The organism is Ruminococcus sp. 1001136sp1_2201st1_G3_2201SCRN_220225 (assembly GCF_040924365.1).
In the GTDB taxonomy this organism is placed as follows: Bacteria; Bacillota; Clostridia; order Lachnospirales; family Lachnospiraceae; genus Blautia_A; species Blautia_A faecis.
On the sequence record NZ_JBCOME010000005.1, the window covers coordinates 57,672 to 102,232 of the forward strand.

Annotated in this window: 42 protein-coding genes and 1 riboswitch (1 of these 43 only partly in view); of the genes, 9 read left to right on the top strand and 33 right to left on the bottom strand. The window is 44.1% G+C overall.

All coding sequences use genetic code 11. The features are described from left to right. The 18 genes from AB5642_RS03260 to hflX form a co-directional block, all read right to left on the bottom strand. Positions 1-46 carry the 5' end (the start) of a 4Fe-4S dicluster domain-containing protein gene (locus AB5642_RS03260; RefSeq protein WP_368371454.1) on the bottom strand. 929 nt of this gene lie to the left of the window's left edge, so the window shows 46 of its 975 coding nt (coding positions 1-46); the start codon lies at positions 44-46; the stop codon falls past the left edge of the window. Beyond that, complete coding sequence (locus AB5642_RS03265; protein ID WP_118578139.1) at positions 34-477, bottom strand: hydrogenase iron-sulfur subunit; 444 nt, start codon at positions 475-477, stop codon at positions 34-36. Before AB5642_RS03265 ends, AB5642_RS03260 begins: the two co-directional genes overlap by 13 nt. Further along, on the bottom strand, positions 468-2,456 hold the full coding sequence (locus tag AB5642_RS03270) for a CoB--CoM heterodisulfide reductase iron-sulfur subunit A family protein (RefSeq protein ID WP_118578138.1): 1,989 nt from the start codon (positions 2,454-2,456) through the stop codon (positions 468-470). Before AB5642_RS03270 ends, AB5642_RS03265 begins: the two co-directional genes overlap by 10 nt. Before the next feature lie 7 nt (positions 2,457-2,463). Continuing rightward, on the bottom strand, positions 2,464-2,865 hold the full coding sequence (locus AB5642_RS03275; protein ID WP_173716025.1) for a 4Fe-4S dicluster domain-containing protein: 402 nt from the start codon (positions 2,863-2,865) through the stop codon (positions 2,464-2,466). Next, entirely contained in the window at positions 2,865-3,659 is a 795-nt protein-coding gene (locus AB5642_RS03280) for a CoB--CoM heterodisulfide reductase iron-sulfur subunit B family protein (RefSeq protein WP_173716024.1), read from the bottom strand. The genes AB5642_RS03275 and AB5642_RS03280 overlap by 1 nt, the downstream gene beginning before the upstream one ends. Positions 3,660-3,947: 288 nt before the next feature. Then, positions 3,948-4,895, bottom strand: coding sequence for an L-lactate dehydrogenase (locus AB5642_RS03285; protein WP_118578135.1), 948 nt, complete (start codon positions 4,893-4,895; stop codon positions 3,948-3,950). A 384-nt stretch (positions 4,896-5,279) separates the two neighbouring features. Further along, positions 5,280-5,423, bottom strand: coding sequence for a hypothetical protein (locus AB5642_RS03290; protein WP_173716023.1), 144 nt, complete (start codon positions 5,421-5,423; stop codon positions 5,280-5,282). Between the two features lie 195 nt (positions 5,424-5,618). Continuing rightward, positions 5,619-6,836: a peptidase T gene (gene pepT / locus AB5642_RS03295; protein WP_173716022.1), complete on the bottom strand. Its 1,218-nt coding sequence runs from the start codon at positions 6,834-6,836 to the stop codon at positions 5,619-5,621. 57 nt (positions 6,837-6,893) lie between these two features. Beyond that, on the bottom strand, positions 6,894-8,405 hold the full coding sequence (locus AB5642_RS03300) for a 4Fe-4S dicluster domain-containing protein (RefSeq protein WP_148461086.1): 1,512 nt from the start codon (positions 8,403-8,405) through the stop codon (positions 6,894-6,896). Positions 8,406-8,768: 363 nt separating this feature from the next. Then, positions 8,769-9,560 (bottom strand): glycyl-radical enzyme activating protein, encoded by a 792-nt coding sequence (locus tag AB5642_RS03305; protein ID WP_173716021.1) that lies wholly within the window; start codon positions 9,558-9,560, stop codon positions 8,769-8,771. Positions 9,561-9,733: 173 nt separating this feature from the next. Continuing rightward, positions 9,734-12,259: a glycyl radical protein gene (locus AB5642_RS03310; protein ID WP_173718191.1), complete on the bottom strand. Its 2,526-nt coding sequence runs from the start codon at positions 12,257-12,259 to the stop codon at positions 9,734-9,736. A 349-nt stretch (positions 12,260-12,608) separates the two neighbouring features. Further along, positions 12,609-13,262 (bottom strand): hypothetical protein, encoded by a 654-nt coding sequence (locus tag AB5642_RS03315; protein ID WP_148461083.1) that lies wholly within the window; start codon positions 13,260-13,262, stop codon positions 12,609-12,611. 241 nt (positions 13,263-13,503) lie between these two features. Continuing rightward, complete coding sequence (locus tag AB5642_RS03320; protein WP_148461082.1) at positions 13,504-13,635, bottom strand: FeoB-associated Cys-rich membrane protein; 132 nt, start codon at positions 13,633-13,635, stop codon at positions 13,504-13,506. 89 nt (positions 13,636-13,724) lie between these two features. Then, complete coding sequence (locus AB5642_RS03325) at positions 13,725-14,795, bottom strand: PTS transporter subunit IIC (RefSeq protein WP_118578128.1); 1,071 nt, start codon at positions 14,793-14,795, stop codon at positions 13,725-13,727. A 113-nt stretch (positions 14,796-14,908) separates the two neighbouring features. After that, complete coding sequence (locus AB5642_RS03330; protein WP_195589671.1) at positions 14,909-15,892, bottom strand: sensor histidine kinase; 984 nt, start codon at positions 15,890-15,892, stop codon at positions 14,909-14,911. Further along, positions 15,889-16,557 carry a response regulator transcription factor gene (locus tag AB5642_RS03335; RefSeq protein WP_118578126.1) on the bottom strand — a complete coding sequence of 223 codons (669 nt, stop codon included), beginning with the start codon at positions 16,555-16,557 and terminating at the stop codon, positions 15,889-15,891. Before AB5642_RS03335 ends, AB5642_RS03330 begins: the two co-directional genes overlap by 4 nt. Before the next feature lie 103 nt (positions 16,558-16,660). Further along, positions 16,661-17,692: a M42 family metallopeptidase gene (locus AB5642_RS03340; RefSeq protein ID WP_173716016.1), complete on the bottom strand. Its 1,032-nt coding sequence runs from the start codon at positions 17,690-17,692 to the stop codon at positions 16,661-16,663. A gap of 387 nt (positions 17,693-18,079) precedes the next feature. Continuing rightward, positions 18,080-19,315, bottom strand: coding sequence for a GTPase HflX (gene hflX / locus AB5642_RS03345; RefSeq protein ID WP_195380137.1), 1,236 nt, complete (start codon positions 19,313-19,315; stop codon positions 18,080-18,082). 338 nt (positions 19,316-19,653) lie between these two features. Here hflX and AB5642_RS03350 point away from each other — a divergent pair, with 338 nt between their 5' ends. Next, the gene (locus AB5642_RS03350; RefSeq protein ID WP_368371455.1) at positions 19,654-20,538 is read left to right on the top strand and encodes a transglutaminase domain-containing protein; all 885 of its coding nucleotides are present in this window, start codon (positions 19,654-19,656) and stop codon (positions 20,536-20,538) included. A 102-nt stretch (positions 20,539-20,640) separates the two neighbouring features. Here the strand turns inward: AB5642_RS03350 and AB5642_RS03355 are convergent, their stop codons facing one another. The 12 genes from AB5642_RS03355 to AB5642_RS03410 all read right to left on the bottom strand — a co-directional run bounded on the left by AB5642_RS03355 (position 20,641) and on the right by AB5642_RS03410 (position 34,047). After that, positions 20,641-21,726: a lipopolysaccharide assembly protein LapB gene (locus AB5642_RS03355; protein WP_173771007.1), complete on the bottom strand. Its 1,086-nt coding sequence runs from the start codon at positions 21,724-21,726 to the stop codon at positions 20,641-20,643. A gap of 2 nt (positions 21,727-21,728) precedes the next feature. After that, entirely contained in the window at positions 21,729-23,075 is a 1,347-nt protein-coding gene (gene glmM / locus AB5642_RS03360) for a phosphoglucosamine mutase (RefSeq protein WP_173718197.1), read from the bottom strand. Positions 23,076-23,187: 112 nt separating this feature from the next. Further along, positions 23,188-24,105, bottom strand: coding sequence for a sugar phosphate nucleotidyltransferase (locus AB5642_RS03365; RefSeq protein WP_368371456.1), 918 nt, complete (start codon positions 24,103-24,105; stop codon positions 23,188-23,190). A gap of 91 nt (positions 24,106-24,196) precedes the next feature. Then, the gene (gene prfA / locus AB5642_RS03370; RefSeq protein WP_118578120.1) at positions 24,197-25,270 is read right to left on the bottom strand and encodes a peptide chain release factor 1; all 1,074 of its coding nucleotides are present in this window, start codon (positions 25,268-25,270) and stop codon (positions 24,197-24,199) included. Positions 25,271-25,311: 41 nt separating this feature from the next. Continuing rightward, on the bottom strand, positions 25,312-26,181 hold the full coding sequence (gene prmC, locus AB5642_RS03375; protein WP_368371457.1) for a peptide chain release factor N(5)-glutamine methyltransferase: 870 nt from the start codon (positions 26,179-26,181) through the stop codon (positions 25,312-25,314). Then, positions 26,178-27,248 carry a DUF1385 domain-containing protein gene (locus tag AB5642_RS03380; RefSeq protein ID WP_368371458.1) on the bottom strand — a complete coding sequence of 357 codons (1,071 nt, stop codon included), beginning with the start codon at positions 27,246-27,248 and terminating at the stop codon, positions 26,178-26,180. Before AB5642_RS03380 ends, prmC begins: the two co-directional genes overlap by 4 nt. Positions 27,249-27,335: 87 nt before the next feature. Next, positions 27,336-27,539 carry a 50S ribosomal protein L31 gene (gene rpmE / locus AB5642_RS03385; RefSeq protein WP_173716501.1) on the bottom strand — a complete coding sequence of 68 codons (204 nt, stop codon included), beginning with the start codon at positions 27,537-27,539 and terminating at the stop codon, positions 27,336-27,338. 168 nt (positions 27,540-27,707) lie between these two features. Beyond that, entirely contained in the window at positions 27,708-29,375 is a 1,668-nt protein-coding gene (gene rho, locus AB5642_RS03390; protein WP_173773995.1) for a transcription termination factor Rho, read from the bottom strand. Positions 29,376-30,020: 645 nt separating this feature from the next. Next, the gene (locus tag AB5642_RS03395; RefSeq protein WP_233456081.1) at positions 30,021-31,037 is read right to left on the bottom strand and encodes a hypothetical protein; all 1,017 of its coding nucleotides are present in this window, start codon (positions 31,035-31,037) and stop codon (positions 30,021-30,023) included. A 170-nt stretch (positions 31,038-31,207) separates the two neighbouring features. Beyond that, a riboswitch (cyclic di-GMP riboswitch) is annotated at positions 31,208-31,291 on the bottom strand. A 187-nt stretch (positions 31,292-31,478) separates the two neighbouring features. Then, the gene (locus AB5642_RS03400; RefSeq protein ID WP_368371459.1) at positions 31,479-32,354 is read right to left on the bottom strand and encodes a LacI family DNA-binding transcriptional regulator; all 876 of its coding nucleotides are present in this window, start codon (positions 32,352-32,354) and stop codon (positions 31,479-31,481) included. After that, the gene (locus tag AB5642_RS03405) at positions 32,332-32,670 is read right to left on the bottom strand and encodes a beta-propeller fold lactonase family protein (protein WP_173773972.1); all 339 of its coding nucleotides are present in this window, start codon (positions 32,668-32,670) and stop codon (positions 32,332-32,334) included. The genes AB5642_RS03400 and AB5642_RS03405 overlap by 23 nt, the downstream gene beginning before the upstream one ends. 30 nt (positions 32,671-32,700) lie before the next feature. Further along, complete coding sequence (locus tag AB5642_RS03410) at positions 32,701-34,047, bottom strand: glycosyl hydrolase family 28 protein (RefSeq protein WP_173773973.1); 1,347 nt, start codon at positions 34,045-34,047, stop codon at positions 32,701-32,703. 229 nt (positions 34,048-34,276) lie between these two features. On the opposite strand from AB5642_RS03410, the gene AB5642_RS03415 reads away from it, so the two are divergent. The 8 genes from AB5642_RS03415 (at position 34,277) to AB5642_RS03450 (ending at position 40,205) form a co-directional block, all read left to right on the top strand. Continuing rightward, positions 34,277-35,050 (top strand): GntR family transcriptional regulator, encoded by a 774-nt coding sequence (locus AB5642_RS03415; RefSeq protein WP_368371460.1) that lies wholly within the window; start codon positions 34,277-34,279, stop codon positions 35,048-35,050. Positions 35,051-35,085: 35 nt separating this feature from the next. Beyond that, positions 35,086-36,018, top strand: coding sequence for a transglutaminase family protein (locus tag AB5642_RS03420; RefSeq protein WP_195477846.1), 933 nt, complete (start codon positions 35,086-35,088; stop codon positions 36,016-36,018). Positions 36,019-36,092: 74 nt separating this feature from the next. Further along, on the top strand, positions 36,093-37,136 hold the full coding sequence (locus AB5642_RS03425; protein ID WP_368371461.1) for a type II secretion system F family protein: 1,044 nt from the start codon (positions 36,093-36,095) through the stop codon (positions 37,134-37,136). 21 nt (positions 37,137-37,157) lie between these two features. Continuing rightward, positions 37,158-37,508 (top strand): hypothetical protein, encoded by a 351-nt coding sequence (locus AB5642_RS03430; protein ID WP_173773976.1) that lies wholly within the window; start codon positions 37,158-37,160, stop codon positions 37,506-37,508. Continuing rightward, a complete protein-coding gene (locus AB5642_RS03435) occupies positions 37,505-37,993 on the top strand; it encodes a DUF4860 domain-containing protein (RefSeq protein WP_173773977.1) in 489 nt (162 codons plus the stop codon). Before AB5642_RS03430 ends, AB5642_RS03435 begins: the two co-directional genes overlap by 4 nt. 61 nt (positions 37,994-38,054) lie before the next feature. Beyond that, positions 38,055-38,516: a hypothetical protein gene (locus AB5642_RS03440; RefSeq protein ID WP_173773978.1), complete on the top strand. Its 462-nt coding sequence runs from the start codon at positions 38,055-38,057 to the stop codon at positions 38,514-38,516. Further along, positions 38,513-39,130: a hypothetical protein gene (locus tag AB5642_RS03445; RefSeq protein ID WP_173773979.1), complete on the top strand. Its 618-nt coding sequence runs from the start codon at positions 38,513-38,515 to the stop codon at positions 39,128-39,130. The genes AB5642_RS03440 and AB5642_RS03445 overlap by 4 nt, the downstream gene beginning before the upstream one ends. 4 nt (positions 39,131-39,134) lie before the next feature. Next, the gene (locus tag AB5642_RS03450) at positions 39,135-40,205 is read left to right on the top strand and encodes a type IV pilus twitching motility protein PilT (protein ID WP_173717895.1); all 1,071 of its coding nucleotides are present in this window, start codon (positions 39,135-39,137) and stop codon (positions 40,203-40,205) included. On the opposite strand, the gene AB5642_RS03455 is transcribed toward AB5642_RS03450, so the two are convergent. The 3 genes from AB5642_RS03455 to hisC all read right to left on the bottom strand — a co-directional run bounded on the left by AB5642_RS03455 (position 40,198) and on the right by hisC (position 44,407). Then, positions 40,198-40,350, bottom strand: a complete 153-nt coding sequence (locus AB5642_RS03455; RefSeq protein ID WP_334297236.1) for a DUF6783 domain-containing protein — start codon at positions 40,348-40,350, stop codon at positions 40,198-40,200. The genes AB5642_RS03450 and AB5642_RS03455 overlap by 8 nt on opposite strands. An 88-nt stretch (positions 40,351-40,438) precedes the next feature. Next, on the bottom strand, positions 40,439-43,231 hold the full coding sequence (locus AB5642_RS03460; RefSeq protein WP_173770035.1) for a C1 family peptidase: 2,793 nt from the start codon (positions 43,229-43,231) through the stop codon (positions 40,439-40,441). Between the two features lie 111 nt (positions 43,232-43,342). Next, complete coding sequence (hisC, locus tag AB5642_RS03465; RefSeq protein ID WP_173717893.1) at positions 43,343-44,407, bottom strand: histidinol-phosphate transaminase; 1,065 nt, start codon at positions 44,405-44,407, stop codon at positions 43,343-43,345. Between the last annotated feature and the right edge of the window lie 154 nt (positions 44,408-44,561).

The window sequence follows — 44,561 nt, forward strand, 5'->3', positions numbered from 1 at the left end:
TTCCATCAGCCAGCAGTTCTTTTGCACGAGCGATCAGTTCCTGCATCTTAAATCCTCCAATCTGACGTTTTTACCCAGAGAATGGATTTTTTCCACAAATTCATTCATGGTCTGGGAGAATTTTACACCTTCTGCTGCAGATACCCACTCAACACGGGTACGGCCATTTTCCACACCGATGAAGTCCAGCATGGAGAAAAGAAGTGTCATACGTCTTCTCGCATAATAGTTTCCGGTTGTGTAGTGGCAGTCTCCCGGATGGCAGCCGCACATAATCACACCGTCAGCACCTTTTTCAAAGGCACGGAGGATAAACATTGGATTTACACGGCAGGAGCATGGTACACGGATGATCTTTACATCAGCCGGATAAGAAAGACGGCTGCTTCCTGCAAGGTCTGCACCTGCGTAGCTGCACCAGTTACAGCAGAATGCCACGATCTTCGGTCTGAATTCTTCTTTTGCTTCTATCGACATATTGCATCTACCTCCGCTAAAATCTGTCTGTTGGAGAATCCCTGGAGATCCATTGCTCCGGACGGGCAGGTTACGGTACATGCACCACAGCCCTGGCAAAGAGCATTGTTTACAACAGCAATTCTTCTTGTCTCACGGATTCCGTGGTCATTTACCTGTTTTTCCTCATAGGAAATCGCACCATACGGACACACATTTGCACACTGGGAGCATCCGTTGCAAAGAAGCTCGTCAGAATGTGCGGTACATGGGTTGGTGGTCAGCTTGTCTTTTGCAAGAAGGCCGATTGCCTTTACTGCTGCTGCGCCAGCCTGTGCAACTGTCTCCGGAATATCCTTTGGTCCCTGGCAGACACCGGAAAGGAAAATACCAGCTGTAGGGGACTCTACCGGACGAAGCTTTGCATGTGCTTCTGTGAGGAAGTTGTTGGTATCAATACTTGCGGTAAGCATAGTTGCAATTTTTCTTACATCCTTGTTTGGCTCGATGGCAGCTGCAAGAACTACCATATCAGCCTCCATAAGAATCTGTTTATTTTCAAGCAGGTCAGAAGCCTGAACCATAAGAGTTCCATCTGGCTGTGGGATTACCTTTCCAACCTGGCCTTTTACATAATTTACACCGTAATCTTCAACAGCTCTTCTGTAGAACTCATCGAAGTTTTTACCGGGAGTACGAACGTCAATGTAGAAAACAGTTACATTTGTATCCGGGTATTTGTCACGGATCAGCATTGCATGTTTTGCAGTGTACATACAGCAGATCTTGGAACAGTAGCTCTTTCCTCTGTCGTCAGAGCAACGGCTTCCCACACACTGTACAAATACAATGTTTTTCGGAGCTTTTCCATCGGAAAGTCTCTCAAGATGACCCTTTGTAGGTCCTGCTGCATTCATGATACGCTCAAGCTCAAGAGAGGTGATAACGTCCTTACTCTGGCTGTAAGCGTACTCATCATATTTATCCAGCGGAATCACGTCAAAACCGGTTGCAACCACGATTGCACCGTATTTCTGTGTAACGATCTCATCCTTCTGCTCATAATCAATTGCACCTGCGGCACAAACCTTGGAGCAGACACCGCATTTTCCGGTTTTAAATTTGGTACAATGCTCGCGGTCGATTACCGGAACATTTGGGATAGCCTGAGCGAACGGAATGTAGATAGCACTTCTGTTGTTCAGACCGCGGTTAAATTCGTTTGGATTTTTCTTGGACGGACATTTCTCAGAACAAACGCCGCATCCGGTACATTTGCTCATATCCACGCTTCTTGCTTTCTTGCGGATATCAACGGTGAAGTCACCTACAAAGCCGCTTACCTTCTCAACTTCACTGTATGTATAGATGTTGATTTTCTCATGTGCTGCTGCCTCTACCATTTTCGGTGTAAGGATACACGCGGAGCAGTCCAGAGTTGGGAAGGTTTTGTCCAGCTGGGACATTCTTCCACCAATACTTGGAAGCTTCTCTACAATATCAACCTCATAACCAGCCTCTGCAATGTCAAGGGCTGACTGGATTCCGGCAATACCTCCGCCGATTACAAGAGCTCGTTTGGTTACAAGGCTCTCGCCTGGCTGAAGAGGAGCATCCAGATTTACTTTTGCGATTGCGGCTCTTGCAAGGATCACTGCCTTTAAGGTAGCCTCTTCCATATCCTTGTGGATCCAGGAGCAATGCTCACGGATATTGGCAATCTCTACCATATATGGGTTTAATCCCGCTTTCTGTGCTGCCTTTCTAAAGGTAGCCTCATGCATACGCGGGGAACAGGAACAGACTACGATTCCTGTCAGATTTTTTTCATGGATGGCGTTAATGATCTTGGCCTGTCCTGCTTCGGAGCACATGTACTGATAATCTTCCGCATGAACAACGCCTGGCTCTTTTGCTGCCATCTCTACTACTTTTTTTACATCAACTGTGGCTGCAATATTGGTACCACAATGACATACGAATACACCTATTCTCTGCACCTGTTTTTCACCTCCTGTATCTTCTGAATGCACTTACCAGCAGCTGCTGCGGTGTGTCTTCATCAAGCAGCTCCGGAATTTCGTCTGCGGTCAGATAGTTCTGTTCGCGCTCGCGGACAACCAGCTGTCTGGCTGCGTCGATCAGTTTTCCCGGTTTAACATCTCTTGGACAGCGTTCTACACATGCAAAGCAGGAGAGGCATTTCCATAAGGATTTTGACTGTGCAAGAGCTTCAATGTCGCCGTTCTGTACATAAGTTACAAACTGGTGAGGCTTGATATCCATCTCGTTAAATGCAGGACAGGTTGCGGAGCATTTTCCGCATTTCATACATTTCAGGGGATTTACTCCGGAAATTTCTTTGATTCGCTCTGCTGCATTCTGAGTATTTCCATATGTATAAGCCATTACTTCGCCACCTCCTCTTTTACTCCGAGAGCTTCTGCAAGAAGTTCTGTAAAATAGTAAACAGGAAGATCGCCGGTTCCGTTCTTTTTCAGGTTATACATGCAAAGTGGACAGGCTGTGATCAGCATATCTGCTTCAAAGCCCTTTGCACTGTCCATGATCTTTTCACACATATTCTGTGCCATTTCTTTTTCTTTTAGGGAAATGTAGCCGCCGCAGCACTCATTGCGGTATGGGTATACCACAGGTTCTGCGCCAAGGGCACGGATGAAGTCTTCCATAATGGTTGGATTCTCCGGATTATCAAATGACATGATCTTTCCTGGTCTTAAAAGAAGGCAGCCATAATATGCACCGATTTTTTTGCCGGTTAAAGGATTTACCACTTTCTTTTTGATCTCATCAAATCCAACTTCATCACGGAGTACTTCCAGATAATGAAGGACATTTGTCTCTCCTTCATATGGAGTATCCAGTTTCAGATAATTATTTGCTCTGGTGCGGATGTCGTCCACGTTTTTCATGTCGTCGTTCACACGTTTGAGCACATGATGACAGGCTGAACAGACTGTGATCAGATCCTGTTCTTTTTCTTTTGCGTCATTTAAAGCCCGGACGGAAGAAAGTTTGGTGGCAATCTCATCGCTGCCAAGAGGATATACGCCGCCGCAGCACTGCCAGTCTTCTATCTCTTCCATTTCGAAGCCCAGTGCTTTTGCAGAAGCTCTGGCATAGGCATCCAGATCTTTTGCCTTATTCTTCAGGGTACATCCTGGATAATAACTGTACTTCATGCTTCTTGTTCCTTTCTTGTCACTGTTCACTAAATGTGCTTTTCTAAATTCACATATGTAAACAGCAGCTATTTGGGTTGCTTTCGCAAAGTGGAACCCGACTTACCGCTTTCCGCGATAGAAGCCGGGGATGTCTTTGCTGGTATAGTTGAATGTAATGCTTCGATTCTGCACTTGAAATTATTTTTTTCTTTACAAAATGCACTCTACAAAGCTAAGGTGAAAAATTACTGTTTCTTCCGTTCACATCTGTCTGCTTCGCGGAATAATATCTGGGAACAATAACTTTTAAAGCTCAATCTGTGCGATTACTTCCTTCAGGGCATCGGCACTCTTCTTCAGCAATGCAATTTCCTCTTTATTCATACGCATCTGAACTTTTCCCTGTGTTCCATTTGGTCCTACAAGAGTAAGGGTACTCAGGCACACATCTTCAATCCCATACTCACCGTGAAGCATGGAGGATACAGTTGCAAGGGAATCGGAAGCTGCCAGGATCAGACCTACCAGCTGGCAAACGGTAGCAGATACTGCGTAGAAGGTTGCACCTTTCTTTGCAATAACTTTTCCGCCGGATTTCTGTACATATTCCAGCATGGCTTCTTTATCCAGAGGTTTCACATCCTTGCCGTGAGCTTTCATTTCTTCATAATACTCATCTGTGCTGAGACCGGAAATGTAAGCGCCTGTCCATGGAATGAAGGAGGTGTCTCCGTGCTCGCCAAAAACATAAGCGTGGATATTTCCCTGGGCTACTTTGAAGTGCTCGGAAAGTCCATAGCGAAGTCTTGCTGTATCAAGAATAGTTCCGGATCCCATGATCTGATTCTCCGGAAGACCGGAAATCTTGGTAAATACATAGGTCATAATATCTACCGGGTTGCTTACGATAATATACTTTGCGTCTGGAGCTTCTTTTACGATCTGAGGAGTGATGCTCTTCAGAATGTTTACGTTTGTCTGAGTAAGCTCAATTCGTGTCTGTCCTGGTTTACGGGCGATTCCGGAAGTAATGATCACGATGTCTGAATCTTTGGCATCTGCGTAATCTCCGGCCACCAGAGATACAGGGCTTCTAAAGCAGGTTCCCTGCTCAATGTCCATAACCTCTCCTTCAACCTTCTCCTTGTTGATGTCGATCAGAACAATCTCGGAAGCGATCTCATCGTGTGCCAGTGTGTAAGCGATAGTGGAGCCAACGCTTCCAGCTCCGATAATGGTAATTTTGCTGCTCATAAAAAACTCCTTTCATGGGGTTGTGGGATTGTGTCAACTTTTCCCTCTGTTTTGTTACTTTTCCGTGGGATTGGTTGGTTTTCCCTGTGTGATGTCCTTTGTTTCTTGTTTATTTTTTAACAATCACAGTTAGAAAAAAAGCGGGTAAAAACTTTATTTTCTGCCTTGTGACATGGCCTAAACCAGAAACACAGAGAATTTTCTTCCTGTTTTCCTGGTTCAAGTCATGTCACTATGTGTTTCTTGACAAACAATTCTCAACAAAAGGACTTTTCCCTCTTCGTCTCCGCATAAAATATTGGTTTTCTCCGCTCTCATTAAGATACCACAATGACAATCTTTTAACAACTATTTTTTTTAATTTTTATCATTATTTTGGGGCTTCTACATATTGCATAAATATAGGGGCTCTGTTTTGTATGATTTTATGTAGATTACTTCTGTAAATCCCATTGTCCCCAGATTGGCGTCTCCCTTTTTCAGATATGCATTAATTTCCTTATTATTTACAATTTTCTGGTACTTCAAGTAGATCAGTTCTCCTTTTTAGCTTTTTTCTCAAGATAATTATAAGGAAAAAAAGCAGCTTGTTGTCTCGGACATGTAAAATTTTGTTTAAATTTGAGAAGAAGAAAGCATCTGTCAGTTACGATTCGACAGATGCTTTTTTCTAAAACATGTTTAAAAAATCATGGATCTCACCAATGCTTTTTCTTGCCCGAATCAGTAGGCGTACAGCTTCACAATATTCTTCAGATTCTCCACGGCATAATCCATTCCTTCAACGGTAATGTGTTCGCATGGTCCGTGGAAGGCATAACCGCCGGTTCCAAGGTTCGGACAAGGCAGTCCCATGAAGGAAAGTCTTGCGCCATCTGTGCCGCCGCGGATTGCAACTGTCTCAGGATTCAGTCCGGACTGCTGCACAGCCTTCTTCGCATTATCGATCAGATGCATACAGGGCTCAATCATCTCTTTCATATTACGATACTGCTCTTTCATAGTAAGCGTCACAGTACCTTCACCATATTTTTCATTGAGAAGTTTGGCAATATGCCACATCATCTCCTGGCGGCAGGCAAACATGGCACTGTCATGGTCGCGGATGATATAGTCAAGGCTTGCCGTGGATACATCTCCGCTCATTTCGCAGAGATGGAAAAATCCCTCATACTCTTCTGTATTGGCCGGAGTATCTCCTGCTGGAAGCATGTTGTTAAACTCCATGGCAACCAGCGCTGCATTGATCATGGTATTCTTACTGCTGCCTGGATGTACGGAAAAGCCTTTGATCTTTACCTTTGCACCTGCGGCATTGAAGTTCTCGTATTCAATCTCATTCTCAGCGCCGCCGTCTACGGTGTAGGCAAAATCAGCCCCAAAGCCTTCTACATCGAAGAAGTCTGCACCACAGCCGACCTCCTCATCCGGGGTAAAACCGATGCAGATTTTTCCATGAGGAATGTTCTCAGTGATAATCTGCTCTGCCATAGTCATGATTTCTGCTACACCAGCCTTGTCATCAGCCCCAAGAAGCGTAGTTCCATCTGTAGTGATCAAGGTTCTGCCTTTTAAAGAGGAAAGGTGTGGGAAATCTTTCAAAGTAAGGGCATATTCGCTCTCTCCCAGTTTCACATCTCCACCGTCATAATTCGGGATGATCTGAGGATTTACGTTCTCTCCTGAGAAATCAGGTGCCGTGTCCATATGTGCAATAAAACCAATGGCCGGCTTATCCTCAAGTCCTTCTGTTGCCGGGATTATACCATAAACATAGCACTTGTCATCAATGCGCACAGCCTGAACTCCTATCTTTTTCAGTTCCTCTGCCAACTGGTTTCCCAGGTCAAACTGGCGGCTGGTGGATGGCACGTTCTCCTGCTCATCCTCGCTTGTGGTATATACTTTCACATAATTTAATAAACGTTCGTATGCACGCATTTTTGCTTTTCTCCTTCTCATGTATTCTTTATTTTCAAGCAGCTCGGCTAAATAATTTTACAGCTCTTCCAGTTTCTCCAGTTCCCCGCCAAATGAAGTATCCATACATTCTTCAAAAGACGCTTCCTTCTTCATCTTCTCCAGTGCCACTCCCGCCTTCTTTACAGTCTGCACCGTTCCGGCACCTGCTATGCAGCCGCCAGGACACGCCATGCCTTCCAGCAGATATCCGTTGTATTTCCCTGCTTTGGCTGCCATCAGCATCTTTTTACACTCCTGAAGTCCGTTAGCACTGACTACCTTCACCTCGCGATCCGGATCCATACGCTTTACAGCTTTCACAACTGCGGCTGCCACACCGCCGCTAACAGCAAAGCCACGACCGTCACTACTGGCCTGGGTAAGAGGCTCTTCCTCCGGAAGGCTGGCAAAATCAACATCCTTGGCATCAAACATGCCTTTCACCTCTTCAAAGGTGAGAACGAAGTCCACATAGCTTCGAACCGACTTACGGCTTGCCTCCAGCTTCTTGGCTGCACATGGTCCTACAAACACGATCTTGCAGTCTGGCTCTTCCTGCTTCAGAAGTCTGGCAGTCAGTACCATGGGAGTAAGCGCCATGGAAATGCAGTTGGCAAGCTGTGGAACCGTCTTTTTTGCCATAACAGACCATGCCGGGCAACAGGAGGTTCCCATAAACGGAATTTTCTCCGGCACTTCCTTCATGAAGTCCTTAGCCTCCTCAATGGTGCAAAGATCTGCACCCACAGCCACTTCCTTAATATCCGTAAATCCAAGCGCCTTAAAAGCTCCCCGAAGCTGGGTATTCTTCAATTCCGGTTCAAACTGACCTGCCACAGCCGGCGCTACAATGGCATAAACTGGTGTATCACTTTTTAATGCCATAATGGTCTGATAAATCTGTCCCTTATCTACAATGGCACTGAACGGACAGCTTACCAGGCACATTCCACAGGAAACACACTTGTCATAGTCGATCTCTGCTCTGCCATACTCGTCTGAATGGATGGCATTCATTCCACAGGCCTTGGCACACGGACGCTCCTGCTTGATAATGGCATTATATGGACAGGATTCCAGACACTTTCCACATTTGATGCATTTCTCCTGATCGATCACAGACCGCCCGTTTTCCATGTGGATAGCCTGCTTGGGACAGACCTCCTGACAAGGATGTTCCAGACAGCCCTGGCAGCCCTCTGTGACAATCACACGCTTCTCCGGACAGGAGTTGCAGGCGAATTTAATAATATTGATAAGGGGCGGCTCATAATATTTCTCTTCGATCAAGCTGGCTTCTACGCCCTTGGAAATTGGCGCATGCTCGGAAATGTTTCGAAGAGGCAGTCCCATTGCCACACGCAGTCTCTCTCCTACGATAGCTCTCTCCAGAAAAATACTGTCACGATATGTTGCAATCTCTCCTGGAAGAATTTTGTACGGAAGATCATCCATCTCTTTCTCAATGTCGCCCTCATAGGCAAGCCGGGCAATTTCAGTAAAAATCTGGTGTCTGATTTTTGTCTTTGATGAGTATAGTCCTCTCATTCTTTTTCTCCTTATGCTGTAGTATTTTGCACCAGCCAGATTTTACCGCAATCAATCTAACTGTCTTTATAAAGTTTTCTTTCTCCGCTTTTTTAAATAGTTGATATAAATTCATCAAGTATTTATTATACCACCTATCATACAAAAAAATTATAATTTAAGCAAATCTTTTTCCAATTTCTTTTCCTGGAGCATGTATGAAAAAGGCTTTCTTTTAGTGTGTTGAAAGTTGTTCAAATGTGTCCCTCCTGAAGAACTTTTCACCCTCCCAACACATTAAATAAGAAATGCACGCAAAAAAAGACACTGTACAGATTTCTCCACACAATGTCTTTCTTCAAAATTTTCACATAAAATAGTATTTCATCCACCTATCTGGCAATCCAGATCACAGACGGAATGCACTGCTTTTTTTAAAAGTTCCATATGCTCCGGTTCTGGAGGAAGTATCTCCGGCAGCTTGTATTCTCTTCCAAGCCAGTCGTACTTATCCTGTCCCAGACGGTGATATGGAAGAAGGTGAATCTTCTTCACACCTGGCAATGTAGATGCAAAGGAAGCAATAGACTTGATTTCCTCCACACTGTCATTGAACGTTGGAACAACAGGTACACGAATCACCAGATTGGTCTGGCCAGAAAGAGCTACCTTTCTGGCGTTCTCCAGAGCCAGTCCATTGGGCTTGCCTGTAAACTGCTTATGCTTCTCCTGATTGGTATGCTTGATATCCATCAGGTAAGTATCCAGATAAGGCAGTACCATCTCTATATTTTTCCAGGGAACACAAGCCATACTCTCGATAGCTGTATTAATTCCACGCTCTTTCGCTGCGCGAAGAAGGTCACGGGCAAATTCCGGCTGACAGAGACATTCGCCGCCGGAAAGTGTCATTCCGCCGCCGGAACGGTAGTAGTATGGGCGATCCTTCTCTACCAGTTCGATCATCTCGCGGACCGTTACGTCTCGTCCCATGGTCTTCACACCGTCTGGAGTTTTCATTGTCTGGATCTTATATTCCTGGGATTCCGGATTGCAGCACCACTGACATCTGAGCACACAGCCTTTCAAAAACACAATGGTACGGATTCCAGGACCGTCATGGATGGAATAGCGCTGGACGTCGAAAATACGTCCTGTAGTGTCTAAATATTCCATAGATTTCTCCATTATACGGAAGTGCCAGCAGACTTCTCTTAACGAAGCCACCAGCAATTCCATTTATATTTTTCGCAGAAAGTTCCCATTCACAGCCACACTTATCATCTCGCTAAGAAGTGAGCTATGGGGCAATTATAACTCTCCTGCATAAGAGTCTGCTGACTTTCTTTTTAGAATCCCTGCTCAGTTCTTCTGATAATGTCATCCTGCAGCGATTTGGAAAGTGTAGTAAACAGTGCACTGTAACCAGCCACACGTACAACCAGATGCTTATAGTTCTCCGGATGTGCCTGTGCATCGAGCAGTGTCTCTCTGCTTACAACGTTAAACTGCATATGCATTCCCTTCTGATCGAAGTAGGAGCGGATCAGTGCAACGAACTTCTCAAGACCCTCACGTCCAGACAATGCTGACGGATGGAATTTCTGATTGAACAGAGTACCATTGGATACGATGAAGTGATCCAGTTTTGCAACAGAGCTTGCTGCTGCAGTAGGTCCGTTCACATCCTTACCTGCGGATGGGGAAACACCATCTGCAACCGGAGTATGTGCATATCTTCCATCTGGTGTAGCACCAGTCTGTCCGCCAAGGGGTACGTTTGCAGAAACCGGATAAAGTCCTGCCTGGTACTGTCCACCACGTGGGTTCTTAAAGTTCTGAAGCGGTCTTGTATATGTGTAAGCCACATCTCTTGCGAAGTAGTCCACTTCCGGAATATCATTTCCGAATTTCGGAACTTCTGCGATCATATCGTGGATTTCCTGGTATCTTGCCATCTTCTCAGGTGCCATCTGGGCATTCATAACAGATTTCAGGACAGCTGCTGCAGTATCCGCATCAACCTTGGCACCGCTCTCAGTCATCTCTCTTAAGATGCCGGTTGTGATCTCTTTCACAGACTGCTCATCCAGGCCTTTGCCATAGTTCCATGCAAGAGCTTCCTTCAGCTCCTCCATCGTAAACTTCTTCTCTTCATAGACCAGCTGACGAATTGCATACAGGGAATCTGCCATGTTTGCAATACCAAAGCCCTGGGGACCGGTAAAGTTATAAACTGCGCCGCCTTCCTGTACGGTCTTTCCACGTTTGATACAGTCATCGATCATACTGGAAAGGAATGGAAGCGGACAACGCTTTGCATGAGCCACGTCAATGGCATTATCTGCATTTACAAGAAGGGAAATGCAGTACTCCATCTGTTTCTTGTATGCATCATAGAATTCATCGAATGTAGCCATCTGGGTTACATCGCCGGTAGGAATTCCGACCATCTCGCCCTGATCCATACCATTGGCAAATACAAGCTCCAGCGGACGGCACATATTAAAGAATGCTGCATCATGCCATCCCTCTGTCTTACCTGCTTTCTGTGGCTCTACGCAACCGATGATATTATACTCACGGGCATCTGCAAGGGAAAGTCCTCTGTTCTGCAGTGCTGGGATGATTACCTCGTCGTTATAATAAGCCGGAAGTCCGATACCCGTTCTGGTAAGCTCTGCTGCCTTGATCAGAAGGTCATGAGGAGAACCATTCCATACACGGATGGAAAGGGACGGAGCCGGAAGATGTACATGCATGGATGCCTCAATACACATAAAGGAAAGGTCATTGGTCACATCATTGCCATCTTTATCCTGACCTCCTACGATCAGGTTCTGGAACAGACTGTAGCCTGCGAAGCCTTCTGCGGAAGCAGCATCACGGACTTTATTCAGGTCATTTAATTTTACCCAGATGCAATCAAGAAGCTCCTGGGCTGCTGTTCTGGTAATCGCGCCGCTCTCAATATCCTTCTTATAATAAGGATACATATACTGGTCGAAACGTCCTGGGGAAATGGAATGTCCGCTAGACTCCATCTGGAGAAGCTGCTGCACAAACCAGAAGGACTGACACGCCTCCCAGAAATTGGTAGCTCCCTTCGCCGGAACCTTGCTGCAATTGGATGCAATCACAAGAAGCTCTGCTTTACGCTGTGGATCTGTACATTTCTCTGCCATTTCAAGGGCAAGCTTTGCATATCTGTCTGCATAATCAATCACTGCCTGGCAGCTCATGATAACTGCTTCCAGGAAACGGGAACGCTCTGCGTAATCTCCATCCCCCACATTGCATTTATCCAGCTCAGCCTGTGCTTTCGCCATAATGCCTTCGTATCCAATTTCAAGAACTTCCCAATACTTTACTGTAACGTGTCCTACACCATTGTAGAAATAATTTCCTGGTGTAAAAATGTTGTGATCGATGGCACGGATTGCTTCCGGTGCCATATATGCTGTGGCAAGCTCACTGGTAGTCTTGCCTTTCCAGTATTTGTGTACCTCGCGAAGATCTGCTTTGGCCTGCTCTGAAATATAGAATGGATCAGCAGTTCTGGTGGCAACCGTATCCAGCTCGTCTTCCAGCCACTGGTAGGAAAATTCCGGGAATGTCTGGCATCCTCTCGGTGCAATGGAGTTACTTCCCACGATCAGTTCCTCATCACGGATGATGATCGGAATATTATGTAAAATGTGGGAAAAAGCTTTCGCTCTTCTGGTAATGATCGGCTGGTCTTCCGTCTCCTTATAGGACTCTGTGATCAGCTTCGCTCTGTAAGATTCGATCTCCGGCATCTTGGCATAGAGATGATCTACCAGGCGGGTAATTCTGGAAGATTTGGGAATCTCACTTGTATTGTATTTTTCCATGGTTCTCCTTTCTCATGGATGTCCCGGCATATGAAATAGTATTCTGTATCTCAAAAACACAATATTCTCTCTGTCGGCAACATAAATGTCCGTTGTTCCATGACATAGTTTTCTATGCTCATTATACGTCATTTGCTATGCGGTGTCAACATAATTCAACACCAGTTTTGTTGTTTTAGTTGGTGTTTTTGGTTGATTTTTGTGGTTTTTCGTTGTTTTTATTAAAAAGCACAATTAAACCAAAAAGCGTTTTCCGATTTTCATATTTTGATTTCGGAAAACGCTTTTCAAATTATATCTCCACACAAATTATATAGCAGTTCAGTGCCATACGTTGAAAGTTATCAATTTATTTGAAATATATGTGTATTCTTTCTCTCTGCCCCGTCTTGATATTTTCAGCCAATGCAACAGCAAGAAATCCAGATCCTCCTGCAACTTTTATTTTGCTGCCATTTGGTGACATCTTTGCTACACCCCAGTTACTTCTTGCATACGATATTCCCCCTCTGAGTTTCCAACCTTTTTTCAGATTAAATTTAAATGCGATACTCTTATTTTTATATTTGGAATAACGCAGATTATAAATTGCATTCTTTTTAAAAGCAGTTCCTTTAATTGTGAGCTTTCCCACCTTTGCAGAAGAAACAGGATTTACATATTTATACACGGTAAATGTACATTTGTAAGTTTCCCGTTCAGTTTTCACAGTAATAGTTGTTGTGCCAGCTTTTTGGGGCGTAGCCCAAATAGCATTATCCTTTATCTTTACAGTTGCAACTTTTGTATTACTGGATTCCACAACTACTTTTCTTTTTCCAATGTAGGCAATAAGTTCATCCGGATTGTAGCATCTGCGATTTTCCATAGTTTTAGAAGAATAAATAGTTGCATTTGTCTTAAGAATTTTAAATACCTCTTTTGCGTAAGCAGGCACGGTCATTGCAAACATCATAGCAAATGTCAGCACAACCGTTATTATTTTTTTTAGTGACTTTTTCATTTTCAACACTCCCTTCATGATATGGACATTACAGAATACAATATATATATGCATTTTTGATTTTATAACAGTTTATACCCATTTACAATCTGTGCCAAAATGTGTGCGCAATTCTTTCGCGGGTTTGTCACATTCTGTTTTTTATCAATAAAAAAACTGCCATATCAGATTTCTCCAATACAGCAGTTTCCTCATCTTCTTATTTACCAGCTATGTAAAATACCAGTGCCTCATTCACATCTTAGTGGCAGTGTCCGCCGCAGCTTCCACAATTACCATTGCAGCCTTTTCCGCTTTTTTTATCCTTCACAATACTTCTCACTGCCAGACCTGCTATTACGACTACGATAGCACCAACAACTACTGTTCCCATATGATACTCCTTTCAGATTACCTATAAGCTCCTTTATGTTGTTAGTATATTCTAACATTCATTAGATGTCAATATTTATTTTATATTCCTTACACATTCAGCTTCATCTGTCCGTCTTTAATATATCCCATATTTCGCATTCCGCGGTAAATCACATAGGATAACAGTCCCGGAAGTAGGAAGTGGAACAATACAATTTTCAGAATTACCAGCACCGGTGATTCTGTTGCCACCATAGTCTGGTAAGTCATGATCTGTCCAACCAGACCAGAGGTTCCCATTCCGGAACCAGTTGCATTGTTTGTCATATGGAAAGGCCCGATAATGGCAATTGGGCCTAAAATAGCAGATGCCAGTGTAGGAGGCAGCCAGATCAGCGGACGCTTCATAATATTAGGGATCTGCAGCATGGAAGTTCCAATTCCCTGGGCAAAAAGACCGCCCACGCCATTATCCTTAAAACTTGTCACTGCAAATCCAATCATCTGACAGCAGCATCCGATCGTTGCCGCACCCGCTGCCACGCCATTCAGCCCCAGAATAATTCCAAGAGCTGCAGAACTAATTGGCAAAGTCAGTACCATTCCCATGATGACAGAAACCACAATTCCCATTAGGATTGGCTGCTGCTCAGTTCCCCAGTTTACCAGGTTGCCAAGCCATGTCATGAAGCTTGATACTCCCGGTCCTACCAGTATCCCTACAGCACCACCGGAAAGGATGGTGATTGCTGGTGTAATAAGAAGATCCAGTTTTGTTTTTCCGGCAACCAGCCTCCCAATCGTAATTCCCACATATGCAGCCACAAACGCTCCAAGAGGCTCGCCAGGACCGGATAACACTAATGCCCCTGTATCAGACAACAGGGTTCCTGCAATCAGGTTAGATGCATAGGCACCAATCATTCCAGCTGCCGCAGCCGACAACAGCACATAAGTAGATTCCCGGAATTTATACGCAACACCGATGCCGATTCCGGCACCTGTAAGCCTCTGGGCAACCACTGCAAATGCACTTAAATAAGTGCCATATGTACCGCCCATCAAATCACCAATCTGTTTCAAAATAGTTCCGATGATCAAAGTAGAAAACAACCCCAAAGCCATTCCGCTTAAACCATCAATAAAAATATTGTTTAAAACCTTCTTTATCGCTTTCATACTCTCTCCTTGTCCCCACCATCTAAAGCATGTAAAAAATTAATCTTGCAATCTGCAAAATACACCGAAAAGTGGGGCATGCAGACTGCGAGATTGTTTTTTCCGAACACGCTCTAATATAGATCCATCTTCTTCCTTCCCAGTTCAAGAAATACCTTCGTCCCTTTTCCAAGCTCCGACTCTATCCTGATTCCGTGATCCAGCCTTTTCATAATCTTTCCGCAAAGATAAAGCCCAATTCCAGTAGACCTGTTCTCTTCACGTCCATTATAGCCAGTAAACCCCTTTTCAAAAACCCGGGGCAAATCTTCGGCACGGATTCCGATTCCAGTATCTTCGATCACCAGCGTATGCGGCCTGGATATGCTCATATAGATGGATATTTTTCCTTTTTTTGTGTATTTCAGTGCATTTGATAAAATTTGTCCCAACACAAAGCCAAGCCATTTTTCATCTGTAAGCACCGTTTCCGATACCTCTTGATACTCCAGAGAAAGCTTTTTCCCAATAAATATTCTGGCAAATTTGTGAATCTGCTCACGAATCAGAGAATCCATATCCACTTCCTCAAAGCGGATGTCTGAAGCCATATCCTCCGTTCGAAGATACCCCAGCACCATCTCCACGTACTGCTCCACCTTAAAAAGCTCATTCTGAATCTCCTGAGGTCTGGGCTTCTCTTCCTGAAGAAGCAGTCTTGCTGCAGCAATAGGTGTTTTGATCTGGTGAACCCACAGCGTATAAAAGTCTGTCAATTCTGTACCAAAAGCACTTCTCTGATTTTCAGCCTCTATTCTCTTCTCATCCAGACTACGGCAGATTTCCCGGTAAATAGCCTCATTTTCATTCTCCGGAGCCTCCAGATATTCTTCTGAAAAATTGCCGCAGTCTCTTATGTAAAGCAGACTTTCCTGCTTTTTCCGGTATTTATGGTAATCCCACATAAGCCCCAGGCCTGTCAGCAGCATTTCAAAAACCGCCACATAACCTACAGGCTCCAGCGGAATATCATACAGAAAAAGGATTCCAGCCGTTACCGCTACCATAAGTAAAGCCAAAACACCTGTTTTCCATCTGGTTTTCAGATATTTAATCATACCATGTACCCCAGGCCTTTTTTGGTGATAATGAAGTTCTCTACACCCAGACCTTCCAGCTTCCGACGGATTCTTGTGATGTTTACTGTCAAAGTATTGTCATCCACAAAGCTGTCGCTCTCCCACAGTTTTGTCATAATCGACTCTCTGGATACAACATGCCCCTGATGTTCAAATAGTATCTGCAATATCTTCAATTCGTTTTTCGTCAGGTCTGCAAGCTTTCCATCCACTGAAATCGTCCCATTTCCAGGATTCAGCACTACGCCGCCCCTTTCCAGAAGACTGTTGTTCTGACCAAAGGCATAGGTTCTGCGAAGCACAGCCTGCACCTTCGCAGTTAACACATCCAGATCAAAAGGTTTCGCGATAAAATCATCTGCACCCCGGCTCATGGCCATTACCATATTCATATTGTCAGCCGCTGAAGACAGAAACATCACTGGTACCTGTGAAATTTTGCGGATTTCCTCACACCAATGAAAACCGTTAAAAAACGGCAGTTTCAAATCCAGCAGCACCAGCTGTGGATCTTTTTGCACAAACTCCTGAATCACATGAGTGAAATCTTCGATCTGAAAGACCTCATATCCCCAGGATTCCAAATGTCGCTTTACTATCTGTACAATAATTTCGTCATCTTCTATTATTAATATTTTATACATTTTTAATCAAGTTTTTCTTCTAAACGGACATGTCTGCCTGCGCAGACATCACCCCAAATGAAAGTCGATTGTTCCGCGCCTTTAGCGCTACCGCGCAGGACTTTTATCCTAAATATGCCTTCAGTAATTTCAGTGTATTCTTCGCTCCATCCCTGTGTGACCGCTCGTATCCATGAGATGCGTAAACTCCCGGTCCGATCAGACCATGCTTCATATCATAGCCTGCTTTCAGTGCCGCATCCACATCAGAGCCATAATGAGGATACACATCCACAGCAAACGCAATGTCATTCTCCTGTGCAGCCTTGATCAGACCGGAAACCACCTGGTAATCATATGGTCCCATACTGTCCTTAGCGCAGATTGAAACCATGGTTTCATCACATTCCAGGCCTTTTCCAACACATCCCATATCTACGGAGATCATCTCTGTCACTCCATCTGGGATAGCGGCACATCCACCATGTCCCACTTCCTCATAAGAAGTGATCAGTACATAAATGGTACGCTCTGTCTGAATTTCTTTCTCTTTCAGATATTTAGCATAGCCGAGAAGAATAGCAGTGCTGAATTTATCATCAAGGAAACGGCTCTTGATGTATCCGCTCTCAGTCACAACTGTCCTTGGATCAAAGCAGACAAAATCGCCTGTCATGATTCCAAGTTTTTTCACATCCTCTTTATTCTTCACCGGCTCATCAAGAATGGCCTCCATCGTCTCATAAGTACGTTTGGTATCGCTATACTCGCCGTTTACATGAACAGACGCATTCTCCAGCTGGAAAGTTGCATCATATACTTTGCCGGACTTTGTATAAACCTTACAATTCTCAGCCTCTGCATTGTTTGGATTCATACCGCCGATATTAGTCAGTTTCAGATGTCCGTTGTCCATGATCTGGCAGACCATTCCGCCAAGAGTATCCATGTGAGCTGCCAGAACCACTGCATTCTCATCGTCTTTTCCTCCAAGCTTTACAAGCACAGCCCCCTTCTGGGTGATCTGCGGCTCATAGCCCAGCTTTTCAAATTCTTTTTTTACAAAATCTGCTGCCATGTGGGTAAAACCACTTGGACTTGGCACTGAAAGCAGATCCTGTGCTGTTTTCATAATGTAATCTGTGTATTTTCCCATGATATTCTCTCCTGTTTTTTACAAATTTTAGTCTTCTTACCTATCGTTCTTCACTTTCTGTATAGCAATGCGCCTCACAGAAATTACTTTTAAGCGATAACATTATATGATACCAGTGTCAAAAGGTCAAAAAGCTGTTCGTGCTTGCACGATAAGGCTTTTGAACTTGGGACACGCCAAATATGAGAAAGTAGCGATTTACGCAGTAAATCAGCGGATTTCGAATATTTGGAGGATTGCGGGAGCAGCGTAGCTGCGTAGCAATCTGGGTATCAAATGAGTGTCAAAAGACCTTTTGACACTCATATCATTATATTTACTTATTATCCTCAAATGTGATAACTTTATAAACCCATACTTTTTGCCAATTCCACAGGTCTGGCTGCGTCACATAAGCTTCCCATGAATTTCCTGCGGCACTCTGGCTTTCACCAGAATTCCAGTATCTGTGTACTCCTCCGAAAGCAGCTGCCCATATTCCCGGATCAGCTGGATCTTGCCAGCCTCCTGATAGGAAAAAATTTTTTCCACATAAATCTGCTCTTCAGAAAGGATTTTCCCCAGAAGCTGCTTTAAATCCTCCAGACCTTCCCCTGTTTTGGCCGAAACCTTAAGAGTATGGTCTGCCATACTGTCGCGCATGCGGATTGCTGCACCCACATCGACCTTGTTAAATAAAGTAATCGTCTTTTTGCCCTGGACACCAAGCTCCTGCAGGGTATCATAAACAACCTCCATCTGCTGTACCGCCTGAGGATTCGAACAGTCTACCACATGAATAATATAATCTGCATATTTCGCTTCCTCCAGGGTACTCTTAAAAGCTTCAACCAGATTATGCGGCAGTTTACGGATAAATCCAACAGTATCTGTAAGCAGGATCTGCTGTCCGTCATCTAATGTCAATGCTCTGGTTGTAGGATCCAATGTGGCAAACAGCTTATCCTCTGAAAGCACTCCGGCTCCAGTGAGGGTATTTAACAATGTAGATTTACCTGCATTGGTATAACCTACAATAGCAACAGTCTTCATCTTTCCCCGGGTACGTCCGGTACGGAGCAGTTCTCTGTGCTTCTCTACCTGGGAAAGCTCTTCCTTCAGCGCTGTGATTCTCTTTCGGATCAGACGTCGGTCGCTCTCCAGCTTCTTCTCTCCAGGACCTCGGGTTCCGATTCCTCCTCCAAGTCTGGACAAAGACGCACCTAGTCCTACCAGTCTGGATGCTCTGTAACGGAGCTGTGCAAGCTCAACCTGAATCTTTCCCTCGCTGGTAGTGGCATGTTTTGCGAAAATGTCAAGGATCAGAAGAGTTCTGTCCATTACCTTACATTCCAGCTCATGCTCCAGATTGTTCATCTGTGCCGGGGAAAGCTCATCGTCACAGATGATTCCTGTAGCATCCGTGGCCAGCATAAGAGCACGTACCTCCTCGATCTTTCCTTTTCCAATATAAGTTCCAGGATGTACAGTCTCACGGTTCTGGATAATTTTTCCCACTGTCTGAGCTCCGGCAGTATCTGCAAGCTCCTCCAGTTCATCCAGGGATTCTTTCACATTATCGTTCTCATCCAGCTGAACGCCAACCAGAATCACCTGCTCCTGTATTTCTTCAATATATTCCATAAATCCTCCTTCCGGATCATCCATAAACTAACTTTCAGTTACTTTTCTATCTGAAAATCATCTGTTAGAGTATAACACAAACCCATTCCTTTTGGGAGAGGTATATTTCAGTTACTGTTCACTGGTAACGTTCCGCGAGGCGTTTTTTGTGAACAAAGTTCACAGAAAACCCGAGAATTGCGGCGCGAAATCATGCGAATGCATGATTTCTGTGCATCGCGAAGCGCGTTACTGTGAACGGAGTGAACAGTAACATATTTCAAATCTGAAAACAACAACTACAGTTCAGATCTCATATAGTATATAATAATAGTAAAAGACCCAAAAAGGAGGAACCTATGAAAAAGAAAAATCTCAAAACTCTTGCAGCATGCCTTTGCCTGTCCTGTACACTCCTGACAGGTACTCTTCCCACCCAGGCAGCTGCTCGGACATCTGTTTCCCAAACTGCGAAATCTTCTTCCACTGTCACCAATAAGAAGACCCATTCCGGTAAGGGACAAGCTTCCAGTTCCTCTTCTGGTACCTGGAAGACCATCAAGGGCCGCCACTACTATTACAATGCCCGCGGCAAGAAAGTCAAAGGCAAAGTCAAAATCGGATCCCGCTATTACTTTTTTGACAAAAATGGAATTCAGCGTTACGGCTGGAAAAAAATCAAAAATAATTACTACTTTTTCCGTATCAGCACAGGAACCACCGGCGCATACATGCTGACCTCCACCACTATAAATGGTATCGCCCTTGATGCTTCCGGACGTGCCAGCAAATCCGGTTCTAACCTGCGCAAGCTGAAGCTAATGACAGAAGCGAACAAGATTGTAGAAAAGATCAGCAGACCAGGAATGAACAAAATGCAGCGTCTCCGTGCCAGCTTTGATTACGTCAAGAAGCAGTACACCTACTATTGCTGGCGTGAATTCAGAAATACACAGGACTGGGAAAAGGATTTCGCTGAAGATATGTTTTTCCGCGGCGGACGAGGTGACTGTGTTTCCTATGCAGCAGCTTTCGCCTACCTTGCAAACGCTGTAGGAATGAAAAAAGTTTATGTAATCTGCTCCGGCGGTCACGGCTGGGCTGAAATTGGTGGAAAAGTCTATGATCCTGACTGGGCGCTTGTAAGCAGCGTGGATTCCTACTTTGCAATGTCCTACGATCTCAGTGGCGTGAACGGCCGCCCCATGTATCGTGGCAACCGCCTTTATGTAAAAAAGATCTGAGTATATTACCAAAAAAGGATTTGAAATCCGGCATTCAATATTGCCTCAGATTTCAAATCCTTTTTTGATTATAAAAATAGCTTCAAGAACCTTCTCTGTTTCCTATTCATTACTTCCAGTCCTGGATTTCAGGAAATCAAGCTCTTTCGCAGCTTCTTCATCCTCCGGATACATTCCGACATAAGACACAGCTTTCTCCTGCGCTGTGGAAAAATCCAGTTTCTTCTCATAAGCTACAATTTCATTAAATAACAAGCTCTGCATTTCATCATCGGAAGCAATGGTAATTCCGCTGCTGATATTTTCCAGGGCAGAATCATAGTTTCCTTCTGCCATATCGCACATTGCCAGTCCATTGTATCCCTGTGCGGCAGTCTGTGTCTGATTCCCGGACGTATCATCCAGCTTCTGATTGATATACTGCTGGTACATTGCCCGGGCATTTGCGTAATCTGACTGGGCGCCATAGACCATTCCAAGGACCAGAAGTGCCTCTGTACTTCCCTGATTGGAAGCATCTGTCAGCTCTTTCTGGGCATTGGTATAATCTCCCATATAGTAATAGATTCTTCCCCGGCTGCAAAGATCCTCTGCTCCCTTTGCCTCTGTAGACAAGACAGCCTCCAGATATCTGGTTCCATCCGCTTCCATGTCCTTATTCAGGTACGTCTCGTAAATCTGGATGGCCCGGTCATAGCTGGAATCTTCCCCATATGCCTGCTCAAAATCAGAGGCAGCTTCATCATAGCCATCCATTTCCAGGGCAACCTTTCCAGTAAGGAACCAGGCATCTGCATCCATCTCATAATTCTGGGCAAGCACCTGACAGTCTGCCATGGCATCATCCAGATACCCAGCCTGCAAACGTGCTGTAGCGCGATACAGATACAGGTCCCGGGCCATACTTTTACTTACTTTCTCCTCGCCAAGAGCACTGGTAAAAGCAGTAATGGCATCATCATAATTTCCCAGACGCAGCTGACAGATTCCAATCCCGCGGTAAGACACTGCAGGCTTCACACCATTATTCACAGAAGTAGTAAATTCATCCAGCGCATACTCATAGCTGCCCTGCTCCAGATCTTTCTCTGCTTCCGTAAAAATCTGCTGTTTTTCATTATCACAGCCAGCCAGAAGGGAAAGCCCCATGACCGCTGTCAATATTAATGCTGTTTTTCTGATTTTCATTCTCAACCAACGATCAGTCCTTCGGCTTCCATTACTTCCACAACACTGTCTACATACTGATGGCAAAGCTCATCTGTCTCGGCCTCCACCATAACACGGATCAACGGCTCTGTACCGCTCTCACGGACCAGAATACGTCCGGAATCGCCAAGTGCCTTTCCTGCTGCTTCGACTGCTTCAACCACCTTCGGGTTCTCACGCGCAGTCTTCTTATCTGCTACACGTACATTTCGAAGAACCTGCGGATAAACCTTCATCTCTTTGGCAAGATCACATAAAGTAGACTTCTTATCTACACATGCTTCCATGACCATAAGAGAAGTAAGGATACCATCACCTGTAGCTGCATAACGGCTGAAAATAATATGTCCGGACTGTTCTCCACCAATGCTGTAGTTATTTGCCATCATATTCTCGGCAACGTATTTGTCACCAACGGCAGTCTGCTCATAACGCATTCCTTCACGCTCCAGAGCTTTGTAAAGTCCCATATTGGACATCACTGTGGTAACAACAGTATTTCCATTCAGTTTCCCCTGCTCTTTCAGATACTTACCGCAGACATACATAATCTTGTCACCATCGATGATATTTCCACGATGATCAACTGCGATACAACGGTCAGCATCTCCATCATAGGCAAATCCAATGTCCAGGCCATTGTCTACCACATATTTCTGAAGGACTTCAATATGGGTGGAACCGCAGTTTGTATTGATGTTAGTTCCATCCGGCTGATTGTTGATCACATAAGTTTTCGCCTGAAGTGCCTCGAAAACACTTTTTGCAATTGCGGATGAGCTTCCGTTGGCACAGTCAAGTCCGACTTTTACATTTTTGAAATCACGGCTTGGAATGGAGATCAGGTATCCGATATAGCGGTTTCGTCCGGAAGCAAAATCAACAGTACGTCCAATGTCTTCTTTGCGTGCAAGAGGAAGCTCCTCGATCTCGCCATCGATGTAGGCCTCAATACGCTCCTCGATCTCAGCCTCAATCTTCTGTCCGTTTCCATTCAGAAGCTTGATTCCATTATCATAGAATGGGTTATGGCTTGCGGAAATCATAATACCGCAGTCAAAATCCTCTGTACGAACCGCAAAGGATACACTTGGAGTAGTGGTTACATGCAGAAGATAAGCATCTGCTCCGGAAGCGGTAAGTCCTGCAACAAGGGCATACTCAAACATATAGCTGCTTCGTCTGGTATCTTTTCCGATTACGATCTTCGCCTTATGGTCACGTCCATAATACCAGCCTACATAACGTCCTACTTTAAACGCATTATCAACTGTCAGCTGAACATTCGCCTCTCCACGAAATCCGTCTGTTCCAAAATATTTTCCCATATCTAATTATCCTCCTTGTTTATTACACCTGAAAGCATATAGGAATCATACATTCTTTTCCATATTTTCAGGCAAAACTGCAAACAATTACAATATACAGTATCCGATAATCTTATTTGTAAAGTCCGTTTGGATATACGCCAGCCTCGGTAAGCTCTTTAAAGGCTTTGATCACAACCTCTTTATCTTCTTGATAAGTTACACCAAACCAGGTATCCTTTGTCTCAAGCACATCTACCTGGGCAGTTCCCTTCTGGATCAATGCATCAATCATAACCGGAAGAAGATACTCTGCCTTGATATCACCAGCTTTTACATTCTGAAGAAACTCTACAAATCCATCATATAAAGTATCCATAAACGCAGGAGTCAGTCCCCACATGTTCATGGAAACAAGCTCGTTTAAGTCAAGTTTCTCTGCCGGCTGGCCATCTTCGCGGCTCTCAGCGCCATCTGCTGTTTTAAAAATATTGTGTGTCTCGGTAACACCTGTAAGCTTGCCGTCTGTAATGTGGCAAAGTCCTCTTGTAACACTTCCATTATCACTTAAGGTGTTTCCAAGACGGAAGCCTGCCATGCAAATATGCAGGACATCATCTGCCGGCTGCTCATGAACCAGATAATCATGTACTTTTACGTATGCTTCCTTTCCATAATAGTCATCTGCATTGATAACTGCAAACGGCTCTGTAAGGAACTCTCTTGCACAGATAACAGCATGACCGGTTCCCCATGGTTTGGTTCTGTCTGCCGGTTTCACAAAGCCTTCCGGAAGCTTCTCCATTTCCTGATATGCATACGCAACTTCTGCGATCTTCTCTACTCTTGCACCGATGGTGCTTTTAAATTCTTCTTCCAGATCCTTACGGATAATGAATACAATTTTATTGAAGCCAGCCTCCAGTGCGTCTCTAATGGAATAATCCATAATGATCTCACCGTTTGGTCCAACTGGTGCAAGCTGCTTGATTCCATTTCCAAATCTGCTTCCAACTCCGGCTGCCATAATTACAAGAGCTGTTTTTTTCATAGGTATATCCTCCCAATTTTCACATGATTGTTATTTTGCTACTGCCCATAGCCTGGTCAGCAACTTTTACACAAAAGCAGTAACTTTAAGTTTACTGTTCCTGCAGATTGCTCAATTTCGCTGCCTGGTCTGCTGCGATCAGGCTGTCGATGATTTCATCCAGATCTCCATTCAGAATGTTATCCAGTCTGTGAAGTGTAAGCTTGATACGATGATCTGTCACACGTCCCTGTGGGAAATTATAGGTTCTGATTTTCTCAGAACGGTCGCCTGTACCAATCTGGCTTCTTCTTGCTTCTGCCTCTGCATCATGCTGCTTGGCCAGCTCCATCTCATACAGACGGGAACGAAGAACCTTCAATGCCTTATCCTTATTCTTCAGCTGGGACTTCTCATCCTGACAGGAAATTACGATTCCTGTAGGAATATGGGTCAGTCGTACTGCGGAGTCTGTAGTATTGACGCACTGTCCACCATTTCCGGAAGCGCGGAATACGTCGAATTTACAATCATTCATATCCAGATGGAAATCAATCTCCTCAGCTTCCGGCATAATTGCAACCGTACAGGTGGATGTATGGATTCTTCCGCCGGATTCCGTCTCCGGAACCCTCTGTACCCGGTGTACGCCACTCTCATACTTCAGTCTGGAATAAGCTCCGGCACCGTTTATCATAAAGGTAACCTCTTTGAATCCGCCGATTCCATTCTCGTTTAAGCTCATCATCTCTGTTTTCCAGCGCCTGGATTCTGCATATTTTACATACATTCTGTAAATCTCAGCTGCAAAAAGAGCAGCCTCATCTCCACCGGCACCGGCACGGATTTCCACGATAACGTTCTTATTATCGTTAGGGTCCTTAGGCAGAAGAAGAATTTTCAGTTCATGCTCCAGCTCTTCCACGCGCTTCTTGGCATCGGAAAGCTCTTCCTTGAGCATTTCTCTCATATCCTCATCTTTCTCCTCTTCCAGCATGGAAAGGCTGTCCTGAATTGTTTCTTTATTTTTCTTATATTCCTTATAGGTATCCACAATTGGCTGCAGGTCGCTCTGTTCCTTCATAAGCTTCTGGAAACGATCTGGATTAGATGTTACATCTGGCTCCCCCAGCTCATTCAGAACTTCCTCGAAACGTATGAGCAAATCGTCCAACTTGTCAAACATGGTTTTCCTCCTGTTATGTTCTTCTCTTTACTTATATAAAACTATCGTCTGCCCAACACAACTCTGTCAAGTCCCGTCAGGTCTTTAACAATCTGTACATCAAAAAAGCCATTTTCCCGCATCAGACTCTTCACAGCTTCGCCCTGATCATATCCGATTTCAAACAGCATCCAGCCATTTTCCTTTAGGAAAGCCTTTCCCTCCGATACGATTTTTCTGTAAAAATACAGACCATCTTCATGGCCATCCAGTGCAAGTCTTGGATCGTGATCCCGCACTTCTTCCATAAGATTTTCAATCTCTGCACTTCTGATATAGGGGGGATTCGAAATAAGGATATCATACTGAGGCATATCTTTGCCAGTGTTTTGTTGAAAAAAAGCTGACGAAAACAAGTTGCTTTCCACGAAAACAGCTCTGTCTGACACTTCCAGGCTTACCGCATTCTTATCTGCCACCTGAAGAGCAAGTGGGGAAACATCAGCACCCACACCATATGCATCCCCGGTAAGTGCCAGAAGACTTAAAAGAATACACCCCGATCCGGTGCACATATCCAGAATCCCTGGTGTCTTTTTCCCTTTCATAACTTCCAGAGCCTTCTCCACCAATGTCTCCGTATCCTGCCTCGGAACCAGTACGTTTTGATTTACATAAAATTCAAATCCCATAAAATATGCCTGGTGGGTAATATGCTGTAATGGAACATGAGCTGCTCTTTTCCGGATCAGTTCCCGGTATCTGTCTGCTTTTTCCTCATCCATCCCGTCAGCTGAATGAGCGAAATAAAAGGCTCTGTTCATCCCGGTCACATACTCCAGAAGAAGCCAGGCATCAAGCCTGGCTTCCTGGATCTTATGCTGCTCCAGAACCTTGGTTCCTTCTTTTAATAATGTTTCCAGAGAAGTCATTGTGCAGCTCCCGTTTCCGGTACATTCCCGGTACGTTCTTCACTGTCCCCGCTTTCAGATTGCGCGGAAGCAGCGGAAAGATCACCGTTTTCTTTGTTCTCATATGGAATATCCAGATTGAATTCTGTCTTTAAATATGCTCTCCAGTCAAACACAGCCTCCACAGCCTTAATAGCAACCTCTGCCATATCAGCTGTAGGCTCCTTAGTAGTAAATTTCTGCATTGCCATACCTGGCTTGCTCATCATCAGGGCAAATTTGCTGTCAGTTCTTCCTGCCCACTGGATAATCTCAAATGAAATTCCGGATACAATAGGCACCATAAGGAGACGTCCAAAAAGACGCAGCCAATATGAAGGTACCAATACGAAAATAAAATGCAGGAAAATACTTACCAGCATAACCAGGAATAAAAAGCTTGTTCCACATCGCCTATGGAATCTGGAGCTTTCCAGTACATTCTCCACTGTCAATGGCTTGCCATTCTCCACACAGTTAATACATTTATGCTCTGCTCCATGATACATAAAGGTTCTCTGGATATCCTTCATTCTGGAAATCAAAAGCATATATCCCATAAATAAGCCCAGCTTCACAAATGCTTCCACAATAGTAACTATCACCTCGGAAGCACCTACCTTACGGCAAAGGCTTGCCAGCGCATAAGGCAGAAGCATAAATGCGGCAATAGAAACCACTATAGAAACAGCTACTGTCGCATAAAGTAAAACCTTAAATGCCCTGTCCTCTTTTTTCTTCTTAGCCTCCATTTCCTCCGGAGAAAGAGCTGCATTCTTCTTAGTCTCTTCCTCATCCTCCTCATCACCTGCAATCTCTGCTGAATACATCAGGCATTTAGTTCCTGTTACCAGAGAATCGATGAAGCTGACCATTCCGCGGATAACGGGCTTGCGCCAGATCTTTGCCTTGCCAAAGATACATTTGTAATCTTCAACCTTTACTTCAATTTCTTTATCAGGACGGCGCACTGCAATGGAATATTTGTCCTTATGACGCATCATAATGCCCTCCATTACAGCTTGTCCACCGATGTTAGATGGTTTCATTTTATCCTCCGTCTCATAAATTCAGTCAAATTACAAAGAAAGGTTGAGATTTCCCAACCTCAACCTTCTCATTCAGTAATATTCAAATTATTTATTCAGGCCATATCTCTCGTTGAACTTATTGATACGTCCGCGAGCCTGAGTAGCTTTCTGCTGTCCTGTATAGAACGGATGACATTTGGAGCAGATTTCTACGTGGATATCCTGCTTGGTAGATCCTGTTACAAAAGTATTACCGCAGTTGCAGGTTACAGTTGCCTGATAGTAATTCGGATGGATTCCTTCTCTCATGATTTTCACCTCTCTATATTTATTCTATTTTATTTGCGTTGAATCTGACGAATTCACACTTTACACAGCCTACTGATTATAGCATGGCGTTATGAGAAATGCAAGTTATTTATAAAAATTTCTAAAACTAATCCCAGATAATATTCTGCACGGTGTTTTTTGTGAACATTACAATTTCTGTTTTTTTACCATTTGCACAAATTCAGCATTATTTGCAGTACGTGCAAACATGTTCAGGATCTGTTCCACTGCCTCATCAGACTTCATTCCGTTAAGAGCCTTTCGCATAATATATACAGCTTCCTGCTCGTCTTTGCTCAGAAGCAGATCTTCTCGTCTGGTACCGGATTTCTGAATGTCGATGGCCGGAAAAACCCGTTTCTCCTGCAGCTTGCGGTCAAGAACAAGTTCCATATTGCCGGTTCCCTTGAATTCCTCGTAAATAACGTCATCCATTTTGCTTCCGGTGTCAACCAGTGCAGTGGCAAGAATGGTAAGGCTTCCTCCCTCACGCATATTACGTGCTGCACCAAAGAAGCGCTTCGGCATATGAAGTGCTCCCGGATCAAGACCTCCTGACAGAGTTCTTCCACTTGGGGGAACAACCAGGTTATAGGCTCTTGCCAGTCTGGTAATGGAATCCAGAAGGATCACAACATCCTGCTTATGTTCTACAAGGCGGCGTGCACGCTCTACAACCATCTCGGATACACGCTTATGATGCTCCGGAAGCTCATCAAATGTGGAATAAATAACTTCCACGTTCGGTCCCTGTATTGCTTCCCTGATATCGGTAACTTCCTCAGGACGTTCATCAATAAGAAGAATTATCAGATGCATATCCTTGTTATTCTTAAGAATAGATTTCGCAACATCCTTAAGCAAAGTAGTCTTACCTGCCTTAGGCGGGGAAACAATCATACCACGTTGTCCCTTTCCGATAGGGCTGATCAGATCTACGATACGCATGGCAGTAGTTCCGCCGGGACGCTCCATGATCAGACGTTCATCTGGGAAGATTGGGGTCATGTTTTCAAAATTGTATCTCTTCTGTCCCTCACTTGGATGGAAACCATTGATAGACGTTACATATAAAAGGGCACTGAATTTCTCCCCCTGTGTTTTAATACGGATATTTCCCTGAATAATATCTCCTGTCTTCAAATTAAATCTGCGGATCTGTGACGGGGAAACATAGATATCATTCTCTCCTGGAAGATAATTCTCACTTCGAATAAATCCAAAACCATCCGGCATAACCTCCAGGATTCCATTGGCCTTTTCGCCACTGTCAAGCTGGACCGTTTCAGCCGGAACATTGTAAGCGTTGCTTACTCCCTCTTCTGTACGGTTCTCACTGGCTGCGCCTGTACGGGGCTGCTCCGTTTCCTCAGGTCTTAATTCGGCTGGCGGAACCACTTCTACAGGTTTCGCTACAGGAGTGCGCTTCACGAAGTTCTCCGGTCTGTTTTCCCCATTATAACTGTTCTGGCGTCCTGCATTTTCATTTCTGCCATAATTATTGCTGCGGTACTCAGGATTACGCCGTATAACGGTACGGGATCTGGTTGGTGCTTCTCTTCTCTCCGGTGCAGAAACACTTCCCGAATTTTCTGTTTTTTCTGCTGCCACAGGCTCTGGTCTTGCAGGTATGGTATTCTCTTCTGCTGTTCCGGAAATAGTCTGCTCATTTTCTGCAGTCTGTTCTTTCCTGTCCTCTTCCAGCATACGTTCAATTAATTCAGGCTTTCTCATAGTAGAAATGCCCTTCAGTCCTCTGGCTTTTGCCAAGTCTTTCAGCGTAGCCAGGGATAATGATTCATACTTTTCTTTCATCAATCATCTACCTCTTCGACTAATACAATTCTAAAACACATTTCAATTTTGATTTAACGGGATACAAATGTCTGATTAGACAGAAGCTATATACTGAATTATAAAAACATCCTTCAAAAAACTTATTAAAGTTGATTCTAACACATTTCAGGCGCCGTGTCTACATCTATTCCAAATATATATTACTGTTCACTTAGGACCAGTGACCCCAATATATCTATCCCTGCCTGCAAGAAAGTGATAACCTTTGTTTTGTATTATACACACCTAAGGTTTTTCATTGCAAGAATTTTCTGTCGACACATATCCAGACTCTTCGACATAGTTACTGTTCACTCCGTGACCAGTAACACACTTCGCAATGCACAGAAAGACGAACCTTCTTGTGACAAGCACAAGAAGTAGCGTTTGCTGCGCAAACTTAATTCTCGGGTTTTCTGTGAACTTTGTTCACAAAAAACACCTCGCGGAATGTTACCAGTGAACAGCAACTCGACATATATAAGATTAAGGTTCTCCCGGTGACAAAAAGGTAAGTACCATCTGTCACTTACCTTTTTATAAAACACTATTTTCCCGCGCCTGTGGTATCCACAGTAAAACACCCGGAGATATTTCTCCGGGTGCCGGTCATCTTTAAAATCATTAGTTCCAGAACGCTCCATAAATCTTCTGAATCTTAGCGATCTGTGCATCTGTAATCTGATTCAATGCATTCTGAACAGCTGCATAAGTCTGTGGTCTGGTGTTCTTCAGGGAAGCATTGTTCAAGATGTAATCCTTAACAGATTCTGCAAAATATTCGGAAGCATTCTGTGTTACATAGGCTTTATTGAAGGCTGTAACATTTGCCTTCTCAGCTACAAAAATGCTCTGGAAGCTTGCTGTCTTATCTACATTTCCTGCGATGAATGCGAGGAAATGACCCAGCTCATGATAAACAGAATCATCGATCTGCTTCATTGTAATAGATCTTGATCTTGCATCAAAATATCCGGAATAGTTGACGGATGGATCAACAACAAGCTTAAATCCCAGCTGCTGATATGCTGCAATTACACGATTGTCCATCTTGCCTGCAACACTTGCTACATTTGCTTCGTATTTACTCTGGTTCTGTGAAGAGCTTGCTGCTGCAGTTGCCTGGGAAACGGAAGTACCAGAAGAAGTAGTGCTTACAGCGGTCTCATTGGCAATTGATACCTGCTGTGTAGTTGTTGTCTGAACAGTTGTTGTGATCTTGGATGTAACAACTTTCTTTTTGGATTTCTTGGTGTATTTCGCTGTTGCTTTGGTAACAACGGTTGTCTTGGTATCTACTGTTGTATTACCGGCTTTATTTGTTTTATTGGTTACTTTTGTTTTGGTTTTCAGTTTCTTGGTGTAGCTCTTCTTGGAAGCCTTTTTTAATTTAACAGTCTTCCTGATTGTCTTGGTACTGGAGGTAGTCTTCACAGTAGTCTTCGGCTGGGAAGCCAGTGGAGTTTCATCTTCTATGATGGAAGTCTCCATGATCGGATCTGTATAACTGGGGAATTCAGGTGTTTCTCCTGCTCCTGAGAATAATGAAACGCCGCCGATCACTGCTGCCAATGCTATAGCAGCACAACTGGAAACAACTTTTTTATTTGCGAGCCACTCTGTTAATTTCTTTCCTTTCATAAATAACACACCTTTCTTGAACCATAATGTAACTGACTTGCCGCTATCTGGAAACTATCAGTCCCATCAGTTTGTGGAAATAAAAAAACCGTTTATCAGATTAAATAAACGGTCGCCACAAACAGAAGAACCACGTCTCCTGTCATATTACATTACCTAATCAATATCAATGCGGCAACCGGCTGTCATAGTCCTGAGACCTTAGACCCTTGGCTTTGCGTCCCTGTCTTTCAACAGGTTTGCCTTTTATTCACTTCATATAATAAAGCAAACTGTCACTTTTGTCAACGGAATTTCCTTGTTAAAACTTACAAAAATCTGTCTAAAAAGTACGAAAGCAAAAAATCTGCAAAAATATCTGAGCTGATTGTAACGCATGATAATCATTCTCAAATATTTTCACAGATTCCTTTTCGATGTCTGGAGGACAGCAGACACGCATTACAGTTTGCGCGTAGACTCCCGCTCTATAAGAGTTCCGCCCAGTATTTGCCGTTTCACTACCTTTTTCCGGTTGATCAGATCAAACAAGGTACGGACGCTCTGAAGGGCAATTTCCACTCTTGGATATTTTAATGTTGTGATGGATGGATGATAATATTCCGCAATGTCCTGACCATCTGCTCCTGCCACACAATAATCCTCCGGTACTCTTTTGCCGCTGTCAATAACTGCTCTGCATGCTCCTACCGCCAAAGTATCTGAAATTGCATAAATGCAGGAAAACTCCACCCCCGATTTCAAAAGCTCACAGGTACAGTTATAACCATTCTCAATCGTATAAATTCTTTTACCTGGTTTTAAACGAATTATAAGCTTCTCATCGTACTCCAGTCCATTTTTCTCCAGTGACCTTTTATAGCCATTGAGATGGCATCTTCCAAGACCTTCATCTCCGGAAGTAATAAAGGCGATCCTTTTATGTCCGCAGCTGCACAGATAATCAACCATACTCTGGCTCTCAATCTCTGTATCAGTCGTCACAAGGGCACTTTTAGGATAAGTTCCTGTATCCTCCGGAACTGTTTTTCCGGAATCACTGATCACATACGGAACTCTCAGCATTCTCAGCCTTGACTCGTCATAATTATACATACCTCCAAGAAATATGATTCCTTTGACTTTTTTCTCTTTTTCCAGCTGAAGGGCAAGCTCAACTTCGTCTTCATCATCTGCTACATTCTGCAATACCAGGCAATATTTCCTGTCACGGGCTTCCCGCTCCAATACATGCAGCATAACACCCCAGTATGAGTTGCTGATTTCTTTTATTATAACTGCGATCGTATTGGAATCAGCCCTTTTCAGATTTTTCATCCTTTTCAATATGACAGGATGCTTTTCCAGGCATCTGAAGACCTGCCTTTTTCTCTGCTGTAAGCCTTTCTTCCTGAACCCCTACTTCATATTCCACAATTTCCGCAGCATTTTCACTTTCACTTACCGCAAAAAGCCGGTTCTTCACCAGACAACCCCAGGAAGGATTCTGCATTTGTATGATAAGAGGAGTTCCTGCAACATCTCCTAGGATCTCATTATACGGAATCAGATAGATACCTTTTCCAAGCTCCTGTTTCTCCAATACAGCAGGGGCATCATGCTGTGTATAGGTTCCGATAAGCAAAATATCCATGCTTTCTTCCATCTCCTTTGTTAATTCCTTTTACTGGAATTTCAGTTCATCTGACAATTCCACAACCATGTGTAATTCACCTGGTGACATCACCTTTTTTCCATGAATTACCACATTGTCAAAATAGAAGCCATGAGGTCTGCACACTTCATTTTTCATCTCAAAACCACGTATAATGGATACTGGAAAAGTGCCTTCTGTAATTTCAATATTTTTAAAGAAAATATCATTTACCATGCCTCTTTCCCTGTCTCGTGAATACTTGGAATCAAGAGTTTTAATATCAATAAATTTTTCCTGGGCATCTTCAATTCGGATGTTTTCATAAACAATATCATGTACATGGGCACGGTCAGCGTTATGAATTGTCAGTACTCCACCTGACTGATTGCCCTCATACTGGCAATGTACAACATCACAATTTCTGAAAACAACATCTGTAATTTCGTCACACCTGGTTTCATATCCGATTTCAAGTGTGTTTCCAAATTCTGCATTCCAGAACAGGCAATCCTCAACAAGGATATGTTTCACATCTGTGCAGCCTGACGGATCCTGGAATTCCACAGCCTTAATAGATATACAATCATCATTTGCCCTTATAAAGCAATTACGAAGCACTACATTCTCACATCCGACTATATCGACGCCATCTCCTGTGATCACTTTTCCCAGAACATTTACGTCTTCAATCAGAACATTTTTACATGCAACCGGAACAATATGCCAGGAACCACCATCCAGAAGTGTGATTCCGCGTATTTCAATGTTCTCACCCAATACAGGAACGATCAGCTGCTCTGCTCCATTTTCGTCCCATGCATGCCAGTTTCCTCCATACAGGATTCCATTTCCCAGAATACGGACTCTGTCTGCCATTCTGGAATAGATTCTTCCGCTTACAACTGCTCCGTACTCTATATAAACAGTTTCGTCAGAATTAAGCTGAAGGCATCCCACATTGTAGGCTTTTCCACTTTCAAATACATAAGTGGCATTCTCAGGCTTCGGTATGTATTTTCCAGGAAGAACATAAAGTGGTGACTCCAGTTTATCGTCCAGTTCAAGAGTAATTCTCTTTCCGGCAGGAAGGCTTATACTGATTTTGTTCCCCTCTTCTTCGAACGGTATCTGTGCTGCTGCAGGACGGATAACAGCCTTCTGAAATGGTTCGTTTACTGTAACTTCTACCTCTGCCTTTTCATTTTCATCCAAGAAAGAAACAAAATCAAAAAATTCCGTATGATATACTCGCTGTTCCTTTCCGTTTATCTTAACCTGATACAGCTCTGATACCGGAATATCTTCCACTGATTTCAGTTCATACAGTGGTTTCTCGCTTATCTTTCGCGGTACAAATTCCTGTTTTTTCATCATTATGTTTCTCCTTTATATTTCATTTATTTTTAAAATTCATAATTATGTTTACAAACATTACTATACAATGTTTTTCTTTTTTAGTAAAGTGTTTTATTTAACAAGATACTTTGCTTTTTTTTATGCATTTTGTATAAGTCCCTCTGTTTTTTCAATTACTGTTTGACTTATTTGTTTGATATATATATACTATAGGTTACTAAACAACCTTATTTTGAAAGGAAACATTATGGAAAAAATTCCTGCATATAAGAAATGTTATAACAAATTAAAATCCGATATAGATAATAACGTTTATCCCATAGGTTCCTATCTTCCCACAGAAGATGAGCTTGGAAAAATGTTTTCGGTAAGCCGTACGACGGTCCGGCATGCTATTGACCTTCTGGTTAAAGACAAACGCATAAAGGTAAAGCAGGGTGCCGGCACACAGGTGATCAATCCCAAAGAACGGGAGCTTACCAACTTCTCAAAATTTCATAACGTAATAGACATAAACACTCTGTTTCCAGATAATGCCGCCCTGGCCATCAGCGGAACCTGGATTGACCGTATTCCTGCAAACAGCCAGGTCGCCAGTGCGTTGGACCTTAATGAAGGAACAGAAGTCTTCCGCCTTCAAAGAGTGGTTTCCTCCAATGAACAGCCTGTGATAATCCAGACAAATTATATCCGCATTGATTTTTTCCCGGATTTAGATACCTACCGCGAACAGCTTGTAGATCTCTATTACTTTATTCAGAAGCACTACGGAATTAAATTTGAAACTGGCGAAGAACACATCAACATCAGCTCAGCTGATTTCCTTGATGCACAGATTCTCAACATTGAACCGGGATCTCCTATTTTTTTCAACACCAGAACAGCACACTGTTCCCTGGGTCCTATGGAATACCTGGAAGCCAGGATCCGTCCTGATCTATGCCATTTCGTGGTTCGTATGAAGGAACCACCAGCATGGTACGATCTTCCCGAATTTCAAAAATCCCTGGAACGTGTTTGAAAATGAATGATCAACTTATAAAAAGGAGCGGCGCTATGTCTAAACGCATTTCGGCCCTTCTGCTTTGCTTATTTCTATTTTGCCTGCTAATAGTTTTCCCAGCTGCAGGCTGCGGTCAGAACAGCAGCTCCGGTTCCGGCGAAGAACCGCCTGTTTTTTCCCCGCTGAAGGTTCTGGTTCCGGAAGCCCCCGGGACAGACACCATAGGATATTCACCTCTGATACTGGATATTTCCAACATCAGTCAGGGATATCTGACTGCTGTCAGTGACAGCAATGGTACCACCAAAAACATCCAGCTTTCCGCGGATGACGGCGTTGTTTATTCTTATTTTGTAAGCTCCGGCGAAAGTGCTGTCATTCCGTTTACCAGTGGAAGCGGCACCTACCAGATATCCTGTTACGAGCAGGTAAATGGCAGCCAGTATGCCGCACTTTTTGCTCAGGCCCTGGAGGTTTCCCTGGAAAATGAATTTCTTCCGTTTTTGTATCCGAACCAGTATGTAAATTTCACCCCGGACTCAGAAGCCTGCAAGCTGGCTCTTTCTCTTCTGGCAGAGGATGCCACAGAACAGGAAAGCATTGACACCGTTTTCCAGTATGTAACCCAGCACGTCACCTACGACGAGGACAAAGCAGCTACCGTTGAGACCGGCTATCTTCCTGATATAGACGAAACCCTCTCTACCGGAAAGGGAATCTGTTTTGATTATGCTGCCCTGATGACGGCAATGCTGCGAAGCCGGGATATTCCCTGTAAGCTTCAGATCGGATATGCAGGTGACATCAAGCATGCCTGGATTGATGTTTACATACGTGGAAAAGGGTGGGTGGAACAGGCAATTACCTATGACGGGGAGAAATGGAACCGCATGGATCCAACCTTTACCGCCAACAGTGAAGATGAAGAGCTTATCAATTCCTATATCGGTGACAGCGCAAATTATACGCTGCAGTTTACCCGATAGCACAACGAAAAACGCCTTGCAGGTTCATGGATTTTTTCAGGATCTGCCTGATGTTTTTTCAGAGAGGACTTTATATGATTACCAAATTAAACAATCGGGAGCTGTTTCAATTCTGTGAACAGTTTTCCATCATATTACGTTCCGGAATGTCCGCCATTGAGGGACTTGCCATCTTAAATGACGACAGCCAGACAGAACGGGGCAAAGAAATTTTGACCTTTCTTTATAAAGACATGGAGGAATCCGGCTCTCTGGCGCACGCCATGGAACAATCCGGTGCTTTTCCTGCTTCTGCTGCTGCCTATGTACGCACCGGCGAAGAGACCGGCTGTCTGGATGAGGTTATGAAGGGTCTGTCTGCTTTCTATACGAAGGAGATTCAGATCACAGACCAGATCCAGAGTGCAGTCGCCTATCCCCTTGTTATGCTGGGCATGATGACTGCGGTTATTGTAATTCTTCTTGTAAAGGTTCTCCCGGTTTTCCGCCAGGTTTTCCGCCAGCTTGGACTGGAAATGAGCGGAATCTCCGGTGCCCTTCTTGGAATCGGCGAAACACTTAGCCGCTATTCTACTGCCTTCCTTGTTCTTTTGGCCGCGATGATCGGCTTTATCCTTTTCCTGGTTCTTCACCCAAAGGGGCAGGAACTGATCCGCAAAATCGTCTGCCGTTTTCCAGGCATGAAGGAAATTCCGGTAAATCTGGATTACAGTCGTCTTTGCCAATGTATTTCCCTGGGAATCCGAAGCGGACTTTCCCCTGAGCTTTGTGTGGAACTGGCAGGCGCTGTTGTCTCCCAGACTGAGACCAGGGAAAAGCTTGCTTCCATTCAGAAGCAGCTCGCGGAAGGATATGGATTTACAGAAGCCATCACGGAATCCGGACTTTTTAAGGCTATGGAGCTTCGTCTGATCTCCCTTGGTTTTCAGGCTGGTGCATCTGACGAAGTAATGGAAAAACTGGCTGAGCAGTATGAAGAGAAATCCACAGACTCTGTTTCCCATATTGTGTCAATTTTGGAGCCTACTATTGTGATCGTCCTTTCAATTCTTGTAGGACTGGTCCTTCTTTCTGTTATGATGCCGCTGCTGGGACTGTTATCTGAAATGATCGCATAACAGCTGTAAGGGAGAGTGAAAATGGATATATTTGAAACCAGACTCATTCGTATCAGGCGGATTTTCCGCTTTATTGTTCCAATCCTGTTCGCTGCAGTCCTCTGCCTGATCTTCTATCTTGGAATTGCACGTACACAGACTGATTCCCTGGAAAAAGAACAGGTTACTTTAACGCAGGCGCTTGAAGGAGGTGCCATCCGCACCTACGCCCTCACAGGCCAATACCCTCAGAGCCTGGATGAATTGCTTTCGGATTACCATATTACCTATGATTCTGAGAAATTTGTGGTAGAATATGTTCCAAACGGATCCAATCTTCTGCCATCGATCAGCGTACTTCCGGTAAATGCCAGAAAAGGAGGTGCCAGATGAATTCCAGATTTACCCGGAAGAACCACAGCATTGATTCACTGGCAGCTTTGCTGCTTTTTGCAATGTATGTGCTGTTTCTTCTATTTCTGATGCTTTTTGGTGCCGGGAACTATCAGGCCTCTGTAAAAAGCCTGGACACTAATAACAACCTTTATACGGCAGCCTCTTACATCACTACCAAGTTTCGTCAGCACGATATTCCCGGAATGACCTCCCGTACAGAGCTTCAGGGAACACAGGTTCTTTGCTTTCAGGAAGCTATTGAGGGGAAAGATTACTGCACTTACATTTATTTTGATGGCAGTCATTTAAAAGAGCTTTTTACAGCATCGGATTCCCAGGCCGATCTTTCTATGGGGACCAACCTCGCACAGCTTCAGGATTTCCAGATTGACGCTTTAGAAAACACTTTTTACAGAATCACATTAACGGACACAGATGGACATTGTTCCAGTTTTCTGCTTCATCCAGGGGTTCCTGCCTGATTCGCAGGCTCCTGAATTTGGGGCTGGTCACTTCTGAATGATGTGCTGAAAGGAAGTTTTTATGAAAAAAATCACTACCCATTCCAAATCCGGGCTTTTTCTTATGGAAATGATATTTGTCCTTCTTTTTCTGGGACTGACCTGCGGTGTCTGCGTAAGACTGTTTGCGGCTTCCTACATGGCAAGGGTACATGCCCGGGAGGACTCTCATATCCAGGAGCTTATCACCAGTACCGGTGAAATTCTGGAAGGAACTGACGGCACTGTCCAAAATTTTCTGGCACTGATGCCAGATGGAGTTGCAGATCAGGACAGTATTTGCTATTATTTTGACAGGCACTGGCAGAATACGTCTGAGGAAAACGCATTTTATAAAATGAGGCTTGTCTGCTCTGCTTCTGACAAGGTCAAAGAAGTTCAGATCACTTTTGTAAAACTCCAGAATGCAAATGAGGAACCCAGTCTTTATGCACAGACAATTCGCTTTCCAGTTTTTTCCACAAAGGAGGGAGCAGATTCATGAAAGAAAAGAATCATCTTTTTTCCGCAACTGGAATTCCTTCCCTTTTTCTAATCTTTGGAGTTCTTATGCTGGTGATCCTGTCCTTGCTGGGCTATGGTACTTCCAGGCAGGATCTGTGCGCCAGCAGCCTTTCCCTGGAGCAGACCTCAGCTTATTATAATGCCTGCAGTGAGGCAGCTGATTTTTACTCAGAGCTGGTTCAGACATTGGAAGGATTTCAGGAGCAGGCAAAAACAGAGACTGCATATTACCAGCTCGTCTCCGATTATCTGAACTCACAGGAGAATGTAGAATGGAATTCAGAGGAACATACTGCTGAATATGTAAAAGCATTTTCCGACACCCAGAGTCTGGCTGTGAAAATTGCTGTATTCTGGACTGACTGTACAGCTGATTCCACTGCCTCTAATAACGTTGCTTCTGATACCGCTGCCTCTGATACCATTGTTTCTGATACCATTGCCTCTGATACCATTACCTCTGACTGTACTGTAACAAATAATGTAGGACTGGACGTAACCAGCAGCAATATCGCCGGGATCCTCTCCTGGAATACGGTTGTAACTGCAGACTGGAATCCGGACAACAGCCAGTCTGTCTACAAAGGAGAATAATTTTATGGAAGAAAAAGTAAAGGCTTTTCTGGAGCTTGCCACTCAGAAAAAAGCCTCTGATATATTTATTATTGCCGGTCGTCCCCTTTCTGTAAAAATTGACGGAAAGCTCTGTACGCTGGATGGTTTTGAAGAACGGCTCATGCCTCCGGAGACAGATGAATTTATCCGGATCATTTACAAGCTTGCTCACGACCGGAATATAGAGCCTATGCTGGAAACCGGTGACGATGACTTTTCCATGGCTATCCCTGGTCTCTCAAGATTTCGTGTAAATACATACCGGCAGCGTGGTTCTCTTGCCGCTGTCATCCGTATTATTGCATTTAATCTTCCTGATCCGCAGGATCTGCACATTCCTCCAGCTGTTATGGAAGCAGCTGATCTTACCAAGGGAATGGTTCTGATCACAGGTCCTGCCGGAAGCGGAAAATCCACCACCATGGCTTGTATCATCGACAAGATCAATCACAGCCGTGAAGGACATATCATCACACTGGAAGACCCTTTGGAATACCTGCACAGACATGACAAATGCATTGTCAGCCAGCGAGAGATCTGTACGGATACTGCCAATTATCTGGTTTCCCTGCGTGCCACCCTGCGTCAGAGCCCGGATGTGATCCTGCTTGGAGAAATGCGTGACCACGAGACTATCCAGACTGCCATGACTGCTGCTGAGACCGGACATCTGATTCTTTCCAGCCTTCATACTACCGGAGCTGCCAATACCATCAGCCGTATTATGGATGTTTTCGAGCCCAGCCAGCAGCATCAGATTGCTATTCAGCTTTCCATGGTTCTGCAGACTGTCATTTCCCAACAGCTGGTGCCGGATGTGAATGGACACAATATTCCGGTTTTTGAGATTATGAGGCTTACCCCTGCCATCCGAAATATGATCCGCGACAACAAGATTTATCAGATTGATGGTGTGATTGCCTCTTCCTCCCAGGCAGACATGAAATCCATGGATAACAGCCTGCTGGAGCTTTATCGAAACCGCCAGATCACAAAAGAAACTGCACTTAAATATTCATCTAATCCAGAAATGTTAAAACGGAAGCTCATGTAATGGGCTTCCGTTTTTTAAAGCGTGTCTGAAAAAGGCTTTCTGCAAGATGTGCGTCACAATTCGGGCAAAATATACCGCAAAGTGGGGCGTATAGATTGCGGGAATGCTTTTTCAAACACGCTCTAGTATCTAAATATTCTGTCACATAAAAGCCATCATAGTTTTTACTATAAACTGTCTTCTATTTCACAATGCTTTACTGCAGATTCTGTTTCTTCTCTGTAATTGATTTCCTACTTTCTTGTAACAGCCGCCGATGCTTTATACTTTCCCTTTACAACACCATTTGGCTCTTTTACATAAGCACGCACATAATAACGGTACTTCTTTCCTTTTTTCACCTTCGTATCTGTCCAGGTGGAAGTTTTTCCCTTCTTAATAGTAGCCGCCAGCTTATATTTTCCGCTTCCGGTCTTCTTGTAAATGTAATAGCCATCACACTTCTTCTGTGCCTTCCACTTTAATTTCAGACCTTTCTTCGTATTGGAAACCGACGAGACCGTCTGCCTGGAGGGTGCTGATTTATACTTTCCACTGGACTTGTAACTGCTTGCCACTGTTTTCTTGTTCACAGTACAATACGCCCTTACTGTATACTCGTAAATGGTAGCTGATTTTATCTTTGTATCTTTGTAGGATGTAGTGGCTGCTTTCTTTATGTTTGCAAGCTTCGTCCATTTTCCTGAAGCCGTTTTTCTGTAAACCACATAGCCTGCTGCACCGGAAATCTCATTCCAGTTTACTGTATTGTAAAGTCCGGAAGAAACCTTCACCGACACAGACGGAGTGGCAAGCACGGTCTTCGCAGCAGTTTCCGCAGTATAATCGGAATATTTTGCAGTACCGTTTACCATACTGTACGCACGAATCTTGTATATATACGTAATTCCCGGCTGAACCTTTGTATCTGTCCAGGCGGTATCTGACCAAGAGGCTGTCTTCACCTTCTGATACTCTCCATCGGAGGTTCTTCTATAGATCTGATATCCGGAAACTCCATCTGCTTTACTCCAGGTCAGACTAATCTGATTATAGGCTCTGGCTGCTGCCTGGAACGAAGCGGGTCTGGTTACATTCACTGCGTTGCTCAATGTTCTTGTGTGAGCTTTTATTCTTACACAGGCACTTGGACTTGTTTTGAAAAAATCACTCCAGCCATTTTTTTCATGGTAACAGAAGCTCTGATTCTCCTCCAGACCTGCCTGAAATTCTACCCAGTCATAGGCACTGTTGGTCTCGCACAGGTATTCCACCGTATCTGAACCGATATTGGTGATCACTACCGAATAAAGAGTTCCATTCATCAGATTTACCTCTGGCACTTCCACTGTGGAAATACCGGCATGTTCCTGATAAAAAGTAACCGGATTGGCATAGGCCGGAGTTCCGCTTACCGGATTGCTCTTATCCTTCAGATTTGTATAAATCTGAATGCTGTAGCTTCCTCCGTCAGTGTAAGTAGCCAGAACCACTTCTCCAAGGGCTTCTCCATTCCCATTTCCGGCTTTCGCCTGAAAAACATTGGCAATGGAGGAAATCCCACTGCTGCCGGAAGGATACAGCTTCAGCTTGCTCAGTGCACTGGAACCGTCATAGAAATAGTTGTTCCGGTACTTCGGACTGGTGGTGGCTTCTGCTGCTACAATATTGTAATTACATTTATTCTCATAGGAAATATAAAAATAACCGGCTTCTCCCCAGTCATCTCCCCAGCTGTTTCTGGCAATCCATGCCCCGTTTGAAGTAACATTGCTGGCAGAATTGAAATTTTCCCTGGAATAATTGTCATCCCAGCCAATCAGGGTTACTGCATGATTCACGCCTGCACTTCCCGGGTAGCTGTATGCATACGTATACGGATTATAATAGGTATCATACATTCCAAAGGACATGGAAACAGATCCATATTCTGATATCAGACTTTTAATGTTATTTACAGAATAAGAGGAAAACGCCGCATTTTCCAGATATGCTGTGGTCTGGTATGCCATTTGGGAGGACGGCACCTTGTCAGAGTCCAGGGTATGATCTGCATTTGTCTCATAAGGAATCTGTGACTCCAGTGCCATACCACTCCACGTACTCAGAAAAATAGCAGCAAGAGTCTGATTGCCTCCCTCTCTGTAGGAATGAAGAACCTCGTTTTTGTCATTAGCTGTATTTCCAAGAGGATCGTTCATTCGGTGGGCAAAGAAATATGCCAGATGTTCTTCTGACAGATCAAACAGCCCAGCTCCTGCCTGCAAAAATGAGATTTCCAGGTTGGCAGCCAATGTGTATGCCCAGCACATATTAGAAGGCTTTTGATTTCTCACCGGGATGGAAAGACTGCTTCGGGGATCGTATTTCGCAGGATAAGACGCAGCTCTGGCAGCACCTACGCTTCCTGTATCACCGTTTCCATTGCCAGCTGGCGGGTCTACATAGCTTAAGGGCTGCAGCTCACGGATCGGCTCCAGCTGAGCCTCAATCTCCGCATCGGTCAGATCGTCTTCATTTTTCTCTTCTTCGGCAGAATCCGGATCCATGCTGCCAAAGCCAAAATCTTGTTCCTGAAGTTCATCAGTACCACCATCTGAGAAACCGTCTGACAGGTCTTCCGATTGGGAGGGATTTCCATCTGTCATGCCTGTGAAGCTGGCATTGCCTGACTGACCGGCATCGTCTTCCGTACTTCCATTGCCAGCCTGGCTGTCATCGCCTTCTGCACTTCCATTGCCAGCCTGACTGTCACCGTCTTCTACACTTCCATTGCTAGCCTGGCTGTCATCAGCTAAAGTGCTTCCGCTCCCTGACTGATCATCACCTGCTGAAAAATCATCCTGCACATAAAACTCCTCCGCAGTCATCGCATCCGACGACACAGCTGATGCAGCGTCTCCTGCGCTTTCCATTTCCACACTTTCCGTCCAGACCATACTCTGCCCGGCAATATCTGCTGCCTGAATAGGCAAGCCTGTAAAAATCAGGGACTGGGCAAGTAACAGACTTACAGCTGCTTTTTTCAATAATTTCTTATATTTCATATTTACTCCTGTCGTTCTGAGCTTCCTGTTCCGGAGTATTTTTCACACAGGCTCCAGAGCGTATTAAAAAATCACCAGAACAGAATTTTCGTTCAAACAGATATTTTTCACTTATTTATGATTTTTTAGATATTTTTCCAGAAAATGTATTAATTTCTCCATTTCTTCCTGAGTCCCTACCGTGATCCGCAAATGATTGTCAATCCTCGGCTTCGGGAAGTATCTTACATAAATATGCTCCTGACGAAGGGCCTCAAAAATTTCTTTGGCCGGACAGCTTTTGTGAGAAGCAAAGATAAAGTTGGTCTTAGAATCCGGGAATGTGAAACCAAGGGCAGCCAGTTCTTTCTTCGCCCATTCTCTGGTAGCAATAATCTTCTCACAGGTTTCTGTAAAATATGCCTTATCCTGGATAGCTGCCACACCGGTTGCAAGAGTGGTACGATCCATAGTGTAGGAATTGAAGGAATATTTTACATCGTTCAGAAAACTGATCAGCTGTGGATGGCCGCACGCAAAGCCGATACGCATTCCAGCCATGGAACGGGATTTGGAGAAGGTCTGAACTACCAGGAGATTGTCATATTTCTCTATAAGCTCCAGTGCTGATTTCGCTCCGAAATCTACATATGCTTCATCTACGATCACAATGACGTCCCGGTTGTGTAAGAGAATCTCCTCGATGTCACCGAGGGGCAGCTCCACTCCTGTAGGTGCATTGGGGTTCGGAAAAATAATTCCACCGTTTTCTCCGAAGTAATCTTCTTTGCGGATACAGAAGTTCTCATCGAGAGCTTTACATTCATATGGGATTCTGAAAAGATCCGCCCATACGTCATAGAAAGAATAGGTGATATCTGGAAAAAGGATCGGTTTATCTGAGTTAAAGAAGGTGAGGAAGCTCATGGCAAGTACATCATCTGAGCCAACACCTACAAAAACCTGCTCGTCTTTCAGTCCATAGTTCCGGGCAATTGCATGTACCAGATCGCCAGCTGTAGGATCCGGATAAAGGCGGAGGGTATCTGGCTGAATCCCGTGTAATGCTTTCTCCACGCCTGGTGCAGGGGGATATGGGTTCTCGTTTGTGTTCAGCTTGATCATGTCCGGCTGATTGGGCTGCTCGCCGGGTGTATAAGGTACTACTTTACGAATGTTTGCTTCCCATGTATTCATTTCGGTCCATCCTCGCTTCTTCGTATTTTTATTATAATTTCTTTTTGAAAAAATCTGTAGTATGCATGTTTCTGCATAGTTATTAGTATTTTACTTTTTTCCTTGGAGTTTGTCAAATTAGGTATCTTTGTCTTCGGGATTGCAAGCGATGTTA

Excerpts from the sequence above, each read along its gene's own strand:
- AB5642_RS03265 (WP_118578139.1), bottom strand. The coding sequence starts at position 477 with ATGTCGATAGAAGCAAAAGAAGAATTCAGACCGAAGATCGTGGCATTC.
- AB5642_RS03275 (WP_173716025.1), bottom strand. The coding sequence starts at position 2,865 with ATGGCTTATACATATGGAAATACTCAGAATGCAGCAGAGCGAATCAAA.
- AB5642_RS03280 (WP_173716024.1), bottom strand. The coding sequence starts at position 3,659 with ATGAAGTACAGTTATTATCCAGGATGTACCCTGAAGAATAAGGCAAAA.
- AB5642_RS03285 (WP_118578135.1), bottom strand. The coding sequence starts at position 4,895 with ATGAGCAGCAAAATTACCATTATCGGAGCTGGAAGCGTTGGCTCCACT.
- pepT (WP_173716022.1), bottom strand. The coding sequence starts at position 6,836 with ATGCGTGCATACGAACGTTTATTAAATTATGTGAAAGTATATACCACA.
- AB5642_RS03300 (WP_148461086.1), bottom strand. The coding sequence starts at position 8,405 with ATGAGAGGACTATACTCATCAAAGACAAAAATCAGACACCAGATTTTT.
- AB5642_RS03305 (WP_173716021.1), bottom strand. The coding sequence starts at position 9,560 with ATGGAATATTTAGACACTACAGGACGTATTTTCGACGTCCAGCGCTAT.
- AB5642_RS03310 (WP_173718191.1), bottom strand. The coding sequence starts at position 12,259 with ATGGAAAAATACAATACAAGTGAGATTCCCAAATCTTCCAGAATTACC.
- AB5642_RS03315 (WP_148461083.1), bottom strand. The coding sequence starts at position 13,262 with ATGAAAAAGTCACTAAAAAAAATAATAACGGTTGTGCTGACATTTGCT.
- AB5642_RS03320 (WP_148461082.1), bottom strand. The coding sequence starts at position 13,635 with ATGGGAACAGTAGTTGTTGGTGCTATCGTAGTCGTAATAGCAGGTCTG.
- AB5642_RS03325 (WP_118578128.1), bottom strand. The coding sequence starts at position 14,795 with ATGAAAGCGATAAAGAAGGTTTTAAACAATATTTTTATTGATGGTTTA.
- AB5642_RS03330 (WP_195589671.1), bottom strand. The coding sequence starts at position 15,892 with ATGATTAAATATCTGAAAACCAGATGGAAAACAGGTGTTTTGGCTTTA.
- AB5642_RS03335 (WP_118578126.1), bottom strand. The coding sequence starts at position 16,557 with ATGTATAAAATATTAATAATAGAAGATGACGAAATTATTGTACAGATA.
- AB5642_RS03340 (WP_173716016.1), bottom strand. The coding sequence starts at position 17,692 with ATGGGAAAATACACAGATTACATTATGAAAACAGCACAGGATCTGCTT.
- hflX (WP_195380137.1), bottom strand. The coding sequence starts at position 19,315 with ATGGAATATATTGAAGAAATACAGGAGCAGGTGATTCTGGTTGGCGTT.
- AB5642_RS03350 (WP_368371455.1), top strand. The coding sequence starts at position 19,654 with ATGAAAAAGAAAAATCTCAAAACTCTTGCAGCATGCCTTTGCCTGTCC.
- AB5642_RS03355 (WP_173771007.1), bottom strand. The coding sequence starts at position 21,726 with ATGAAAATCAGAAAAACAGCATTAATATTGACAGCGGTCATGGGGCTT.
- glmM (WP_173718197.1), bottom strand. The coding sequence starts at position 23,075 with ATGGGAAAATATTTTGGAACAGACGGATTTCGTGGAGAGGCGAATGTT.
- AB5642_RS03365 (WP_368371456.1), bottom strand. The coding sequence starts at position 24,105 with ATGAAAAAAACAGCTCTTGTAATTATGGCAGCCGGAGTTGGAAGCAGA.
- prfA (WP_118578120.1), bottom strand. The coding sequence starts at position 25,270 with ATGTTTGACAAGTTGGACGATTTGCTCATACGTTTCGAGGAAGTTCTG.
- prmC (WP_368371457.1), bottom strand. The coding sequence starts at position 26,181 with ATGACTTCTCTGGAAACATTATTAAAAGAAGGAACCAAGGTTCTGGAG.
- AB5642_RS03380 (WP_368371458.1), bottom strand. The coding sequence starts at position 27,248 with ATGAAACCATCTAACATCGGTGGACAAGCTGTAATGGAGGGCATTATG.
- rpmE (WP_173716501.1), bottom strand. The coding sequence starts at position 27,539 with ATGAGAGAAGGAATCCATCCGAATTACTATCAGGCAACTGTAACCTGC.
- rho (WP_173773995.1), bottom strand. The coding sequence starts at position 29,375 with ATGAAAGAAAAGTATGAATCATTATCCCTGGCTACGCTGAAAGACTTG.
- AB5642_RS03395 (WP_233456081.1), bottom strand. The coding sequence starts at position 31,037 with ATGAAAGGAAAGAAATTAACAGAGTGGCTCGCAAATAAAAAAGTTGTT.
- AB5642_RS03400 (WP_368371459.1), bottom strand. The coding sequence starts at position 32,354 with ATGAAAAATCTGAAAAGGGCTGATTCCAATACGATCGCAGTTATAATA.
- AB5642_RS03405 (WP_173773972.1), bottom strand. The coding sequence starts at position 32,670 with ATGGATATTTTGCTTATCGGAACCTATACACAGCATGATGCCCCTGCT.
- AB5642_RS03410 (WP_173773973.1), bottom strand. The coding sequence starts at position 34,047 with ATGATGAAAAAACAGGAATTTGTACCGCGAAAGATAAGCGAGAAACCA.
- AB5642_RS03415 (WP_368371460.1), top strand. The coding sequence starts at position 34,277 with ATGGAAAAAATTCCTGCATATAAGAAATGTTATAACAAATTAAAATCC.
- AB5642_RS03420 (WP_195477846.1), top strand. The coding sequence starts at position 35,086 with ATGTCTAAACGCATTTCGGCCCTTCTGCTTTGCTTATTTCTATTTTGC.
- AB5642_RS03425 (WP_368371461.1), top strand. The coding sequence starts at position 36,093 with ATGATTACCAAATTAAACAATCGGGAGCTGTTTCAATTCTGTGAACAG.
- AB5642_RS03430 (WP_173773976.1), top strand. The coding sequence starts at position 37,158 with ATGGATATATTTGAAACCAGACTCATTCGTATCAGGCGGATTTTCCGC.
- AB5642_RS03435 (WP_173773977.1), top strand. The coding sequence starts at position 37,505 with ATGAATTCCAGATTTACCCGGAAGAACCACAGCATTGATTCACTGGCA.
- AB5642_RS03440 (WP_173773978.1), top strand. The coding sequence starts at position 38,055 with ATGAAAAAAATCACTACCCATTCCAAATCCGGGCTTTTTCTTATGGAA.
- AB5642_RS03445 (WP_173773979.1), top strand. The coding sequence starts at position 38,513 with ATGAAAGAAAAGAATCATCTTTTTTCCGCAACTGGAATTCCTTCCCTT.
- AB5642_RS03450 (WP_173717895.1), top strand. The coding sequence starts at position 39,135 with ATGGAAGAAAAAGTAAAGGCTTTTCTGGAGCTTGCCACTCAGAAAAAA.
- AB5642_RS03460 (WP_173770035.1), bottom strand. The coding sequence starts at position 43,231 with ATGAAATATAAGAAATTATTGAAAAAAGCAGCTGTAAGTCTGTTACTT.
- hisC (WP_173717893.1), bottom strand. The coding sequence starts at position 44,407 with ATGAATACATGGGAAGCAAACATTCGTAAAGTAGTACCTTATACACCC.